Source organism: Lactobacillus sp. S2-2 (assembly GCF_021698855.1).
Classification (GTDB): domain Bacteria; phylum Bacillota; class Bacilli; order Lactobacillales; family Lactobacillaceae; genus Fructilactobacillus.
Genome location: NZ_WWFA01000012.1, coordinates 1 through 47,954 on the forward strand (window position 1 = coordinate 1; position 47,954 = coordinate 47,954).

The 47,954-nt window shown below is 29.6% G+C and carries 43 protein-coding genes, 1 tRNA gene, 1 rRNA gene and 1 pseudogene; 41 read left to right on the top strand and 5 right to left on the bottom strand.

Annotated features, from left to right (window positions below):
- Positions 1 to 72: 72 nt before the first annotated feature.
- Positions 73 to 145, top strand: a tRNA-Thr gene (locus GSH19_RS06780).
- A 25-nt stretch (positions 146 to 170) separates the two neighbouring features.
- The gene (locus GSH19_RS06785) at positions 171 to 704 is read left to right on the top strand and encodes a GNAT family N-acetyltransferase (RefSeq protein WP_237027349.1); all 534 of its coding nucleotides are present in this window, start codon (positions 171 to 173) and stop codon (positions 702 to 704) included.
- A gap of 2 nt (positions 705 to 706) precedes the next feature.
- Here GSH19_RS06785 and helD read toward each other — a convergent pair whose 3' ends face one another.
- Positions 707 to 3,007 carry an RNA polymerase recycling motor HelD gene (helD, locus tag GSH19_RS06790; protein WP_237027350.1) on the bottom strand — a complete coding sequence of 767 codons (2,301 nt, stop codon included), beginning with the start codon at positions 3,005 to 3,007 and terminating at the stop codon, positions 707 to 709.
- 320 nt (positions 3,008 to 3,327) lie between these two features.
- On the opposite strand from helD, the gene trpS reads away from it, so the two are divergent.
- From trpS to GSH19_RS06875, 17 genes and pseudogenes are all read left to right on the top strand, one after another.
- Positions 3,328 to 4,344 (top strand): tryptophan--tRNA ligase, encoded by a 1,017-nt coding sequence (gene trpS / locus GSH19_RS06795; RefSeq protein ID WP_237027351.1) that lies wholly within the window; start codon positions 3,328 to 3,330, stop codon positions 4,342 to 4,344.
- Positions 4,345 to 4,382: 38 nt separating this feature from the next.
- Complete coding sequence (locus GSH19_RS06800; protein WP_237027352.1) at positions 4,383 to 5,306, top strand: Ppx/GppA family phosphatase; 924 nt, start codon at positions 4,383 to 4,385, stop codon at positions 5,304 to 5,306.
- A gap of 17 nt (positions 5,307 to 5,323) precedes the next feature.
- The gene (locus tag GSH19_RS06805; protein ID WP_237027353.1) at positions 5,324 to 6,559 is read left to right on the top strand and encodes a hydroxymethylglutaryl-CoA reductase, degradative; all 1,236 of its coding nucleotides are present in this window, start codon (positions 5,324 to 5,326) and stop codon (positions 6,557 to 6,559) included.
- Between the two features lie 12 nt (positions 6,560 to 6,571).
- Positions 6,572 to 7,549 (top strand): IpaB/EvcA family protein, encoded by a 978-nt coding sequence (locus GSH19_RS06810; RefSeq protein WP_237027354.1) that lies wholly within the window; start codon positions 6,572 to 6,574, stop codon positions 7,547 to 7,549.
- A gap of 15 nt (positions 7,550 to 7,564) precedes the next feature.
- A complete protein-coding gene (locus GSH19_RS06815; protein WP_237027355.1) occupies positions 7,565 to 8,269 on the top strand; it encodes an NAD-dependent protein deacylase in 705 nt (234 codons plus the stop codon).
- Between the two features lie 10 nt (positions 8,270 to 8,279).
- Positions 8,280 to 9,065, top strand: coding sequence for a DUF72 domain-containing protein (locus GSH19_RS06820; protein WP_237027356.1), 786 nt, complete (start codon positions 8,280 to 8,282; stop codon positions 9,063 to 9,065).
- A gap of 85 nt (positions 9,066 to 9,150) precedes the next feature.
- On the top strand, positions 9,151 to 11,202 hold the full coding sequence (metG, locus tag GSH19_RS06825) for a methionine--tRNA ligase (RefSeq protein WP_370636177.1): 2,052 nt from the start codon (positions 9,151 to 9,153) through the stop codon (positions 11,200 to 11,202).
- A 61-nt stretch (positions 11,203 to 11,263) separates the two neighbouring features.
- Positions 11,264 to 12,065, top strand: a pseudogene (locus GSH19_RS06830) (TatD family hydrolase).
- On the top strand, positions 12,034 to 12,597 hold the full coding sequence (rnmV, locus tag GSH19_RS06835; protein WP_237027359.1) for a ribonuclease M5: 564 nt from the start codon (positions 12,034 to 12,036) through the stop codon (positions 12,595 to 12,597). Before GSH19_RS06830 ends, rnmV begins: the two are co-directional and overlap by 32 nt.
- On the top strand, positions 12,598 to 13,488 hold the full coding sequence (gene rsmA / locus GSH19_RS06840) for a 16S rRNA (adenine(1518)-N(6)/adenine(1519)-N(6))-dimethyltransferase RsmA (protein ID WP_237027360.1): 891 nt from the start codon (positions 12,598 to 12,600) through the stop codon (positions 13,486 to 13,488).
- 88 nt (positions 13,489 to 13,576) lie between these two features.
- The gene (locus GSH19_RS06845; RefSeq protein ID WP_237027361.1) at positions 13,577 to 13,810 is read left to right on the top strand and encodes a Veg family protein; all 234 of its coding nucleotides are present in this window, start codon (positions 13,577 to 13,579) and stop codon (positions 13,808 to 13,810) included.
- Between the two features lie 107 nt (positions 13,811 to 13,917).
- A complete protein-coding gene (locus GSH19_RS06850) occupies positions 13,918 to 14,616 on the top strand; it encodes a metal ABC transporter ATP-binding protein (protein ID WP_237027362.1) in 699 nt (232 codons plus the stop codon).
- Between the two features lies 1 nt (position 14,617).
- Positions 14,618 to 15,424, top strand: coding sequence for a metal ABC transporter permease (locus GSH19_RS06855; RefSeq protein WP_237027389.1), 807 nt, complete (start codon positions 14,618 to 14,620; stop codon positions 15,422 to 15,424).
- Between the two features lie 99 nt (positions 15,425 to 15,523).
- Positions 15,524 to 16,351: a pur operon repressor gene (gene purR / locus GSH19_RS06860; protein ID WP_237027363.1), complete on the top strand. Its 828-nt coding sequence runs from the start codon at positions 15,524 to 15,526 to the stop codon at positions 16,349 to 16,351.
- Between the two features lie 15 nt (positions 16,352 to 16,366).
- Entirely contained in the window at positions 16,367 to 17,743 is a 1,377-nt protein-coding gene (gene glmU / locus GSH19_RS06865) for a bifunctional UDP-N-acetylglucosamine diphosphorylase/glucosamine-1-phosphate N-acetyltransferase GlmU (protein WP_237027364.1), read from the top strand.
- Positions 17,744 to 17,820: 77 nt separating this feature from the next.
- Positions 17,821 to 18,813: a ribose-phosphate diphosphokinase gene (locus tag GSH19_RS06870; protein ID WP_237027365.1), complete on the top strand. Its 993-nt coding sequence runs from the start codon at positions 17,821 to 17,823 to the stop codon at positions 18,811 to 18,813.
- Positions 18,814 to 18,952: 139 nt separating this feature from the next.
- Entirely contained in the window at positions 18,953 to 20,077 is a 1,125-nt protein-coding gene (locus tag GSH19_RS06875) for a PTS transporter subunit IIC (protein ID WP_237027366.1), read from the top strand.
- Between the two features lie 33 nt (positions 20,078 to 20,110).
- On the opposite strand, the gene yidA is transcribed toward GSH19_RS06875, so the two are convergent.
- Positions 20,111 to 20,920 (bottom strand): sugar-phosphatase, encoded by an 810-nt coding sequence (gene yidA, locus GSH19_RS06880; protein WP_237027367.1) that lies wholly within the window; start codon positions 20,918 to 20,920, stop codon positions 20,111 to 20,113.
- Complete coding sequence (locus tag GSH19_RS06885) at positions 20,907 to 22,280, bottom strand: HD domain-containing protein (protein ID WP_237027368.1); 1,374 nt, start codon at positions 22,278 to 22,280, stop codon at positions 20,907 to 20,909. The genes yidA and GSH19_RS06885 overlap by 14 nt, the downstream gene beginning before the upstream one ends.
- Before the next feature lie 137 nt (positions 22,281 to 22,417).
- Here GSH19_RS06885 and GSH19_RS06890 point away from each other — a divergent pair, with 137 nt between their 5' ends.
- The 5 genes from GSH19_RS06890 to GSH19_RS06910 all read left to right on the top strand — a co-directional run bounded on the left by GSH19_RS06890 (position 22,418) and on the right by GSH19_RS06910 (position 26,950).
- Positions 22,418 to 22,849, top strand: coding sequence for a DUF1934 domain-containing protein (locus GSH19_RS06890; RefSeq protein WP_237027369.1), 432 nt, complete (start codon positions 22,418 to 22,420; stop codon positions 22,847 to 22,849).
- Between the two features lie 45 nt (positions 22,850 to 22,894).
- On the top strand, positions 22,895 to 23,464 hold the full coding sequence (rpoE, locus tag GSH19_RS06895) for a DNA-directed RNA polymerase subunit delta (protein WP_237027390.1): 570 nt from the start codon (positions 22,895 to 22,897) through the stop codon (positions 23,462 to 23,464).
- A gap of 158 nt (positions 23,465 to 23,622) precedes the next feature.
- Entirely contained in the window at positions 23,623 to 25,230 is a 1,608-nt protein-coding gene (locus GSH19_RS06900) for a CTP synthase (protein WP_237027370.1), read from the top strand.
- Positions 25,231 to 25,324: 94 nt separating this feature from the next.
- Complete coding sequence (locus tag GSH19_RS06905; RefSeq protein WP_237027371.1) at positions 25,325 to 26,593, top strand: UDP-N-acetylglucosamine 1-carboxyvinyltransferase; 1,269 nt, start codon at positions 25,325 to 25,327, stop codon at positions 26,591 to 26,593.
- A 105-nt stretch (positions 26,594 to 26,698) separates the two neighbouring features.
- Positions 26,699 to 26,950 carry a type B 50S ribosomal protein L31 gene (locus GSH19_RS06910; RefSeq protein ID WP_237027372.1) on the top strand — a complete coding sequence of 84 codons (252 nt, stop codon included), beginning with the start codon at positions 26,699 to 26,701 and terminating at the stop codon, positions 26,948 to 26,950.
- A 40-nt stretch (positions 26,951 to 26,990) separates the two neighbouring features.
- On the opposite strand, the gene GSH19_RS06915 is transcribed toward GSH19_RS06910, so the two are convergent.
- Positions 26,991 to 28,211 (bottom strand): multidrug efflux MFS transporter, encoded by a 1,221-nt coding sequence (locus tag GSH19_RS06915; protein WP_305067598.1) that lies wholly within the window; start codon positions 28,209 to 28,211, stop codon positions 26,991 to 26,993.
- 252 nt (positions 28,212 to 28,463) lie between these two features.
- Here GSH19_RS06915 and murF point away from each other — a divergent pair, with 252 nt between their 5' ends.
- The 5 genes from murF to GSH19_RS06940 all read left to right on the top strand — a co-directional run bounded on the left by murF (position 28,464) and on the right by GSH19_RS06940 (position 33,444).
- A complete protein-coding gene (gene murF, locus GSH19_RS06920) occupies positions 28,464 to 29,843 on the top strand; it encodes a UDP-N-acetylmuramoyl-tripeptide--D-alanyl-D-alanine ligase (RefSeq protein WP_237027373.1) in 1,380 nt (459 codons plus the stop codon).
- Between the two features lie 168 nt (positions 29,844 to 30,011).
- Entirely contained in the window at positions 30,012 to 31,550 is a 1,539-nt protein-coding gene (locus tag GSH19_RS06925; RefSeq protein WP_237027374.1) for a DEAD/DEAH box helicase, read from the top strand.
- A gap of 96 nt (positions 31,551 to 31,646) precedes the next feature.
- The gene (gene alr, locus GSH19_RS06930) at positions 31,647 to 32,774 is read left to right on the top strand and encodes an alanine racemase (protein WP_237027375.1); all 1,128 of its coding nucleotides are present in this window, start codon (positions 31,647 to 31,649) and stop codon (positions 32,772 to 32,774) included.
- 24 nt (positions 32,775 to 32,798) lie between these two features.
- Positions 32,799 to 33,053, top strand: a complete 255-nt coding sequence (locus GSH19_RS06935) for a hypothetical protein (protein ID WP_237027376.1) — start codon at positions 32,799 to 32,801, stop codon at positions 33,051 to 33,053.
- A 31-nt stretch (positions 33,054 to 33,084) separates the two neighbouring features.
- Positions 33,085 to 33,444 (top strand): type II toxin-antitoxin system PemK/MazF family toxin, encoded by a 360-nt coding sequence (locus tag GSH19_RS06940; protein ID WP_237027377.1) that lies wholly within the window; start codon positions 33,085 to 33,087, stop codon positions 33,442 to 33,444.
- Between the two features lie 68 nt (positions 33,445 to 33,512).
- Here GSH19_RS06940 and GSH19_RS06945 read toward each other — a convergent pair whose 3' ends face one another.
- Complete coding sequence (locus GSH19_RS06945) at positions 33,513 to 34,460, bottom strand: L-lactate dehydrogenase (protein WP_237027378.1); 948 nt, start codon at positions 34,458 to 34,460, stop codon at positions 33,513 to 33,515.
- Between the two features lie 173 nt (positions 34,461 to 34,633).
- On the opposite strand from GSH19_RS06945, the gene pth reads away from it, so the two are divergent.
- The 12 genes from pth to GSH19_RS07005 all read left to right on the top strand — a co-directional run.
- A complete protein-coding gene (pth, locus tag GSH19_RS06950; protein WP_237027379.1) occupies positions 34,634 to 35,191 on the top strand; it encodes an aminoacyl-tRNA hydrolase in 558 nt (185 codons plus the stop codon).
- Between the two features lie 17 nt (positions 35,192 to 35,208).
- Entirely contained in the window at positions 35,209 to 38,745 is a 3,537-nt protein-coding gene (mfd, locus tag GSH19_RS06955; RefSeq protein ID WP_237027380.1) for a transcription-repair coupling factor, read from the top strand.
- A 58-nt stretch (positions 38,746 to 38,803) separates the two neighbouring features.
- On the top strand, positions 38,804 to 39,091 hold the full coding sequence (locus GSH19_RS06960; RefSeq protein ID WP_237027381.1) for an RNA-binding S4 domain-containing protein: 288 nt from the start codon (positions 38,804 to 38,806) through the stop codon (positions 39,089 to 39,091).
- Positions 39,092 to 39,104: 13 nt separating this feature from the next.
- Positions 39,105 to 39,467, top strand: coding sequence for a septum formation initiator family protein (locus GSH19_RS06965; RefSeq protein WP_237027382.1), 363 nt, complete (start codon positions 39,105 to 39,107; stop codon positions 39,465 to 39,467).
- Between the two features lie 74 nt (positions 39,468 to 39,541).
- Positions 39,542 to 39,961: a S1 domain-containing RNA-binding protein gene (locus GSH19_RS06970; RefSeq protein WP_237027383.1), complete on the top strand. Its 420-nt coding sequence runs from the start codon at positions 39,542 to 39,544 to the stop codon at positions 39,959 to 39,961.
- Positions 39,962 to 40,013: 52 nt separating this feature from the next.
- Positions 40,014 to 41,381, top strand: coding sequence for a tRNA lysidine(34) synthetase TilS (gene tilS / locus GSH19_RS06975; RefSeq protein WP_237027384.1), 1,368 nt, complete (start codon positions 40,014 to 40,016; stop codon positions 41,379 to 41,381).
- Between the two features lie 18 nt (positions 41,382 to 41,399).
- On the top strand, positions 41,400 to 41,942 hold the full coding sequence (gene hpt, locus GSH19_RS06980) for a hypoxanthine phosphoribosyltransferase (RefSeq protein WP_237027385.1): 543 nt from the start codon (positions 41,400 to 41,402) through the stop codon (positions 41,940 to 41,942).
- Between the two features lie 64 nt (positions 41,943 to 42,006).
- Positions 42,007 to 43,962 carry an ATP-dependent zinc metalloprotease FtsH gene (gene ftsH / locus GSH19_RS06985; protein WP_237027386.1) on the top strand — a complete coding sequence of 652 codons (1,956 nt, stop codon included), beginning with the start codon at positions 42,007 to 42,009 and terminating at the stop codon, positions 43,960 to 43,962.
- A gap of 53 nt (positions 43,963 to 44,015) precedes the next feature.
- Positions 44,016 to 44,906 (top strand): Hsp33 family molecular chaperone HslO, encoded by an 891-nt coding sequence (gene hslO, locus GSH19_RS06990; RefSeq protein WP_237027387.1) that lies wholly within the window; start codon positions 44,016 to 44,018, stop codon positions 44,904 to 44,906.
- Between the two features lie 53 nt (positions 44,907 to 44,959).
- Entirely contained in the window at positions 44,960 to 45,949 is a 990-nt protein-coding gene (gene dusB, locus GSH19_RS06995; RefSeq protein WP_237027388.1) for a tRNA dihydrouridine synthase DusB, read from the top strand.
- A 98-nt stretch (positions 45,950 to 46,047) separates the two neighbouring features.
- Positions 46,048 to 47,523: a lysine--tRNA ligase gene (gene lysS / locus GSH19_RS07000; RefSeq protein WP_237027392.1), complete on the top strand. Its 1,476-nt coding sequence runs from the start codon at positions 46,048 to 46,050 to the stop codon at positions 47,521 to 47,523.
- Between the two features lie 323 nt (positions 47,524 to 47,846).
- A 16S ribosomal RNA gene (locus GSH19_RS07005) occupies positions 47,847 to 47,954 on the top strand; the annotation flags it as partial.

The following is a 47,954-nucleotide window of genomic DNA, read 5'->3' on the forward strand; positions in this document are numbered from 1 at the left end:
TTGCCGCGCAATTTGTAAAAAGACTAATAACTTTTATAGTTATTAGTCTTTTTTTTATGGTAAAATTATAATGCCGCTTTAGCTCAGTAGGTAGAGCATTTCCATGGTAAGGAAAAGGTGCTGAGTTCAAATCTCAGAAGCGGCTTTTGAAAATCATCGGAGGTCCTATAATGACATTACAATTAAAAAATCTAGATAAAAAAAGATTGAAAGAATACTGGAAAATTGCTTATGGTGATCCTCATGCTAAGTGGATGGAATATAATGGACCTTATTTTGAAGATGAAATTCCTACATATAGAAAATTTAAAAAGTATGAATCAAAGAAATTAATTACTGGAAGCAATTATAAAGTAATTATAATAAATGATAAAATTATTGGAACAGTTGGATCTTATTATGAAGACAATGATTTAAAAAAATGGTTAGATATTGGAATCATTATTTTCGATGAAAATAATTGGAGTAAGGGAATTGGCCTTGATGCTATGAGCAAGTGGATTGATTATCAATTTTCTATTACAAAATTGCCACATATTGGATTAACAACTTGGTCTGGTAATCCTGGTATGATTAAATTATCAAAAAAATTAGGCTTAAATGAAGAAGCATATGTTCCTAAAGTTAGATATTGGGAACGCCAATATTGGGATTCAATTAAATATGGTATTTTAAGAGAAGAATGGGAAAATAAAAAGAACTGAAATTAATTATCAGTTCTTTTTATTTGGATTAGTTTTTCATTAATAATTTTTTGATTAATTAATGGTGAAAATTCAGTTTCACTAATTAAAGTTAAATCATGCATAGCTCTTGTAGCAATTGTATAGAGAATACCGACTGATTTTAAATCTGTAAAATTACTTTTGGAAATGTTATATCCAATAATACAGTCAAATTCTAAACCTTTAGCTAAGTAAATTGGTAAAATAATAACTTTTTCTGGTAAGATACGATCTTCATCAGTTAACAAAATAGAATTAAATTCACGATGCAATTTTTTTTGAAGTTCTTTTGCTTCGGTTAAACTTTTAGTAATAATTGCGATTGTTTCTTGTTCTTTTTGCTTATCTATAATTACTTTTTTTAATGTATTTAACATTTGCTCATTATTTTTAGATAAATATAATTTAGGAATTTCTCCTTCACGATTAAAAGGTTGAATATGTTCGCCGTGAGGTAATAAATTTTTTGCAAAATTAGTTATTGGATAAGTTGAGCGATATGAACGATTTAAAGAGATTAAACGTGCATGTTTACTACTAATTGCATTATCAAGATTTTTTAATAATTGATCTGCAGATTCCACTTCACTAAATATATTTTGTTCACTATCACCAATTAAATTAAATTTTGCATTTGGAAATGCGTATTTTAAATACATAATTTGAGAAATAGAATAGTCCTGAATTTCATCAATGAATAGATATTGAATACTATGATTTCTTCCTGAACCAGTAAATTTATCTCTTAGATAGATAAACGGCGCTGTATCTTCAAAGTTTATATTATGAAATTCAAGATTATTTTCAAATACTTGGATTGATTTATCCCACTGGCTCTTGGAAATTTCTTTTGGCAGTGAAATGTTCTTTAGAAAATCAATATACTGACTATAAGGATCAAATAGATTATTATTATAAATTGCATCATATATACTAGTTAATTCTCTTTTAGCTATGTTTTCAGCAATGATTTGATGAATTTCATCAAATTCTAATTCTTCGTTTATATTATCTTCACCGAGTAATTCGTTGTATTCTTCATTACTTAAATTTTCAATTTCATTTTCAATCCATTCGGCTTCAGTATTTCGTTCAATATTTTCTTTTAATTTTTTTATTAAAATATTTTTAGTTTGAAGCATCTTTTCATCAAATTTTAGGTCTTTGGGTAATTCTTGATAAATAGTAGCAATCTCATGTTTATCAAAATACTTCTGTCCTCTAAATAATATACTGTTAAATTGAATATCAAAATAATTTAAATTCTGTAAATATTCATTGATTTGATCTATGAATGATTGACTATTTTTAAAATTAGTAATTATTTCATTATCGGATTTTTCAACTTGGTTTTCTTCATATTTTGAAAAAATAGATTGAACATTTAATCCGGTTAATCGGTGACTTAGAAATTCAGATAAAGTTACTTGTCGCATGTTTTTTTCACCTAAGCTTGGAAGAACTTCACTAATATAATGAGAAAATAATAGATTAGGAGAAAATAATATAATTTGATCCGCATCTAAAGAATCACGACTATGATATAACAAGAAAGCGATTCTTTGTAAAATAGTGGAAGTCTTTCCAGAACCCGCAACACCTTGAACAACTAATAAATCCGTTTTAGTATCTCTGATAATATCATTTTGTTCATTTTGAATTGTGGCTACAATATTACGCATTGTTTGTGTATTTTGATCACCCAATGCTTGTTGTAACATTTCATCACCAACTGTTTCGTTAGTGTCAAACATATTGATTATATCTCCATTTTTTATTTGATATTGTCTTTTTTTTGTTAATTCTACATTTTGTTTTCCTCTAGGAGTTTGATAACTTACGTTTCCTAGTTTTCCATTATAATAAATACTGGAAATAGGAGCACGCCAATCATGAATTAAAAATTGACCTTTTTCATCAATAAATGAAGCAATTCCAATATATAAAGCTTCTTTTTCATTTTCTTCAATAACATCGATTCTGCCAAAGTAAGGCGATGATTTTAATTCTTCATAGGTTGCTAATTGTCGTTTAACAATTGCTTCATCTTCAACAACTTTATTAACTAAACCCCTTTGTTGTTGTAAATCAGCACTAGTTTCAATTCGATCATCAACTTCAAAATAATTAATTGAGGTATTATTACTATAATTTTTTTGAACTCTAGTTACTTCATCTTTTGCTTTCTTATATTCTTCTTTAGTTAATTCAATTTTGTGATCAAGCTTTTTAATTATTTCTTCTACTCGATTAATTTCAATGCTTTTTTCGGAATTATTCAAATTAGTCCCTCCAATAATTCATACATTAATTTGCCTCATAATTTTAGATTTAAATATCACTAATGTCAATTGTGATAAACGTTTTGACATCGCTTAGTATTAATATTAAAATTAATGTTATAGAAGTAGTCAAATCATAAACAGAGAAGTTATATTAGGTTGAGAATAACTAGATAAGACGAAATGGATTTAATAAATAAATGGGTGACCCCCTTATCGTTTTAGTGGCAGTTTTAACTGCAATCTAGGTGGTACCACGCTCTAGCGTCCTATTGTTTATTACAATAGGTCGCTTTTTTTATAAAAAGGAGATTTTAATTATGGATAAAAAAATACTTTTAACCGGTGACCGTCCTACTGGAAGATTACACATTGGACATTTTGTTGGATCTTTAAAAAATCGTGTAAAATTACAAAATGAAGGAAGTTATCAAAACTTCATCATGATTGCTGATATGCAAGCTTTAACAGATAATGCAAGAGATCCTGAAAAGATAAAAAATTCATTATTTCAAGTTGCATTGGATTATTTAGCAGTTGGGATTGATCCAAGTAAATCAACTATTTTTGTGCAATCTCAAGTTCCTGCACTTAATGAATTAACTATGATTTATTTAAACTTAGTTAGTGTATCTCGTTTGGAAAGAAATCCAACAGTTAAAGCAGAAATTAAACAAAAAGCATTTGGACAAAGTGTTCCAGCAGGATTCTTTATTTATCCAGTATCACAAGCTGCTGATATCACTGCATTTAAAGCAAGCGTTGTTCCTGTTGGAGAAGATCAAGAGCCTATGATTGAACAAACAAGAGAAATCGTTCGTAGTTTCAATAATATTTATCAAAAAGATATTTTAGTCGAACCAGAAGGTTACTTCCCTGAAAAAGGACAAGGAAGAATTCCTGGACTTGATGGAAATGCAAAGATGAGTAAATCTTTAAATAATTGTATTTATTTATCTGACTCAGAAGAAGATATTAAAAAGAAAGTAATGTCAATGTATACAGATCCTGAACATATTCATGTTGAAGATCCAGGTAAAGTTGAAGGCAATACCGTATTTACTTATTTAGATATTTTTGCTGAAGATAAAGATCATGTTGCAGAATTAAAAGAACAATATCGTCAAGGTGGACTTGGAGATGTTAAAATTAAGAAGTATTTAAATGATGTATTACAAGACGTTTTACGTCCAATTAGAGAACGTCGTGAAGCTTTTGAAAAAGATCCTAAAGCAGTTTATGAAGTTTTAGAACAAGGAAGTAAAGCTGCTAATTTAGTTGCTGAAAAAACACTTCAAGAAGTTCGTGATGCAATGGGAATTAATTATTTTAAATAATCTTCATTCATAAGATAAGAAAGGAGGTTATTGCTACGATGGAAAATTTTGTCATTATTGATATTGGATCTAACTCAGTTAGAATGGCAATTTTACAAATTGAGTCTGACGGGTCTTTTAAAGAAATTAACCGAGTAAAAAATGATACCAGACTTTCAGAAGGAATGGGAAACACTAAGTTATTAAAAGAAAAATCGATAAAAAGAACAATTAAAGCTTTAAAAAAATTTAAATCGATTTATAGTAAATACGAAAATGTTTCTGTTCATGCAATTGCAACTGCCGCAGTTAGACAAGCAAAAAATAATCAAAAATTCTTAGATGAAGTAAAGAAAGAATTGAAATTTGATTTAAGAATTCTAACTGGTAATGAAGAAGCCTATTATGATTATTTAGGAGTAGTCAATAATGTGCAAATGCGTGATTTCTTATTAATGGATGTTGGTGGCGGAAGCGTTGAAATAATTCATGTAAGAGATAGTAAAGCAATTAACTATACAAGTATTCCAATCGGATCAGTTGGATTATCTGAAGCTTATTCTTTAACCGATAAAATTAATGCAAGCGATTTGTTTTCTGCTCAGAGTTCAGTTCTTGAATATTTAAGTCGTATTCCGTGGCTTTCAAAGACTAAACACTATCCAGTAATATTAATTGGTGGTGCAGCTAGAGCTTTAGCTAGAATTAATTTAAAGAAACAAAAGCAACAAGATCCAAATGATATTCAAAATTTTCAGTTGACTAGAAAACAAGTTAATAAAACGATGGAAATGTTTTTAAAAAGAAATTTAAAAACAAGGCAAAAAATTTATGGTCTTGAATATGATCGAGCGGATGTTATTGTTGGTGGAACTTTATGTTTAACAACAATGTTAAATTTAATCGATTCTAAAAGGGTTGTTTTTTCCGAAGGTGGAGTTCGAGAAGGATTAATTTTAGAATATATTAATCAAAAATATTAGTATTCGAGGTTATTTCTGTGGAAGATTTAAAAAAGTTTTATAAAAAAAGTTATTTGGATCGAAAAGATATAGTTGCTAAAAAGTCTGGTTTAAATTTACATTCGAAAGAATATTCTGCAGAACAAGATAGTTTAATTGAAAATTATTTATTTAATTTTGAAATGCCAGAAGGAATTGCAACAAATTTAAAGGTTAATCAAATTGAATATTTAATTCCAATCGTAACGGAGGAACCTTCGGTAATTGCTGCATTGAGTAATGGCTCTAAAATGTTCACCAATGGAATTAATGCTGTTGCTGAGAATAAAGACTTATTAGGTCAAATTATTTTAAATAATGTAGATTTAAAGCAATTTGAAACTTGGTTTAAATTTAATGAAGCTAGATTAATCAAAATAGGTAATAAATCACAAGCTAATATTTTAAAATATGGTGATGGAATTAAAAAAATTAAGCTTCGTAAATTAAGTGATGAATATGTATCCATGGATTTTTTAATTGATGTTGGAGAATCAATGGGGGCTAATATGGTTAATACTATTCTTGAAGCAATTTCTAATGAAATTGAGAATTATAATTCTGAAATTACTTTGCTCAGTATTTTATCTAATTACGGAGAAGGAAATGTAGTGAAAGCTAATGGTTCAATTCCTTTTGAGAATTTGGATTCTAATCCAGAAATTGGTAAATTAATTGCTCAAAAAATCGTCAAAGCTTCAGATGTAGCACAACTTGATCCTAAAAGGGCAGTTACTCATAACAAAGGAATTATGAATGGAATTGATGGAATTGTACTTGCAACAGGTAATGATTTAAGAGCAGTTGAAAGTTCTGTTCATGCCTATGCTAGTAAATCTGGTCAATACCGTGGATTATCGAATTGGTCAATTAAAGATAATTCTTTATATGGTGAAATTGAATTACCTCTTCCAATTGGAATTGTAGGAGGAGCTACTAAAGTTTTAGAGGATGCACAGACTAATCTAAAAATTTTAAAAATAAATGATGCAAAAACTTTAATGCAAGTGATTGCTTCAGTAGGATTAGCACAAAATGTTGCTGCTTTAAAAGCTTTAGTCACAGATGGAATTCAAAAAGGACATATGAGTTTAAGACTAAAATCTTTAATTATTTCAGTTGGAGCAAATAATCAAGAATCTGAAATATTGATTAGACAAATGCAACAGTTAACAATTAAAGAACAAAATACAACTAATGCGAAAAAATTATTGAATAATTTAAGAAATAAATAAGAAGGTTTTTTTATGACAGAGAATAATGAATTAAAAAATATAAAATTAACAAGTGATACACAAAGTTTAATCAATGTAGTCAATCAATTATTTCCTGGAGAAGTTACTGTTCAATTTATCGGAAGTTTGAAAGCTGGATTTGTTAGACATGATCAAGCTCAAATTGTCCAAGATGGTGAAAAATTGTATGTTCAAGTTAGTGATTTAACTGAGCCAAATTTTATCGCTAGTCATGAATTATTGCATTTATTAATGACATTGAAGGGTTTTCCACAAGTATATTTTCCATTAACTAGTGGGGATGATAAATTAGATGAACAACTTCAATATGTAGGAACAGAATTATATGATTTGGTTTGTCATTTTGTGGTTAATGATGAACAAAGAAAACATGGAATGATTACAGATAAAATTAAAGAAGAATACTTTAAAGGAATTCGTCACACATTATCACCAGAAATTGGGGAAATTGATGGAGAAATGATTTTAAGATTAGTTACATTATTAGATGGATTTGTTTTCTTTGGATCAGAAATAAGTAAATTTGAGGATCAATTAATTAAAACTTTTCCGATTGCATATGATGCAGCTAAAAAACTTTATAAAAAATTAAATGATAAGCCAGTTGATTCACCATTTACTTTGCGTCGTAAAGTTGTGATGTTATTCAATGCTTTTGATGAACAATTAAAGGAATGTAAATTACCAGCACTTCAATTAAATAATTTTGCGATGTTAACTTCTGTATTATCAGAACGTCAATTAAAATTGAAAGTAAATCAAGTTTTTGATATCTATCATTCAGAATTGATGTATGCTGAAACCGGTAAAAGAGCTTATGTTGGTTTTACTAAATCTGATGATCAAAATTCATTTGTGGCTGATGGACCAACTGGTGAAAAAGAAAGTGCAGAATATTTTAAAACTTTGTATGATAAAACTGTAAAAGAATTATTTGAAGATTTGAAAATACCATATTTAATTCGTTAAAAAGAAGATGATTGAATGAATAGTGAGATTCAAAGTAAGTTTGATACAGCAAAAAGAGTTGTTTTTCTGACAGGTGCAGGAGTTTCAACAGCTTCTGGAATACCAGATTATAGATCTAAAAATGGAATTTATCAGAATAATAAAGATCGACCTGCAGAATATTTTTTGAGTCATGCTTGTTTAATGAATGAACCAAAAGAATTTTATAATTTTGTGATGAAAAATATGTATTTTCCAGATGCAAAACCAAATATTATTCATCAAAAGCAAAGTGATTTATGTAATCAAGGGAAAGCAACCGTGATTACACAAAATGTTGATGATTTATATCAAAAAGCTAATTGTTCTAATTTATTAACTTTTCATGGTAATTTATATCAAATTAAATGTATGAAATGTCATAAAAAAGTTGATTATGAGATGTATCAAAATGATATGTATCATCAAAACTGTGGTGGAATGTTACGACCAGAAATTGTTCTATATGATGAAGGTCTTGATCCTCAAGTGATTCAACAAAGTATTGAAAAAGTAATGAATAGTGATTTGATAGTAATAGTTGGAACTTCAATGAGAGTTTATCCATTTGCTGGTCTATTAGATTATGTAAAAAATGGAACAGATGTAATTGCAGTAAATCAGGAAAATCTTGATTTACCAATTAATTTTGAAATGATTCAAATGGATGCAAAGAATTTTTTTAAAGAGTTAAAAATTTAGGTGAGTATTAATGATATCAATTGGATTGAGTACTTGGAAAAATCATCCAAGTTTATCAGAAAATAAGCAAGATGACTTAACTTTAAGTCAGTACTCAAGTTTTTTTCCAATCGTTGAAATTGATAGTTCATTTTATGGCATTCCAACTCAAAAGACAGTTACTAATTGGATAAAAGAAGTTCCTAATGATTTTCAATTTGTTATTAAAGCTAATCAATTTATGACGTTTCATAAAGATGAAGAAAGAATGCGTAATAATTTACTTGAATTAAAGAAAACATTTGAAGATTACAAATTAATGTTAGAGCCTCTTCTTGAAAGCAATCAATTAAAGACGGTTCTATTTCAATTTCCACCTTATTTTAATAATAATTTAAAGAATATTCGTTATTTAAGACAAATTAGATTATGGATGCCTAAAATACCAATCACAGTTGAATTTAGAAATAAAAGTTGGTATAGCGATAATATTCAAGAAGATGTTGCTAATTTCTTAGCTAGTTTGAAAATATCGCTAGCGATTGTTGATGAACCACATAATCTGAATAATGGGGTTCCTTTAATTCCAAAATCTAATTATTCTGATCTGGTATTTATTCGACTTCATGGAAGAAATGAAATGGGGTGGGCCAGAAAGGAAGGTAATTGGAGAGCAACGAGAACGTTATATCGTTATAATAAGCAAGAATTAGAAACATTTGCTGATTTTATAAAAAAATTAAATCAAAAAAATAATGAAATTTGTATTATTTTTAATAATAATTCTGGCAGGGATGCTGCAGACAATGTAAATTGAATTGAAAGATATTTTAAAATTACGGTTTGATAATTTGGCACCGATGCAGTTAGATTTATTTTAAAAATCGCGGTATAATTTCATAATAAATAATACGTTTAAAAGGAGACTTAATATGCCTGAAGAAAAACCGAAATATTATATTACTACACCAATTTATTATCCTTCTGGTAAATTGCATATTGGAAATGCTTATACCACAATTGCATGTGATGCAATTTCAAGATATAAGAGATCAAGTGGATTTGATGTTTACTATTTAACTGGAACTGATGAACATGGGTTAAAAATTGAGCAAAAAGCAGAAAGTTTGAATACTACTCCACAGGCCTATGTTGACGAAATGGCTACTGGAATTAAAGAGTTATGGAATAAATTAGATATAACAAATGATAAATTTATTAGAACAACTGATAAAAGTCATGAAGAAATTGTTCAAAAAATCTTTCAACAATTACTTGATCAAGGTGATATATATTTAGGTCAATATTCAGGCTGGTATTCTGTTTCTGACGAAGAATACTTCACTGAATCACAATTAGCTGAAGTTTATAAAGATGATCAAGGTAATGTTACTGGTGGAAAAGCTCCTTCAGGACATGAAGTTCAATTAGTTAATGAAGAATCATATTTCTTTAAGATGAGTAAATATAGTGATTGGTTAATTAATTATTACAAGGATCATCCAGATTTCATCCAACCAGAAGCACGTATGAATGAAATGTTAAGTAACTTTTTGAATGATGGCTTAGAAGATTTAGCCGTAACTAGGACGAGTTTTAAATGGGGAGTTCCAGTTAAATCTGATCCAAAACATGTTATTTATGTTTGGATTGATGCATTATCAAATTACATTACGGCATTAGGTTATGATACTGATAATGATGAATTATTTAATAAGTTTTGGCCTGCTGATTTACAGGTTATTGGAAAAGAAATTGTTCGTTTTCATGCAATTTATTGGCCAATTATTTTACATGCACTTGGATTACCATTACCTAAAAAATTATATGGCCATGGATGGCTCTTAATGAAAAATGGAAAAATGTCAAAATCTAAGGGTAATGTAATTTATCCAGAAACTTTAATTGAAAAATATGGATTAGATGCAGTTCGTTATTATCTTTTAAAAGCTGTTCCATATGCAAATGATGGAATTTTTACTCCAGAAGATTTTATTGATCGAGTTAATTATGATTTAGCTAATGATTTAGGTAACTTATTAAATCGTACTGTTGCAATGATTAATAAATACTTTGACGGTAAAATACCAGCATTCAAATCTAATGTAACTGAATTTGATCAAGAATTAGAAAAGATTTCCGCAGATGTAACAAAAGAATATCAAGATTTGATGGATGATATTCATTTATCAGATGCATTATCAGCTATTTGGAAATTAGTTGCACAAACTAATCGTTATATTGATCAAACTGAACCTTGGGTTTTAGCTAAGTCAGAAGAAGCTAATCAAAAAGAACAATTAGCATCTGTTATGGTACATTTAGCAGCTAGTTTAAGAGTAATTGCTAATTTAATCAGTCCGATTATGCCTGATTCTGCTAAAGCAATCTATCAACAATTAGGTTTAGGTGATGTTGACAAATTTGATACAAAATCAATTAAAATTAGCGAAATCACTGATGGTGCAAAAGTTGTGAAAAAAGGTACACCAATTTTTCCAAGACTTGATCATGATGAAGAAGTTGAATATATTAAAAATTCAATGACACAAAATGAAAAAGCTAAAGGACGCTCAGCAATGAAACAGGCTGCTGAAAGTGAAGATACTGAGGAAAAAGTAGATGAAATCGAATTTGATGATTTTTCTAAAGTTTCTTTAAAAGTTGCACAAGTAAAAGAAGTTGCAAAAGTTGAAAAGGCAGATAAATTATTAAAATTCCAATTGGATGATGGTTCAAATGATGGACGTCAAATTTTATCTGGAATTGCAAAATATTATCCTGATTTTGAACAATTAATTGGTACTAAAGTAATTATTGTTGCTAATTTAAAGCCACGTAAGTTACGTGGAGAAATTAGTGAAGGGATGATTTTATCAGTGGAACAAGCTGATGGATCTATTAAAATTGCTTCGGTTGATCAAACATTAGATAATGGAAGTACATTAGAATAAAAAATGATGGCTTCTCCAATCATATAGATTGGTGAAGCTTTTCTTTAGAAGGAGCAATTGAATGGAGCTATTTGATTCACATACACATTTAAATGATTCTTTTTTTGAGAATCATGTTGAACAATATTTAAAACATGCAGATAAATTAGGAGTTAGATACGTTTCAAATGTTGGGTCTAATCTTGAAATGAACCAAACTGCAATTGATTTAGCTGAAAAATATGATAATTGTTACGCAATTGTTGGTTGGCATCCAGAAGATGCAATTAATTTTAATCAAAAAAATAAAGATTTATTAATTAAACAATTAAAACATCCAAAAGTAGTTGCTCTTGGTGAAATTGGGATGGATTATCATCAAGATACAACACCAAAAGATGTTCAAGAAAAAGTTTTTAGAGAACAAATTCAAATTGCTAAATCATTAAAAATGCCAATTTCTGTTCATAATCGAGAAGCTTTTGAGGATACTTATCGAATTTTAAAGGAAGAAAATATCCAAGAAGTTGGTGGAATTATTCATAGTTTTAACGGAGATACAGATTGGTTAAATAAATTTATTAATCTAAATATGTATATTTCATATAGTGGAGTGGCTAGCTTCAAAAAAACAAAAGAAGTTCATGAAGCAGTTAGAAACACTCCATTAGATAAAATTTTGGTGGAAACTGATGCACCATATCTAGCACCAGAACCATTAAGAGGAAAAGATAACGAACCTGCTTTTACACTATATACTTTAGAAGCAGTTGCTAGATATAAAGATATGAATCCAGCTGAATTAGCGAAAATTACAGTTGAAAATACTAAAAAAATATTTAGGATTGAATAATGAAAAAAATAAAAGAAGTTTTAGTGGTTGAAGGAAAAGATGATACTAAAAGAATCAATGAAGTTCTTAATGCGGACACAATCGAAACTAGAGGATCCGCAATTTCTGATGAAACATTAGCACTAATTGATAAATTAGCGCAAACAAGAGGAATAATAATTTTTACTGATCCAGACTTTTCGGGTGAAAAAATCAGAAAAATTGTATCAAATGAGGTTCCAGAAGCAAAACATGCTTTTTTAAAAAGAACTGATGCAGTACCAAATCATAAAGGTTCACTAGGAGTAGAGCATGCTAGTAATCAAGCAATTATTGACGCTTTAAAGAATGTCTATACTGAAAATGATGATAATGTTGAATTGATTTCAAAGCAAGATTTAATTATGGCTCACTTGATTGGTTCTAAAACAGCTAAAGAACGAAGAAGTGAACTAGGTGAAATATTAAATATTGGCTATGTGAATGGTAAACAATTACAAAAAAGATTAAAAATGTTTGGCATTACAATTGAACAATTTAGTGATGCTCTAAAAATAATAAATCAAAAATTAGGAGAAAAATAAATGAATAATATTCCTGAAATTGGGACACCAGCTCGTACTGAGGCAGTATTAAATCGATATCACTTAACTGCTAAAAAAAGTTTAGGTCAAAACTTTTTAAAGGATATTAATGTCTTAAAAAATATTGTAAGTGCAGCTGAAATTACAGAAGAAGATGATGTAATTGAAATTGGACCTGGAATTGGTGCTTTAACTGAACAAATTGCTCAAAAAGCTAACTCAGTATTAGCTTTTGAAATTGATCAAAATTTATTACCAGTATTGGATGATACCTTATCACAATACAATAATATTAAAATAATAAATCAAGATTTTTTGAAAGCTAATTTACCAGAATTAATTGAGGAATATTTTGATGGACAACATAATTTAAAAATTGTTGCTAATTTACCTTATTATGTAACTAAGCCAATTTTAATGAGTATTATTAAAGGTCCTGTTAATTTTGATGCAGTTGTAATTATGATGCAAAAAGAGGTTTCAAATCGACTAACTGCAGTTCCTGGTAATCGTGATTATGGAGCATTAACTGTAATTACTCAGTATTTAAATAATGCAGAAAATGTATTTGATGTATCACCAAAATCATTTGTCCCTTCACCTAAAGTTGATTCATCAATTGTTCGATTAACTCCAGTTGAGAATCGAAATGAAAAAGTATTTGATGAAAAGTCATTCTTCGGTTTTGCAAGAGGGTGTTTTATGCATCGTCGAAAAACAATTTGGAATAATCTTCAGGGCGTTTTTGGTAAGAAACCAGAGGTTAAAGAACAAATTAAAGTTACTTTAGAAGAGCTAAATATTGATGCAGGTGTAAGACCAGAAGATTTTAGTATTGATACAATTGTTAAATTAGCGAACAAATTTCATGAAAAAGGATTGTTAAGTTAAGTTTTTCTTTATTAAATAAAACGTTGTGATTCTTTTCATTTGCTTATTTTAAAAAGAGGTGTACACTAATATTGTGAGGTGATATGCCGTGCCAAATACTTTAGGAAAAATCAAACAACTACTTGATAGTCATATTGGACAAAATATTCAAGTTGTTGCTCAAGCAGGTCGAAAGAAGACCACGACACATAGTGGAAAGCTAGCTGAAACATTTCCAGCAGTTTTTCTAGTAACTTTAGATCAAGAAGAGAAATTAGAACAAATCTCATTCAGTTATACTGATATTTTAACTAAAAATATTGATGTTGAATTTGGAGAATAATTAATTGCCGAAAGGCTTTTTTTTTGGCTTAAATATCACTTATTTTATATTAGTAAAAGTGAAGTTTTGTGTTATAATATATTTTGAAATTACTAAGGAGATATTAAATGAAAAATTTAATTCTAGAAGCACAAAATTTACGAGTTGATTTTTCTGAAAAAACCGTTTTAAATGATTTGAATTTTGATTTAGAAAAAGGTTCTTTTTTAAGTATCGTTGGTGAAAACGGGGTCGGGAAAACAACCTTTATAAAAGTTTTATTAGACGAAATTAAGCCTAGCTCAGGAAAAGTTAATTTTTTACCTGATCGAAAGCAGGTGAAAATTGGTTATGTACCACAATTTAGAAATATTGATGATGAGTATCCTCTTTCAATTAAGGATTTTATTGCATTAAATTTTAATGAACGTAAATTGCCATGGTTGAGTATAAAGGAAAGAAAAACTTTAAATCATGTTTTAAAACAAACTAAGTTAGAAAAAATAAAAAATGAACCATTAGGTAAAGCTTCTGGTGGCGAAAAACAACGTGTTTATTTAGCACAAGCACTGGTTATGCAACCCAATCTTTTAATTTTAGATGAATCAACTGCAAGTCTTGATCCAGCATCTAAAGAAGATTTATTAAATCTAATTAAAGAACTTAATCGAGAAGAAAATTTAACCATTATCTTTGTTACCCATGATATTCAATTAGCAAAAAACTATGCTGATAAATATTTATTCTTGAAATCTGACGGATATGAACAAGGTCAAATTAGTAAGCTGAAAGAACAAGAATTTTGGGAGGATGATGCACATGTTTGAGATGTTTCAATTTGGATTCATGAGAAATGCATATTTAGCTAGTACATTTATCGCAATTATTTGTGGTGTAATTGGAGTTTTTGTAATTGCTAGAAATATGCCCTTTTTAACGCATACATTATCAGAAATTGGCTTTGCTGGAGCATCATTTGGGATGTTTTTAGGCATTACTCCATTAAATGGAATGTTAATCTTTACTATTATTAGTTCAATTTTAGTTGGTAAGATGAGTGAAAAATCTTCAAGACGAGAAGATTCAATTAGTGCCATATCAGGATTATTTATTGGATTAGGTGTTTTATTTCTTGCTTTATCTAACAAATCATCATCTTATGCTACGTCGATTTTATTTGGAAGTGTTGTAGGAATATCTGGTAAAGAAGTTACACAACTAGTTGGGTTATCTATAATTGTTTTATTAATTGTTTTAGTTATGTATCGAGGATTGAAATTCGATTCATTTGATGCAATTGGTGCTAAATCACAAAAAATAAAAAGTGGATTAATTTCAATTGCATTTTTAGTGATGTTAGCTTTAAGTGTATCAGTAGCTGCACAAGTTGTTGGTTCTTTATTAATTTTTATTTTATTAACTCTTCCAGCAGCAAGTGCTAAGTACTTTGTTCATTCAGTAAGTAAAATGATTTTTCTAGCAATTGCCTTTGCACTTTTTGGTGTTTGGATAGGACTTTATTTAAGTTATGCAACCAATTTACCGGTTAGTTTCTTTATTGCAGCAATTGAAAGTTCAATTTATTTTGTTTCACTAATTTATAATCATTATAGAAATCAAAAGCATTTATGTTAATGCTTTTTTATTTTTTGTTAACATTGTATTAATATGAGGTAAAACACGAACGTTTATGGTAAAATTTACTTTGAATGCAAATTATTACGAGGTGGAAATATGAAAATTAAAAGAAGTGAGCGACTTATTGATATGACGCACTATTTATTAGAGCGACCACATGATTTAGTTCCGTTGACTTACTTTGCTAAAAGATATGGATCAGCAAAATCATCAATTAGTGAAGATTTAGCAATTGTTAAGCATACATTTCAAGAACGTGGAATTGGAATTGTTGAAACTGTTCCAGGTGTTACTGGTGGTGCCAGATATATACCTTACATTTTAAAAGAAGAAGCTGATGAATTTATTAATGGTATGATTGATACTTTAAATAGTAAAAATCGTTTTTTACCTGGTGGATACATATATATGTCAGATATTCTGGGACAACCTACTTTGTTAAATAAAATAGGTCGAATTATTGCTACTCAATATCTCAATAAAAGCATTGATGCTGTATTAACAGTAGCAACTAGAGGAGTTCCGCTTGCAGAAGCAACTGCAAGTTATCTTAATGTACCATTAGTAATTGCTAGACATGATTCACAAATTACTGAAGGTTCAACAATCAGTGTAAATTATGTATCTGGTTTTTCTAAAAAAGTAAAAAAAATGACACTATCAAAACGTAGTTTGCCAGAAGGCGCAAATGTTTTAATTATTGATGATTATTTGCGTGGCGGTGGAACAATCAAAGGACTTGAATCATTAATTAATGAATTTAATTGTAATTTAGTGGGAAGTTCAGTATTCGTTGAAGGAACTCATACCGGTCAAAGAAAAGTTGAAGATTATACTTCTTTATTAGAAATGCATATTGGAGAAGATGAAATTAAGGTAACGGCTGGTAATTATGAAAATCGAATTTTTGGTATTGAAGAATAGAAAGGAGAGAATTAGATGTCCACACGAAATACAATCATTTTAGCTGCGGGTAAAGGAACTCGTATGAAATCAAAGTTATATAAAGTTTTGCATAAGGTTTGTGGTAAAACAATGGTGGATCATGTCTTATCTCAAGTTGAAAGACTAAAAATGGATAACATTATTACAGTGGTTGGTTACGGTGCTGAAAAAGTAGAAGAGTCAATTGGTGATCGTACAAAGTATGTATTACAAGACCAACAGTTAGGAACTGGGGATGCTGTTGAAAGAACAGAAGATTTATTAAAAGATATTGATGGGACAACTTTAGTTGTTAGCGGTGATACACCATTATTAACTTCAGATACATTTGAAAAATTATTTGATTATCATGAACAACAACAAGCTACTGCTACTATTTTGACTTCAATTGCTCCTGATCCCGCAGCTTATGGTCGAATTGTACGAAATGATTTAGGAATTGTTGAAAAAATTGTTGAAGCAAAAGATGCTACTTCAGAAGAAATTGCAATTAAAGAAATTAATACTGGAGTTTATGTATTTGATAATAAAGCCTTATTTAAAGCTTTAAAACAAGTTGAAAATAATAATGCTCAACAAGAATTTTATTTAACTGATGTAATTGGAATTATTAAAGCTCAAGGTGATAATGTTTCAGCTTATCAAATGACTGATTTTGAAGAGTCAATTGGAGTTAATGATCGAGTTGCTTTGTCAGATGCAAATAGAATTATGCAAGAAAGAATTAATAGGTATCATATGTATCACGGAGTCACAATTGATAATCCAGCAGATACATATATTGATGCTGGAGTAGAAATTGGAACTGATACAATTATCGAGCCAGGGGTTCAATTAAAAGCAGGTACAATAATTGGAGATAATTGTGTAGTAGGAGCTCATTCTAAAGTTATTAATTCTAAAATTCACGATAATGTTAAGATAACTTCATCAGTAATTGAAGATTCTGAAATGATGGATAATTCAGATATTGGTCCAAATTCTCATTTGAGGCCGGAATCTATTATTGGTAAGAGTGTTCATATTGGTAATTTTTGTGAAGTTAAAAAAGCAACAATCGATGAAGGAACTAAGATGGGACATTTGAGTTATGTTGGAAATGCTCATTTAGGTAAGAATATCAATATTGGTTGTGGGGTTATTTTTGTTAACTATGATGGTAAAGAAAAACATCAAACAAATGTTGGAGATAACTCTTTTATTGGAAGTAATGCCAACTTAGTAGCACCTCTTGAAATTGCTAGTCATTCATTTATTGCTGCTGGTTCAACAATCACCGATGATTTAAATGAATTTGATATGGGAATTGCTAGATCAAGACAAACAAATAAAGCAGGATATTATAAAAAGTTACCTTACAATAAAGAATAATTTTTTAGTGAAATTTTTTAATAAATTGATTATAATTAAATAAGAGTATGAAATGTAAGTAATAGATGGAGGAACTTATGGCTGAAAAATATGCAGACCCAAAATTAAAAATTTTTTCGTTAAGTTCAAATCGCCCATTAGCAGAAGACGTTGCTAAAAGAATTGGCGTTGACTTAGGGAAGGCATCAGTTAATCGCTTCAGCGATGGTGAAATTCAAATTAATATTGAAGAAAGTATTCGTGGAGATAATGTTTATATTATTCAGTCTACTTCCGATCCAGTAAATGATAATTTAATGGAATTATTAATTATGGTTGATGCTTTGAGAAGAGCAAGTGCAGCTACAATTAATGTTGTTATTCCATACTATGGCTACGCAAGACAAGATCGTAAAGCACGATCAAGAGAACCAATTACAGCTAAATTGGTTGCAGATATGCTTGAAGAAGATGGAGTTACACGTGTAGTAGCACTTGATTTACATGCTGCTCAAATTCAAGGATTTTTTGATGTACCCGTTGATCATTTAGTTGGTTCTCCTCTACTAGCAGATTACTTTATCAAGAATAATTTAGATGAAGATACAGTTGTAGTTTCACCAGATCATGGTGGAGTAACTAGAGCTCGAGCAATGGCAGAGTTTTTGAAAGCTCCAATTGCAATTATTGATAAAAGACGTCCAAAAGCCAATGTTGCAGAAGTTATGAACATTATTGGGGATGTTAAAGGTAAAAGAGCAATTATGATTGATGATATGATTGATACTGCTGGAACAATTACTTTAGGAGCACAAGCATTGATTGATGCAGGTGCAACAGAAGTATATGCTTGTTGTACACATCCAGTTCTTTCGGGACCAGCAACTGAAAGAATCTCTAAATCACCAATTAAGCAGTTAGTTGTTACTAATTCAATTCAATTACCTGAATATAAGAAAATTGATAAAATAAAACAAATTTCAATTGCACCACTAATTGGTGATGCAATTACTAGAATTAATGAAAATCGTCCAGTTAGTCCTTTATTTAATACAAGATTTAACTACGATACTAATACTCAAGAAGATTAGTTAAAATACTCAATCATTTAATGATTGAGTATTTTTTTGTAAAAAAAGCTTGCTTTAAATTTGAATATCATGATATACTTCTTAAAATTTTATTAATATTTATTTATAAAAATTTAAAAAATGGAAAGAAGTGGAATATATGTTGAATGCAACTGCTCAAAATAATCATAGTAATAAAGTGAAGAATCAGATTGATTCAAAAGAAAATAAATCTTTTAAAGAATCAATTTATTTAGTTTTTAATGGTGTTTCTAATGCAATCTTAGTTACAATTGGAGTTGGATTATTATTATCTTCAATTAATAATTTTGTGCATTGGCAAGCTTTAGGACAAGTTGGAACTATTGCTCAAATTTTAATGGCGCCAGCAATTGGAGCAGCTGTAGCATCACAATTAAAAACAAATACACTAGTTTTATTTAGTTCTATGATTGCTGCGACAGTAGGGGCAAATAATGTATTTTTCACAAGTTCTTCAGTTAATGCAATGACAGCTACAGGTCATGTAATGTTACAACCACAAGGGTCTGGAGTATTCATGATTGGTCAACCAATCAGTGCTTTAGGTGGAGCTGTTATAGCAACCTTAGTTGGTAAATGGTTAACTGGAAAAACACCACTTGATATGTTTTTAGTTCCATTTATTGCAACTACAGTTGGAGCAATTTCTGCTTTGGGATTAGCTGCGATAACAACTCCGGCATTGGTTTGGCTTTCGGATTTTATTGCACAATCTATGAAAGTTAATCCACTAATTGGTTCAATTTCAATTTCAGTTTTATGGGCACTATTTTTATTAACACCTGCTTCTTCAGCAGCTTTAGCAATTGCAATCATGTTAGATCCATTATCATCTGGAGCAGCTTTAATAGGAACTACAGCACAATTTATAACTTATACAGTTATGTCTTACCGTGAAAATGAAATGGGTACTAATATTGCACAATTAATTATTACTCCCAAAATTCAATTTGGGAATATTATTAAAAATCCATGGATTATGTTACCAGGAATGATATCAGCTATTTTAGCTGGTGCAATTGGAACAGTTGCTTTTCATTTTTCGGTTCCATATTCAATTGCAGGATTAGGATTAAATTCTTTAATTGCACCAATCGCTTTGATTACAACAAATATGAATAATTTCTTAGTATTTTTAGTAATTGGAGTTTTCATACCAGCTGTAATTGGATTAATTTTTAATAAATTTTTGAGATTGACTAATAGAATTAAAAAAGATGATATGAAAGTTGATTTAGTTTAATAAAAAAACGCTAACTTTAAAGTTAGCGTTTTTTTATAGAGCAAATTTTTTAATTGCATATGCAACACCATTTTCAGCATTGCTTTTTGTTACAAAATCAGCATTTTCTTTCGTAATATCAACAGCATTTCCCATGGCAACACCAATTTTAGCAAAGTTTAACATGGAAACATCGTTTTCTTGATCTCCAATTGCCATAACTTCATCTGGGTTAATGTTTAGTTTTTCAGTAACTGCTTTTACAGCATTACCTTTGCTAGTTTTTTTATTCATAAATTCAAGATAGATTTTGTCACTTTGAACAATTGACATTCTTGAGAAAAGGGAATTAGGAATGTCTTTTCTAACTGAAGCAATCTTTTCTGGGTCAGCTACAAACATTAATTTAAAAATATCAAAATCTTTAGTAATTTCTTCTGGAGCTCGATATTTTAGTTGTGCATTTACTAAATAACTTTCAGTAACTGTATGTGGAGAAATATCACGATTAGTAGTGTAAATTGCATCTGATGTTTCAATTTGAAAATTAGTATCTAATTCACGAGCCATCATTTCTACTTCTAAGAAATCTTCATAGTTAACAGTTGCTTTACTTATAGTATCTCCTGAAGTTGTTTGTGCTAGTGCACCATTATAAGTAATTACATATTCATCATTTCCGGAAATACCTAATTTCTCTAATTGTGGTTTTGCACCAGTGATTGGTCTTCCAGTACATAAAACAACTTTAATTCCTTTGTTTCTTGCTTCTGTAATTGTATCAATAGTTTCTTTTGCTAAAAGATTATTTTCATTAAGTAGGGTACCATCAATATCAATGGCGATAAATTTAATTGAAGTCATAATTATTTTCTCCTTTTGATGTTTGAATCATGCCATTATGGATAAAAGTATTAAAATATTGATATTTTTCTTCAAATAAATCAATATTTTGATTTGGATTAAGCATTTCTTTTGGGAAAAAGAAACGTTTATCACCAAGTAATTTTCCAGTTATCGCCTTAACAATTGGGCTAACTTCAGATAATTCAACTAATGATCCATCTTCACGCATAAATTCAATTTGGGTTGCATGGTGATTGGAATCAGGGTCATAAATATCGTAAGGTTGGTCAAAACTGTTATCAGTTGCAGTATAGTAATTAGAATCAAAACCAATATCTTCAATGATTTTTTTCATATCTTTAATTAGATATGCGCTATGCTTATCATAAACAACTGATTTAAAAGGTCGACGATTTAAAAATCTTTTGGACAAATCAGATAATATTTCGTCATCAGAATCTTGCCATTCAATAAAATAAGTATTTAAAACTCCGTCATCTAATTTTAGATAGTCTTTTAGGGATACTTTATTTTTAAATAATGGAATTAGTAAGTCAGGTTTCTTTTGATTATCATCTTTTTGATTGCTAAAAAGGAATCTAGATCTTTTTAGTAAATGATTTAAGATAACTTCCATTGATCTAGATACTGGATGAAAGTAAACTTGCATATACATTTGGAATCTACTAACTAAATAATCTTCAATTGCGTGTACTCCAACAATTTTAAAGCAAATTCCATCTTTATATGGACGCATAACTTGAAGAATTCTGCTTAAATCAAAAGCACCATATTGAGCACCAGTATTAAATGAATCTCTAATCAAATAATCCATTCGATCAGCATCACATTGACTAGAAATCATTTGAACTACTTGTTCGTTTGGATAAGTTTTGTTGATAACACTAGCAACTTTGTTAGGGAAATCTGGTGAAACAGTTTTTAGAACTTGATTAACCTCAGTTTCTTCAGAGGTGATGATTGCTTGTGTAATTTCTTCATGATTAGTGTCAAAAATATGTTCAAAAGTATGAGAATATGGACCATGACCCAAATCATGCAAAAGACCGGCACATAGTGCAACAAGTCTTTCAGAATCATCCCAAAGGCCATCGTTTTTATTTTTAGTTGGATAATTTTTTTGAAAATTGTCACAAATTCTTCTAGTTATTTCATAAACTCCAAGTGAGTGAGAAAATCGAGAATGTTCGGCACCATGAAAAGTAAAAGATGTTGTTCCTAACTGTTTTACTCGACGTAATCTTTGAAATTCAGCAGTATTAATTAAATTTAAAACAACTTTATATTGTACGTAAATATGACCAAGAACAGGATCTCTAAATATCTTTTCATGGTCAAGTTGTTCCCATTGATTCATCGATTTTACCTCCATAACAATTTTACTTAATTATAACTTAAATAGTAGTAATCGTCATGTTAATGAAATTTTAAGTGCATTCTAAAAAAATAAGTTTTACAATATAAACAATAATATAATTTAATAGGGGATTTAAAATGAGTAGTGAAGCTAGAAAAAATGTTCAAATAAAAATGAATACTGAAATTACCCAAGAAGGAGAAATCGAAAATTTTTCTTTTGATGAACCTGGTAAAATTAGTTATGTTAATCAGCAAATATATGTTAGTTTTTATGAACATAGTGATAATAAATCAATTTTAGTAACATTAAAAATTAATGAAGATAAAACGATTGTTTTAACTAGAAATGCAGAGCAAAGATTAAGGGTAACATTTGATAAAAATAATGAAGTTGATAATTTATATCGTACTGAATATGGTCCAATTCAATTACAAACAACAACAAAAAGACTTGACTATAAAGTAGCTGATGATTTGTCTAATGGTGAAGTTTCGATTGATTATGATTTATCGAATGGAGAACAACTATTTGGAGAATACAAGCTAAGATTGCAATTTTTTGTCTAAGCTAGTATCATTATAATGATAGAGATTAGAAGGGCGTGTGTTGATTTGAAATTAAACCAATTTGATGGTCAAGATAAAAAAGAATTATCAATGATTGAGGTTGCTCATGCAATCCTTTCTGATAAAGGCGAATCAATGTCATTCGTTGATATTGCAAATGAAATTCAAAAATACCTTGGTGACAGTAATCGTGAAATTAGAGATAGATTACCACAATTTTATACAGATTTAAATGTTGATGGAAGTTTCATTTCTTTAGGAAATAATGTGTGGGGATTAAGAACTTGGTACCCATACGATTCAATTGATGAAGCAACAATTAGTACTGAAGATGAAGATGAACCAAGATTAAAGAAACGTCAAAAAGTTAATGCATTTCTTGCTGATGCTTCTGATGATGATGTAATCGACTACGAAAACGATGATCCTGAAGACCAAGAAGGTAGTTTTGATGTTGATGAAGAAGATTATCATAAAGATTTAGATGATGATGAAGAAAACGATGATGCTGAAGATACTGAAATTGATGATGGTGTCGAAGGTGATTTATCAGAAATCGATGAAGATGAAGTAGAATCAGAAAATGATGATTTATCAGACGATGAAGAAAAATAACTTGACTGTTTATTAGATAATCAGTAATATATTGTTTGGGCTCTTTGCTTTTTGCAAAGACAATTGAACGAATCGAATGCTCCCTATTATTGAATAGGGAGCATTTTTATTTTAATCCCACTTATATAATATATTATTTTTATGGAGGAATTTTAATTATGGCTAAATATATTTTTGTAACTGGTGGAGTTGTATCATCTTTAGGTAAGGGAATTGTTTCAGCATCAATTGGAAGATTATTAAAGAATCGTGGATTAAACGTAACAATTCAAAAGTTTGATCCATATATTAATATTGATCCAGGTACAATGAATCCATACCAACATGGTGAAGTTTTTGTAACAGATGATGGTTCAGAAACTGATTTAGATTTAGGTCATTATGAAAGATTTATTGATAATAATTTAAATCAATATTCAAACGTTACAACTGGTAAAATTTATCAAGAAGTATTAGAAAAAGAACGTCATGGTGATTATCTTGGAGCAACTGTTCAAGTTATTCCACATATCACTGGTATGATTAAGGAAAAAATGATGCGTGCTGCTAATACAACTGATGCAGATGTAGTAATTACTGAAATTGGTGGAACTGTTGGAGATATTGAATCTTTACCATTTTTAGAAGCAATTAGACAAATGAAATCAAAAGTTGGTGCAGAGAATACTTTTTATATTCACACTACTTTAATTCCTTATTTACATGCGGCAAAAGAAATTAAAACTAAGCCAACTCAACATTCAGTTAAAGAATTAAGAGGTCTTGGAATTCAACCAGATATGTTAGTTTTAAGATCAGAACAAGCAATTAATGATAGTGTTCAACAAAAGATTGCTGCTTTTTGTGATGTTGATGTAAGTAATATTATTCAATCATTGAATGCACCTAATTTATACAAAATTCCATTGAGTTTTCAAAAGCAAGGAATGGATGATCAAATCTTAAAACATTTTGGAATAAATGCACCATCTGCTGATATGGAAGATTGGAAAAATATGGAATCACATATTAGTAATTTAAAAAATGAAGTTAATGTTGCTTTAGTAGGTAAATACGTTGGCTTAAAAGATGCATATTTATCAGTAATTGAGGCACTAGATCATGCTGGTTATGCAGTAGATACTAAAATTAATTTAATTACATTAGATGCTTCAGAAATAAATTCAGAAAATGTGGAAAAAACATTTGAAAATATTGATGGAATTATTGTACCTGGTGGATTTGGTGATCGTGGTATTGAAGGAATGATTACAACTGCAAAGTATGCTAGAGAAAATAATGTACCTTATTTTGGAATTTGTTTAGGAATGCAAATTGCTACTATTGAATTTGCTAGAAATGTACTTGGCTTGGAAGATGCAACATCTGCTGAATTTGATTTAGATTCTAAACATAAAGTTATTGATTTAATGGCTGATCAAAATGATGTTGATAATATTGGTGGAACTCAAAGACTTGGTGCATACACATGTAAGTTAGTTCCAGGAACTAAAACTGCTGCTGCTTATGGCAACAAAACTGAAATTTCAGAACGTCATCGTCATCGTTATGAATTTAGTAATGTATATCGTGAAGAATTACAAAATGCTGGTTTAGTTATTTCAGGAACTTCACCTGATGAAAAATTAGTTGAAGTTGTTGAAGTTCCAGAAAATGATTTTTATGTTGCAGCACAATATCATCCAGAATTTTTATCAAGACCTAATCGTCCAGAAGGACTTTTCGCTGAATTTGTAAAAACTATTGAAAAAGTTTCTAAATCTTAATAATTATTAATTCTTTTAATTATGCATTGTAATTTGAAATAAAATTATCTATGATTAATAATGTATAAATTTAGATTAAGCGAGGAATCCAAAAATGAATAAAATGATCATTCATGGAGGTAACAGACTAAAAGGTGAAGTTGTAATTGGTGGAGCTAAAAATAGTACTGTTGCCCTAATTCCTGCTGCTATTTTAGCTGATACACCAGTTAAGTTAGACATGGTTCCAAATATATTAGATGTTAATAATTTAATGATTATCTTGGAATCAATGAATGTTAAGTCTGAATTTTCTGATGGTCTATTAGAAATTGATCCAACTAAAATTGAAGAAAATGTTTTACCTAGTAAAGCAATTAAAAGTTTAAGAGCATCATACTACTTTATGGGAGCACTATTAGGTCGCTTTCATAAAGCTGAGGTTAGTTTCCCAGGTGGCGATGATATTGGTCCAAGACCAATCGAGCAACATTTACAAGCATTTAAATCATTGGGAGCTGAAATTACAGAAAATAACGGGACAGTAACAATTGATGCAACCAAAAATGGTTTGCATGGAGCGAATATATTCCTAGATATTGTTTCTGTTGGTGCTACGATCAATGCTATTTTAGCTGCAGTAAAAGCTAGCGGTTCAACTACAATTCAAAATGCTGCAAGGGAACCAGAAATTACAGATATAGTTATGTTTTTAAATGGTATGGGGGCTCATATTAAGGGTGCTGGTACAGATGTTATAAAAATTGAAGGAGTTTCTACATTATCTGCTGAAACTGTTCATACTGTTATTCCTGATCGAATTGAAGCGGGTACTTATTTATCAATGGCTGCGGCAATTGGTGATGGAGTTTTAGTTAAAAATGTTATTCCAGAGCATTTAGAAGCATATTTAGCTAAGCTAAATGAAATTGGAGTAAAGATGGATGTTCGAGAAGATAGTATTTATGTAGAAAAATCTGATAAATTAAATGGTATTGAAGTTAGTACAGCACCATTTCCAGGTTTTGCTACTGATTTGCAACAACCTTTGACTCCGTTACTTTTAAAGGCTGAATCAAAAAGTATTATTAATGATACGATTTATCCAAAAAGAACGAAGCATGTTGCTGAGTTGCAATCAATGGGAGCAAATATTTTTGCTAACGAAGAGCAACAAACTATTACAATTAACCATACAAATGAATTGGCGGGTTCAACAGTTAGTGCTGGAGAAATTAGAGCTGGTGCGTCATTATTTATTGCAGGATTGATGGCAAATGGAACGACTATTATTGAAAATGCGGATAATATTTTGCGTGGTTATGATAATGTGATTACTAAATTGACAAACTTAAATGCAAATGTAGAAATTATTGATGATTAATTTCGTTAGTTGCACCAAATTTATTTTCGTGATAAACTACAAAAGTTGACTAACAAGAGAATCAATCTCTGAATTGAATAATTTAGGGCAAAGGAGCGATATATTATGAGAAATGGAATTCATCCAGAATATCACCAAGTGGTATTCCAAGATTCAAGTACTGGTTTCAAATTCATTACTGGCTCAACTGCTAATTCTGAAGAAACTATTAAAATGGACGATGGTAATACTTATCCATTAATTCGTGTTGAAATTTCTTCTGATTCACATCCATTCTACACTGGTAAACAAAAGTTTACTCAAGCAGATGGTGCTGTGGACCGTTTCAACAAAAAATATGGTTTTGCCAACAAATAATAAAAATAAAAGCATCGGAATTTTATTCCGATGCTTTTTTTTATATATTTTTTGTTTCGTTTCTGACTAACATTAAGTTTAATAATACTAAGATTGAAGTAGATATGAAAACTCCAGAATAACCAAAAATTGAAGAAACAACTGAACCAATAATAGGTCCTAAAAAGTTACCAAAAGCTTGTAATGATTGATTCCAACTGAATATTCTTCCAGTAATGTCAGTTGGTGTATTTTTAGCTAAAATTGTTTGAACAGCAGGAAGCATGCAAGCATTAGAAATTCCAATTAAAAATCTAAGAGCTAATAATTGCCAGATATTAGTTACAAAAGCCATCGGAATATATAAGAAGATGGCAAATATAAATCCAGCCATAATAATCTTATGAGTACCAATACGATCTCCTAATTCTCCTAATCTAGGAGCCGCAATTAAAGTTGCTAATCCAGGTATAGCTGCAACAATTCCTGCATAAAATGAAACTTGTGGACTGTTATTTAAAATTTGTTTTACATATAAAGATAAAATAGGGGTAATTGAAGTATTTGAAGCTTGAATAATCATAGTTGTGATAAACATTCCAAAAACAAGTTTGTAATTTGGTAAGTGTTTAATAACTTCTTTAGCAGATAGATTATCTTCTTTTGAAATTGGTTCAAAGTTTTCTTTTACAAAAAATAAAGTAACGAAGAAAACTGATAAAAGTAACCCTCCAGTGATAAAGAAAGTAATTCGATAACCAGCTACAGATGCTAAAATCCCCCCGATGAATGGTCCAAGTAATGTACCAGAAACACTTCCGGTAGCAAGAGTTCCTAATGCTTTACCGCTTTCCTTTTTAGGAACTTGAGTTGCTAAAAGGGCATTTGAATTACTCATATATCCTGAGAAAACTCCTTGAATCAATCTTAAAATAATTAAAATCCATACATTTGGAGTTAATCCCATTAATAGAATACATATTCCCATTCCAAATGAAGCACGAAGTAGCATTACCTTACGACCATATCGATCGGCTAAACTTCCCCAAATTGGGCTAACAATTGCTGTGACTATATACGATGCAGCAAATGCTAATCCGGAATATAAACTAAGTTCACTGTGAGTGAAATCTCCTAGTTCAGAAATAAATAATGATAAAAAAGGCATCATGACAGAAAAACCCATTCCAGTCATGAACATTCCAAACCATAGAGCAACTAAATTTTTTTTCCAAAAAGTCCGGGTCTCTCCATCAGGACTTTCAGATGATGTGTTAGACAATTATTGTCATCTCCTATTTAAAAGTTATCTTAACTAGCAGATAAGTGATTTATTTAATAATTGAATTTAATATTTATGGTAAATAAAATTTTAATTTAATTAAAATAATTTAAACCACTTTTTAGTTAAGCATTATATTATCATATCAGCTTTTAAAAATAATTTAAATAAGGTATGAATAATTGTAATTTTAAGGTTAAGAAGTCATTCATGTTATAATTAATTAAATTAATTATAATTAGGAGCCTATATATGAAAATGAGTCTGCAAGAAATTGCTAAAGCTGTCAATGCTGAAATTTTAAATAAAAATGATCAGGATATTACAGTTGAAGAGGTTTCTTTTGATAGTCGAAAAATTGGAGTGAATTCTTTATTTATTCCACTAAAGGGTGAGCAAGATGGTCATAAATTTATTGAATCTGCTATTAATAATGGTGCTGTAGCTACTTTTTTTGAAAATAAAAGCGAATTTGAAATACCTAAAAACATTCCGATTCTTAAAGTTGAAAATGCTTTAGAATCTTTGCAAAAATTAAGTCGATATTACTTAAAAAAAATAAATCCTGAAGTAATTGCAATTACTGGAAGTAATGGGAAGACAACTACAAAAGATATGGTGGCATCAGTTCTTTCAACAAAGTTTAATGTGACAAAAACAAATGGTAATTTTAATAATGAAATTGGAGTACCAATTACTATTTTATCTATGAAACCATCAACAGAAACTTTAGTAGTTGAATTTGGAATGGATCGTCCAGGACAATTAAATTTTTTGAGCAAATTAGTTCAACCAGATGTTGCGATTATCACGATGATTGGTGAAGCTCATATTGAATTTTTTAAAACAAGAGACAAAATAGCCGATGCTAAAATGGAAATCACTAATGCATTAAAGACACAAAGTTTTTTTATATATAATGGTGATGAACATTTATTAAATGATCGAGCAAAGAATTTAAATGATATTTTGATTAGAACTTTTGGAAAAAATACCGATAATAATCTTTATTCAACATCTATTCACAAAGAAAAATTTAATACACTTTTTACAACTAACAAGTATGCTGATTTTGAATTCGAAATTCCAATGATTGGTGAGTATAATGTCAATAATGCATTGGCTGCAATCATGGTTGGGGATTTATATGAAATTAAAAAAGAGGATATTAAATCTGCTTTAAAGAGTTTTGATTTAACTGAAAATCGAACAGAATGGATTATAGGTGCTAAGGATGAAAAAATATTAAGTGATGTTTATAATTCAAATCCAACTGCAGTAAAAAATGTATTGAATGCTTTTGTTGCCGAACCAACAAATGGGCATAAAATAATTGTATTAGGTGATATGCTTGAATTAGGTGATGCATCAGCTGAACTTCATAAGGGTCTAGCTAATGATATTAATCCAGCAGAAATTAAAAGTGTTTATTTAATCGGAAATGAAATATTGCCTTTATATAATCAATTAAAAAATAAATATGCAATAAGTGATATTCACTATTATAAAAAGGATGATATGGATAGTTTGTATCATGATTTAAATGATGAAATTGAACCAAAAGATTATGTATTACTGAAAGGTAGTCACGGGATTCATTTAGAAAAATTATTGGATATGTTAAAAAAATAAAGTAGCACTCTTAAATTATATTGATTAATTTTTTAAAAGGTTGTAATATTAATAAGACGCATTTAATGAATCGATGTTTAACCAAGTATTAAGCGCTTCATGGAAAACGGATTTTTTCTAAGCTTTTTATGGATTTAAACGTGGATGTTCCAATTAGGAGGAAACATATTGAAGTTTAACGAACTAGGATTATCAGAAAATCTACTAAAGTCAATTGAAAGAAGTGGATTTGATGAACCTACTGCAATTCAAGCACAAACAATTCCTTTGTTATTAAAAGGTGAAGATGTTATTGGTCAAGCACAAACAGGTACAGGTAAAACTGCAGCTTTTTCATTACCAATAATTGAAAAAATTGATACTAACAATCCAAATATCCAAGCTTTGGTTATTTCTCCAACTAGAGAATTAGCTATCCAAACTCAAAAAGAGATGGAAAGATTAGGTAAGGATCAAGGAGTAAAAGCTCAAGTTGTTTATGGTGGATCAGACATCAAAAAACAAATTTATGATTTGAAGAAAAAACCACAAATCATGGTTGGTACTCCGGGTAGACTTTTAGATCATATTAATCGTCGTACAATAAAATTAGAATATGTGGACTTTTTAGTTTTAGATGAAGCTGATGAAATGTTGAATATGGGATTCCTTGAAGACATTGAAAATATTATCAAGAAAACTCCAGAAACTAGACAAACATTACTTTATTCTGCAACTATGCCAGCTCCAATTAAACGAGTTGGGGTTCAATTTATGAAAGATCCTAAACAAATCACTGTTAAAGCAAAAGAGTTAACAACAGATTTGATTGAACAATATTATGTAAAAGTTAAAGATTCTGAAAAGTTTGAAATTATGACTAGAATCTTTGATGTTCAAATGCCAGAAGTAACAATCATCTTCTGTCGAACTAAACGTCGTGTTGATGAAGTTGCTAAAGGTTTATCAATGTGTGGCTATAGAGCTGCTGGTCTTCATGGTGATTTAACTCAAGCTCGTCGTTCACAAATTATGAAAGACTTTAAAAATAATCGTATTAATTATTTAGTTGCTACTGACGTTGCAGCCCGTGGAATTGATGTTTCTGGAGTTACTCATGTATATAACTTTGATATTCCACAAGATCCTGAAAGCTATGTTCACAGAATTGGAAGAACTGGTAGAGCTGGTAAACGTGGTACCTCTGTAACTTTTGTTTCTCCAAATGAAATGAGTTATTTAAGAGAAGTAGAAAAAATGACTAAAGTTAGAATGTTACCTTTAAAGCCACCTTCAAAAGAAGAATCATTAGAAGGTCAATTGAAATTTGCAGAAGAAGATGTGGCTAAGTTAGTTCAAAAGACTGAAAAGGAAATTTTCATTCCAACAGCTAAAAAATTATTAGAAGAATATGACGTTGAAGATCTTGTTGCCGCATTGTTAAAAACAATGACAAAAGAACAAGTTAAAGTTCATATTACACCTGAAAAACCGCTTAAGAATAATAATAAAAAAGGTGGTAATTATCGAGGTAAAGGAAATGGTCGTGGAGGAAGAGGCGGCTATAACCGAAACCGTAGAGATCGTGATGGTGGCGGTAAGAAACGCTATTCAGATAATAAAAAGCGTCCATCTAATAATCGTAACAGAGATAATTCAGATCGTAATCGCAGTAAAAGTAATAGTAGCAAAGGTAAATCATCTTTTGTTATTAAAAACAAAGAATAAAGAAAAGACCGATTATTATAATCGGTCTTTTTTATTATTAATTATACATAAGTGTGATAAACTATAGGTTACACATTTTAAGAGGTGAATTAAATAATGACAATTGCAATTAATCGAAAATCGCAATTAATTATAAATGAAAATGCGGTTTATCATAATATTAATCAAGAAAGAAAATTATTAGATAAAGATTCAGAATTGTTTATGGTTGTAAAAGCTAATGCATATGGGCATGGGGCTGTTAAAATTGCAGAAATAGCCAAAAGAGCTGGAGCTACTGGATTTTGTGTAGCAGTTTTAGATGAAGCAATTGAACTTAGAAAAGCTGGTTTTATAGAGCCAATTTTAGTTTTAGGATTAACGGATGTTAATTTAATTAATTTAATTCAAAAATATGATATTTCAGTAACAGTATCTTCAATTGATTGGATTAAAGAAGCAAATCAGCTAATTAAAGAAAATAACTTTAAAAATAAAATTAAAATTCATTTGGCATTAGATACTGGAATGGGACGCATCGGGTTACAAAGTGCTGAAGAAGTTAAGAAATTTATTGGTCAATTTGAAAAAATGAACAAATTAATTGATCTTGAAGGTGTCTTTACACATTTTTCAACTGCTGATTCTGATGATAGTTCTTATTTTGAATATCAAAGAGATCACTTTTTTGAAATGATGAATGAAATTCCTAACAGACCAAAATATGTTCATGTTGCAAATTCTGCTACTAGTTTATGGCATGATTTAACTGGATCAAATATGATAAGATTTGGAATTGCTGGATATGGTTATAATCCTTCTGGTAATTTAATAGAACCACCATTTGAATTAAAACCAGCAATGAGTCTTATTTCTGAATTAGTTTATGTAAAAAAAGTACCAGAAGGTAAGTCTATAGGTTATGGAGCTACTTATACAACTAAAAACGAAGAATGGATTGGTACTGTACCAATTGGTTATGCAGATGGAATTAGAAGAGAACTAAAAGGATTTAATGTTTTAGTGGATGGTCATTATTGTGAAATTGTTGGTCGAATTTGTATGGACCAATTGATGATTCGTCTTCCTTATGATATCATCAAAGGTACTACAGTTACTTTTATTGGTGAAAACCAAGGGAAAAGCATACTCATGCAAGATGTTGCTGATTATTGCCAAACAATTACGCATGCAATTGTTTGTGGATTTTCTGAAAGATTACCCAGAATATACCAGTCAAATTAAACTATATTTTTAGGAGTTTTATTAATGATAAAAGATGTCAGACAAAGATTTTTAATTTTAGTTAATGGTGATAATAGAGATGATATGCATAAATGGACAAGTAAAAGCAACAAAGAACCAATTAAAGTCGATTGTGATTTTCCTAGTGACCCCCTATTTACATCTTTAATGCACGGATATATGTCTATGGCTTCTTTAAATAGTCAAATTGTGGATGAGTTTTCTGCTTGCGAAGAAGAATCAACATTGACGGTTTTTGGGAAATTAGATAACAAGTGAAATTAACCGTTTTAAGAGGGGAAGTTTTTAAATGCAAACCACTGATATTAAACGTGGCGACATTTTTTATGCTGATTTATCTCCGGTTATTGGGTCAGAGCAGGGTGGAATGCGCCCTGTTTTGATAATCCAAAATGATGTTGGGAACCATTATAGTCCAACTGTAATTGTTGCTGCCATCACAGCCAGAATTTCGAAACCAAAAATGCCTACACACATTGGAATTACTGCTAAGCAAGCTGGAGTGGAAAAAAACTCAGTAATTTTGCTTGAACAGGTTAGGACTATTGATAAACAGAGATTACAAGATCGAGTGACTCATTTAGTAGCAAAAAAAATGAATGAAGTTGATAATGCTCTATCTTTGAGTCTTGGATTAAGTTCTAAATAATATATTTACATAAAAAAAGAGTTGTGGATTAAAATCTACAACTCTTTTTATATTAATGTTTAATTGTATTAAAGTTCTTTTTCAGCCTTAACTAAAATTTCATTAAGTGTCTTAGCAGAAGCATCCATCTTAGCTTTTTCTTCATCACTTAGAGGGATTTCTAATACATCAGCAACACCACTTGCATTAATAACAGCAGGAGTACCGATATAAAGATCTTTTAATCCATAGTGTCCATCAACAGGAGCACCAACAGGTAAAACAGCATTTTCGTCACGTAAAATAGCACGTGAAATTCTCATTAAAGCAGTACCAACACCGTAGAAAGTAGCACCCTTATTATTAATAATTTCGTATGCTTTGTTTCTAGTTTCGTCTTCAAGTTTTAATAAGTCATCTTTTGAGATACCTTTTGCTTTAGCAACATCAACTAATGGAACATTACCAACTGAAGCTTCATCAATGTTAGCAAATTCTGAATCACCATGTTCACCAAGAATGTAAGCATCAACACTTGCAGGATCAATGTTTAATTTTTTAGCAACAGCAACTCTGAAACGAGCAGTATCTAATGATGTACCTGAACCAAATACTTTATTCTTAGGGAATCCAGATAATTTTTGTGTGATTTGAGTTAAGATGTCAACTGGGTTAGCAGCAACAAGGAAAATACCATCAAAACCAGAATCAACGATTGGTTTAACAATTGTTGAAAGAATTTTAATATTTTTACTTACTAAATCAAGTCTAGTTTCACCAGGTTTTTGAGGTGCACCAGCAGTAATAACTACTAAGTCTGCATCCTTACAATCACTGTATTCACCTGAATAAATATTTTTGTTAGCTGTAAAAGGTGTAGCATCTTCAAGGTCTAATGCATCACCATATGTTCTTTTTTTATCAATATCAACAATTACAAATTCTTCAGCAATACCTTGTTGAGTCATTGCAAATGCGTATGATGAACCAACTGCACCATCACCAACTAAAACAACTTTTTGATGTTTTAATGTCATAATCTAAGTCCTCCAATATATTATTATTTACGAATCTAATTATAGCATTATTGAATTTGGAATTACAGATTTAGCGAATGATAAGAAAAGTTTTTATCAAATATTAATTGTTATGAATTATGATACAATTAATTTGATTTATTACAGTTAAGAAGTATTGGAGCGTATTTAAAATGAAAATGATTGTAGGACTTGGAAATATTGGCTTAGAGTTTATGGGAACCAGACATAATACAGGATTTATGACAGTTGAGAAATTTGCTGACAGAAATAATATTAAAATTTCAAAAAATAAGATGCATGCAAAAATTGGTGAAGGAAATATTAATGGTGAAAAGGTGATTGTAGTCCAACCTACAACTATGATGAATGAATCTGGTCAAGCAGTTCGACCAATTATGGATTTTTATAAAATTGATATTGAAGATCTAATCGTTGCATATGATGATATGGATCTACCAGTTGGTAAATTAAGACTAAGAACAAATGGATCTGCTGGTGGTCATAATGGAATTAAAAGCTTGATTAATCATTTAGGGACTAAAAATTTTAATCGAATTAGAGTAGGAATTGACCATCCCAATAAAGAAAGTGTTGTAAATTACGTATTGGGTAAATTTACAAAAGAACAACAAATAGAGTTATCAAAGGGAATCGATTTAGCAAATGATGCTTTAGAAGAATTTGTTAATAATGTAGAATTTTCAAAATTAGAAAATAAATTTAATTAGTCTTATGGAGGGTAATGATGGAACAATCCGATCTACTACTTAAATTACCTAAATATACTGAAATAAAAAAACAAATTGAGCAAAATAAACATCAATTAATTACTGGGATGAATGAATCATCCAAGCTTTTTTTGATGGATACAATTAAAAAAAATGAAAATAAAAATATTTTAGTTGTAACTGACACTTTATATCGAGCTGAAAAGTTAACTCAAGATTTTCAAAAATTATCTGATGGTTATGATACTTTTTTATTTCCGGCAGAAGAATTAATGGCAGCTGAAATAGCTACAAGTTCGCCTGAATTTAGAGCACAGCGAGTAAAATCCTTAGATGCACTTCAAAATGGGGAAAATAATATTATTGTAACTTCAGTTTCAGGATTAAAAAGAAGATTACCAAATCCAAAAGATTTCAATCAAAAAAAATTAAATATTAATTTTTCAAATGAATATGAATTGCAAGATTTAATTAAACAATTACAAGAAATGTCTTATCAAAGAGTAAAAATGGTTTCAGCACCAGGTGAATTTTCAGTCAGAGGATCAATTCTTGATATTTATGCATTAAATCATGAAAATCCAATTAGAATTGATTTGTTTGATACAGAAATTGATTCAATTCGATATTTTGAAGTTGATACTCAAAGAAGTATGGAAAATATAGATGAAGTTGAGATTTTACCTGCTAATGATTTTTTACCTACAGCAAATGAATTAAATCAAGCTGTTGATAATTTATCAAATAAATTAACTAAAGAATTAAAAAAACTTGAAGATGATGAACAAAAAGATAAACTTAAAAATCAGATTGAAACAATCATTGAAAGCTTAAAATCAGGTGTTTTTGATTCAAAATGGATTGAATATAGTCAGTATATTTTTGATGGTAATTATTCTTTAGTTGATTATTTAGATGATGATAGATTAGTTGTTTTTGATGAGTTTGGGAAAGTTAAAGATAATGATAAAGAATTGACAGAAAGTGAATTTAATTGGAAAGAATCAATTTTAATTAATCAAGAAGTATTTTCTGATCAAACATTTACACTAGAATTTAAAGATATTTTTAAGCAAATTCAGCAACCTATTTTAATGTTTTCGCTCTTTAAAAAAGGTTTAGGTCGAATGAAGATTGATTCTGTAGTTGATGTTGTTGCTAAACCAATGCAGCAGTTTTTTGGACAAATGCCATTACTTAAAACAGAAATTGACAGATATCAAAAAGAAAAAAGAACAGTATTAATTACAGTTAGTGATCAAGAAAGATTAAATAAAGTTAAACAAATTTTTGATGATTTTGAAATTAGTTTATCAGTAACAAATAAAAACGAAATTATTGATCATCAAGTTCAGATTTTAATTGCAGATATTGATGGTGGATTTGAAATACCGGCTGCAGATATAGCTTTAATTACCGAAACAGAAATGTTTCAAAAAGTTAATGCAAAAAAGAAAAATCGTGTAAAACATCAAAATTTTAGTAATGCTGAAAAAATTAAAAGTTATACTGATTTAAAACCAGGTGATTATGTTGTTCATGTTAATCATGGAATTGGTCGATATGAAGGCATGAAGACAATGGAAGTGGATCAGAAGCATCAAGATTATATGACAATTACATATAAAGATGGTGCACAAATTTTTATTCCGGTTACGCAACTTAATTTAATTCAAAAGTATGTTGCAGGAGATAATAAAATACCTAAAATAAATAAACTAGGTGGAAGTGAATGGGCTAAAACAAAAAGTAAAGTATCATCAAAAATTGAAGATATTGCAGATGATTTAATTGATTTATATGCAAAGAGAGAGGCACAAAAAGGATTTGCATTTCCAGTAGATGATGACATGCAAATTCAATTCGAAAATGACTTTCCATATAATGAGACTCCAGATCAATTAAAAAGTATTCAAGAAATCAAAGATGATATGGAGAAACCTAATCCAATGGATCGACTTTTAGTTGGAGATGTAGGGTACGGAAAGACTGAAGTAGCTTTAAGAGCTGCATTTAAAGCAGTTGAAGGTGGAAAGCAGGTTGCCTTATTAGTTCCAACTACGGTTTTAGCACAACAACATTATGAAACAATGCTAAATCGATATGAAGGTTATCCAATTAATGTCTCGGTTATTTCTCGATTTAATACTAAGAAAGAATCTAATCAAGTAATTGATGATTTAAAAGAAGGCAAAGTAGATATTTTAGTTGGGACTCATCGATTATTATCAAAAGATGTTAAATTTAATGATTTAGGTTTGTTGATTGTTGATGAAGAACAAAGATTTGGAGTTAAACATAAGGAAAGAATTAAGGAATTAAGAGCAAATGTTGACGTATTGACGTTAACTGCTACTCCAATTCCAAGAACTTTGAATATGTCGATGATGGGTGTTCGTGATTTGTCAGTTATCGAAACACCACCAGCTAATCGTTTTCCAATTCAAACATATGTAATGGAACAAAATGAGGCTACAATTAGCGAGGGAATTAGACGTGAAATGCAAAGAAATGGTCAAGTATTTTATTTGCATAATCGGGTTGATGACATTGAAAAAGTGGTTAATAATTTACAAAGATTAAATCCCGATGCTAATATTTCATACATTCATGGTCAAATGACGGAAACTCAAATGGAAAATATTTTATATGAATTTATTAATCATGAATATGATGTATTAGTGACAACAACGATTATTGAAACGGGAGTTGATATTCCTAATGCAAATACTTTGTTTGTAGAAAACGCGGATCAAATGGGATTATCTCAGTTGTATCAAATTCGTGGTCGAATTGGACGAAGTAATCGAATTGGACAAGCATATTTTATGTATAAGCCAAATAAAGTTTTAACTGAAGTTAGTGAAAGTCGATTAGAAGCAATTAAAGATTTTACCGAATTAGGTTCAGGATTTAAAATTGCTATGCGAGACTTATCAATTCGTGGAGCAGGGAATTTGTTAGGTAAACAGCAACATGGATTTATCGATTCAGTTGGATATGATTTATATACAGCAATGTTGACTGATGCAGTTAAAGAAAAGCAAGGTAAGAAAAGACAACGTAAAGTTGATTCTAAGATTGAATTAGATATTGAAGCTTATTTACCAAATGATTACATTGACGATTCAAAACAAAAAATTGAAATTTATAAACGTTTAAGACAAGTAGACGATGAAAATCAAATTAGAACTATTGAAGATGATTTAATTGATCGTTTTGGTGATTTTAGTGAACCAGTACAAAATTTATTAACTATTTCAACAATAAAAATGTTTGCTGATGTATTAATGATTAATTTAATCAAGAAAGATAAAAATAATTTGGTAATTGAATTTAATAAAAAATCATTATTGGCTAATGATACTAAAAAATTAGTTCAAATAATCTCACAAACTAAATTTAGATCAACTATCAAAGAGATTGATGATAAGATAAAAATTAAATTAGTTATTCAACCAACCATGACGGAACAAGATTGGTTAAATGAATTATTAAAATTTATTCAATTTTTAGATGATATGAGACAAGATTTAGAAAGTCGCTATGAATAATTATTTTTTTGTTTTATAAAATGATATGATAAGTTTAAATATTTGTAGGAGATAAATAATGAGATTAGATAAATTTTTAAAAATTTCGAGAATTATAAAAAGAAGATCTGTAGCGAAAGATATATCAGATCAAGGACGTATTTTAGTTAATTGTAAAGAAGCTAAATCATCAACTAAAGTTGGAGTTGGGGATGAATTAACAATTAAATTTGGAAATAAAACTTTAGTTGTTAAGGTAACTGCACTTCTAGAAAGTACAAAAAAAGCAGATACCGATAGAATGTTTAAAATAATTAGTGAAACTTATGAACGTGATTTTAATCAAGAAACAAGTGAATTGAACTAGGTGGTATTTGTTTATGAGAAAAAAATCAAATAATGTTCGAAGTATGAAGCATCAACAAAATAAAAAGAACAATAAATTATCAGTTACTAGAAAAAGAAGAGCTGCTGTGATTTTAGTTGTACTTCTATTTTTTATTTTATTACTTGGATTTCAAATTATTAATAATAAAATACAGCTTCATAAAACTAACCAACAAATAGCAATTCAAACTCAAAAATTAAATAAACAAAAAAAAGAAAATAAAAAATTAAGATTAAAGAAAACACAATTAAATGATAAAAATTATTTAGAAAAATTAATTAGATCAAGATATTATTATTCAAAAAAAGGTGAAACAGTTTATAGTTTTCCAAAAGACTCAGCTTTTGATGAATAAAATTATCATCGGTTAACAAATAAGTAATTATGGTATAATTATATTACTTAAAAATTAGGAGGAAGAACTTTTTTATGGCAATTTCAGTTGGAGATAAATTAACTGGTAGAGTTTCAGGAATTACTAAATTTGGAGCTTTTGTAGATTTGGGTAATCATCAAACCGGATTAGTTCATATTAGTGAAGTTTCAAATGATTACGTTAAAGATATTAATGATATTTTAAAAGTAAAAGATGAAGTTACAGTTTTAGTTACTAAAATTGGTGATGACGGTAAAATGGCTTTATCAATAAAAAAAGCTAACAAAGAACATTCTGACACAAAAAAGTCTAATTTTAAGCCTAAAAAGCAAGCTCCCAAAAATAAAAAAACTGAAGAAGAAAATTTTGATGATTTATTATCAAGTTTCTTAAAAGAAAGTGAATCAAGACTTTCAACAATTAAAAAAAATACCGAGGGGAAACGCGGTGGACGCGGCGGACGACGTAGTTAAAAGCCAATTAATCTTTGGCTTTTTTTATATACAAATTTAAATGGTGATAGTAATGGATTTATTTAAAAATGTTGAATTATTATTAAGTAAGACTAAAGATGTAAAACCCAAACAAAAAATTTTATTAGCTGTATCAACTGGTGTTGATTCAATGGTTATGTTAGATATATTTTTGAAATCAAATTATAATTTTGATGTATCGATTGCATATGTAAATCATCATTTGAGAGAACAGAGTGAAAAAGAAAAAGAATTTATTATTGAATATTGTAAAAAAAAGAATCTTAATTTGTATATTAAAGATTGGCCAAAACAATTTCATCCAGATACAGGGATTGAGGAAGCTGCAAGAAATATTCGTTATAATTTTTTTGCTGATGTTCTTTTAGAAAATCAAATTGATTTATTATTAACTGCTCATCATAAAGATGATCAAGCAGAAACATTTTTGATGAAAGCTATTAGAAGTGGTAACTTAGAAGAATTAAAAGCAATTGAGCAAATTAGACAATTTAAAACCAAAAAAATATTTAGACCTTTTTTAAATTTTAGAAAGCAATCTCTTAGAAATTATGCAAAAAAGAATCAATTGATATGGTTTGAAGACGAATCTAATTATGAGAACGATTTTTTTAGAAATCGCATAAGAAATAATTATATGAAAGAATTTGAATTGGAAAATTCTAAAGTAGTGGATCATTTTGCAAATATCAGTAACCAAGTTCAAGAAATGAATCTGTTAAAAAGGAACTTATTAAAACCACTGATTGAAAAAATTAAAATCAAGCAAAACGATAGTTGCTTGACGGGAGATTTGAATAAACTTTTAAAACAAGATGAACTGATTCAAAAAGAACTTTTAAAAAGTTTTTTTAAAGAGTTTTCTTTTAGTAAAAATTTAGTTGTCAATCAAATAAATGAAGTGATAAAGTTATTAAATAATAATTTGAAACCACAGGGATTAATAAATTTAGGTAATGGATTTTATTTTGAAAAAAGTTATGAGTTTTTTGCTTTTAAAAATAATATTTTTACTGAAAAAAAAGGTCAAATTCAAAAGAATAGTATGGTAGTATTAAATCATTGGATGACTACTGATGAGGGTCAATCATTTGGTGTTTTTGAACCAAATCAGTTACCAATAAATGAAGACTGTCAACAAATTAAAATTAGTAAAACTGATTTGACATTGCCTTTATTTATTAGAAAAGGTTTACCAAATGATACAATTCAATTATCAAATGGTGGACATCAGAAGTTAAAAAGAATTTTGATTAATAAAAAGGTAAAAAGTGAAGTTAGAAATAAAATAACAGCATTAGTAGATAGTAAAAATGATGTTTTATATTTTTTTAATTTAAAAGCTAAGCAACCATTACATAATTTGTTTGGTGATTACTATATTTTATTAATTCGATAAATCTGAAAGGATAATATGATGGATAACGATATACTCAAAGTTCTTTATAGTAAGGATGAAATTGATCAAGCATGTAAAAGATTAGGAGCACAAATTACGAAAGATTATCAAAATGAAAAGCCTTTGGTAATCGGAGTTTTAAAAGGTGCTATTTATTTCATGACTGATATTACAAGGTACATTGATTTATATTTGGATATTGATTTTATTGATGTTTCAAGTTATAACGGAGGAACTACTTCTTCTGGAGAGATGAAATTAGTGCAAGATATTCAGTCAGATGTTTCTGGTAGAAATGTGATATTTATTGAAGATATTATTGATACTGGAAGAACTTTAAAATATTTGAAAGATGTTTTAATTAGTCGTAATGCAAAATCAGTTAAGGTATGTACATTGATGGATAAGCCAGAAGCAAGATTAGTTGATGTAAAAGCTGATTATGTTGGACTTGATGTACCTAATGAATTTTTAGTTGGATATGGACTAGATTTTATGGGTAAGTATCGTAATTTGCCATATGTAGGTGCATTAAACTCTGAATTGTATTCAGATAAATAGTTAGTGTCATTGATATAAAAGTGATATCATGTAGAGCGTAATTATTAAAAATTAGGAGGACTCCATGAAAAATAATAAAAACGGATTTTTCAAAAGTAGTTTATTTTGGATAATCATTTTCCTTGTATTAATTGGAGGAATTTATACCCTTGAAGGTAGGGGTACCAACAATAATCAAGTACAACAAATTCAATCTAGTGAATTTGTAAAAAATTTAAAGGGTAAGAAGATTAAGAATTTTACTCTTCAACCAACTGCTGGTGTTTATAAAATTTCTGGAGAATATTCAACTCCTCAAAGTGTTAAACCAAGTAAAGGTAAAAGTAATTTTGTGAATAAAGTAATTGAAAAAAGTGCTGAAAAGAAAAAGGTAACTAAGTTCTCAACAACTTTATTACAAAATAATTCATCTGTTAGTGAAGTTACAAAATTAGCACAAGCTAATAATGTAAAAATGAATGCTAAACAAAAAGAATCAAATGGTTTTTGGGTTAACTTATTAGTTTCAGTTCTACCATTAATATTCATTTTCTATTTATTCTATATGATGATGAGTCAATCTGGTCAAGGTGGCGGTGGAGCCGGCGGAGTTATGAAAGCTGGAAAATCTAAAGCTAAACCAGTAAAAAGTGATGTTAGATTTGCAGATGTTGCTGGTGAAGATGAAGAAAAAGAAGAATTAGTTGAAGTAGTTGACTTCTTAAAAGATCCGAAGAAATTCACTTCACTAGGAGCGAATATTCCAAAAGGTGTTCTATTAGAAGGACCTCCAGGAACTGGTAAGACTTTACTAGCTAAAGCAGTTGCAGGTGAAGCAGGTGTTCCATTCTACTCAATTTCTGGATCTGATTTCGTTGAAATGTTTGTAGGTGTTGGTGCAAGTAGAGTAAGAGATTTATTCTCACAAGCTCAAAAAGACGCACCAGCAATTATCTTTATTGATGAAATTGATGCTGTAGGTCGCCGTCGTGGGAATGGTACTGGCGGAGGACATGATGAACGTGAACAAACATTGAACCAATTACTTGTTGAAATGGATGGTTTCTCTGGTAATTCTGGTGTTATTGTAATGGCAGCTACTAACCGTTCCGATGTGTTAGATCCAGCTTTAACTAGACCTGGTCGTTTTGATCGTAAAATTTTAGTTGGAGCTCCTGATGTTAAAGGACGTGAAGATATTCTTAAAGTTCACGCAAAATCAAAACCATTAGGTGATGATGTTGATCTTAAAGAAATCGCTAAACAAACTCCAGGTTTTGTTGGTGCGGATTTAGCTAACTTATTAAATGAAGCTGCTCTTCTTGCTGCAAGAAGAAAAGATAAAACAATTAAAGCAATTGATATGGATGAGGCAGAAGATCGAGTAATTGCTGGACCAGCTAAACGAAATCGTGTAATTAGTGAACAAGAAAGAAAGACAGTTGCTAATCATGAAGCGGGACATACAATTGTAGGATTAGTATTGAATGACGCAAGAGTTGTTCATAAGGTAACAATTGTACCTCGTGGTCGTGCTGGAGGATATGCAATTATGCTTCCAAGAGAAGACCAACAATTAATGTCTAAGAAAAATGCAATGGAACAATTAGCAGGATTAATGGGTGGAAGAACAGCTGAAGAAGTTGTCTTTAATTCGCTTTCTTCTGGAGCATCAAATGACTTTGAACAAGCAACTAATTTGGCTAGAGCTATGGTAACTCAATATGGTATGAGTGATAAATTAGGAACAGTTCAATTAGAAAGCTCAGAACAAGATCCATATAGTCCAAAGCGTTATTCAGATCAAACTGCTACTTTAATTGATCAAGAAATGAAACGTTTAATCGATGAAGCACATCAAACTGCAAAAACAATTATCGATGAAAATAGAGATAAACATAAGTTAATTGCGGATGCATTGCTTGAATATGAAACACTTGATGAAAAACAAATTTTATCATTATATGAAAATGGAACAATGACTCCACATTCTAGTGATGGTAATGCAAAAGATATAACTGAAGAAACTAAAGAAGATTAATGAAAAAACGTGAGCATTGTCTCGCGTTTTTTTATAGTATGAGAGGTATTTTTATGGAATTTAAAGACGTATTAGTAAAATCTATCAGTAAAGATAATAATTTTAGAGTTTATGCAATTAATGGAACTAATCTGGTTTCTGAAATGCAGAAAATTAATGATAACTGGAGTACAACTTCAGCTGCATTAGGACGAACTGCAATTGCAACTCTTTTATTGGCAAATTCAGTTTTAAGTGGTCGAGAATCAATGACAGTTAGAATTGATGGTAAAGGACCAGTAGGGATGATTGTTATGGATGCAGATGCTAATGGAAATGTAAAAGGTTATGCTGCTAATCCAAAGGTTAATTTACCTTTAATTGCTGATAAAAAAATTGATGTTGCAGCTGGAGTTGGAACTAATGGATTTTTAGAGGTTATGAAGAATTCTGGTGGAGATGAACCATATCGAAGTAATGTTGAATTACAAACAGGTGAAATTGGGGATGATTTCACTTATTATTTAGCTAAATCAGAACAAATTCCTTCAGCAGTCGGAGTAACTGTTGATATTGATGGACAAAATAATATTTTGGCAGCAGGTGGATATTTAATTCAAGTAATGCCAGGTGCTGATGATGATGTAATTGATAAATTAGAAAATAAAATTACTAATGCTCCAACGATTACAACAATGTTAGAAGAAGATCCTAATCCAGAACATATTCTAAATTATTTATTTGATGAAAACGAATTAAAAATATTGGACCATTTACCAGTTCAATTTAAGTGTGAATGTTCAAAAGAAAAATTCGCTAATTCAATTTCAGGTGTTTCAAATGATGAACTTCAAGCAATGATTGATGAAGATCATGGGGCTGAGGTTGTATGTAATTTTTGTGGTAGCAAATATGAATTTTCTGAAGATGAATTAAAAAATATTTTAGAGCAAAAAAATAATTAAAAATGTGATATTATATTGTTCGCTGATTTAAATGTTTTAAGAGGTGAGAATGAATGAAGTGGAAAATAGGGAATGTTGAAATAGATAATCAATTAGTTGTTGCTCCAATGGCTGGTGTTACTAATTCAGCTTTTAGAATTATTTGTAAAAATTTTGGTGCTGGATTAGTTGTATGTGAAATGATTTCTGATCGTGGAATTATGTATAACAATAAAAAAACTTTAAATATGTTAAATGTTTTACCTAATGAACATCCGATGAGTATTCAAATTTTTGGTGGAGAAAAAGAATCTTTAGTTAATGCTGCTAAATTTATTGATCAAAAAACTAATGCAGATATTATTGATATTAATATGGGATGTCCAGTAAATAAAGTTGTTAAAACTGATGCTGGTGCTAAGTGGTTATTAGATCCAAACAAAGTCTATGAAATGGTAAAGGCAGTAACTGATGCTGTTGAAAAACCAGTAACAGTTAAAATGAGAATCGGTTGGGATAAAGATCATATTTTTGCAGTTGAAAATGCATTGGCTGCTGAAAAAGCAGGTGCATCAGCTGTGGCAATGCACGGAAGAACTAGAGAACAACAATACACTGGTGAAGCTGATTGGGATATCTTGAAAAAAGTTGCTAGTGCATTAACAATTCCATTTATTGGAAATGGGGATGTTAGAACTCCAGAGCAAGCTAAATATATGTTAGAAGAAGTAGGTTGTACTGCTGTAATGGTTGGAAGAGCTGTTGAAGGGAATCCATGGTTTCTTAAACAAACTAACCATTATTTAGAGACTGGTGAATTACTTGAAGAGCCATCAGCTGAAGATAAAATAAAAATGGCAAAAGAACATTTGCATAATTTGGTTGAATTAAAAGGTGAAGTAGTTGGTCCAAGAGAATTCAGAGGACATGCTGCTTATTATTTGAAAGGTATTTCTCATGCTGCTAGAACTAAAGTCGCAGTTACAAGTGCCGAAACTGAAGAAGAAATGGATCAGATTTTAGATGATTTTATTGAGAAAAATAATAAAAGATTAGCAAGATAAAGATAATTAAAGGTTCATATGTAATCATAAAAGGCATTATGTTATGATTTAATCAGATAATAATTTGGGGGTTAAGTAAATTGGCAGAAGAAAAAAAGATGAATGACCAATTAAAAATGAGACGCCAAAAAATGGATGAGTTAAGAGAAGAAGGTATTGATCCCTTTGGAAGTGCTTACCAACCAACATATTTGGCTAAAGATTTAGATGATCAATTCGAAAATTTATCAAAAGAAGAATTAGATAATAAAGGTAAAGAGGCAGTTATTGCAGGTCGAATGATTGCAAAACGTGGTAAAGGTAAAGTTGGATTTGCTGATATTTTAGACAGAACTGGTAAAATTCAAGTTTATGTACGAAAAGATGTTGTTGGAGAAGATGTATATCATATCTTTAAACGTGCCGACTTAGGTGATTTTATTGGCTTTACTGGTGATATCATTAAAACTGATATGGGTGAACTTACAATTCGTGCTACTTCAGTTAAAATGTTATCTAAAGCTTTAAGACCATTACCTGATAAATATCATGGATTACAAGACAAAGAATCAATTTATCGTCAAAGATATTTAGATTTAATTGCTAATCGTGATAGTTTTGATCGTTTTCAAAAGAGAAGCAAAATTGTTAAAGCAATTAGAAGTTTCTTAGACAATGAAATGGATTATACTGAAGTTGAAACTCCTGTACTGCATACTCAAGCTGGTGGTGCATCTGCACGTCCATTTATTACTCATCACAATGCTTTAGATATTGATTTATATTTAAGAATTGCATTGGAATTACATCTTAAACGATTAATTGTTGGTGGAATGGGTCGAGTATACGAAATTGGAAGAGTATTTAGAAATGAAGGAATGGATAAAGATCATAATCCTGAATTTACAATGCTTGAAAGTTATGCAGAATACTTTGACTTTAAAGATGTTATGGATGAAACAGAAGGCATTTTTAGAGCAGCTGCTAAAGCAGTTAATGATGATGGAATTGTTAGTTACCAAGGAACAGAGGTTAATTTAAATAATAAATTTAATCGTATTCACATGGTAGATGCAATTAAAGAATACACAGGTGTTGATTTCTGGAAAGAAATGTCAATTGAAGATGCTAGAAAATTAGCAGATGAACATGATGTTCCATACGAAGAATATTGGAAAGTTGGACACATTATTAATGCTTTCTTTGAAAAATTTGTTGAAGATAAATTAGAACAACCAACATTTATCTATGGACATCCAATTGAAATTTCACCTCTAGCAAAGAAAAATGTTGAAGATGAAAGATTTACTGATAGATTTGAATTGTTTATTTTAGGAAATGAGTATGCAAACGCGTTTTCTGAATTGAATGATCCTATTGATCAAAGAGAAAGATTTGAAGCGCAGGTTGCTGAAAGAGAAGCAGGTAATGATGAAGCTGAAGGTATTGATGAAGATTATATCGAAGCTTTAGAATATGGAATGCCTCCAACAGGTGGGCTTGGAATAGGAATTGATCGATTAGTTATGTTGTTAACTGATGCTCCATCAATTCGTGATGTTCTATTATTTCCAACGATGAGACCAAATGAATAAAAAAAGAGATATTTAATATCTCTTTTTTTATTGACATAAAACTTAATTCAGAGTATATTATTTATTGCAGGCGAGGCAGTGATTTGAAATTAAAAAATAAATTTTAAAAATAACTTGCATGCTTGCTATAATCGTGATATATTTAAATAGTTGTCAAAAGCGAGTTAATCACTTTTGAAACTGAGTAGATCTTTGAAAACTGAACAAGATTTCGATCAATAAAGTGTAAGGAAATTTCAATTAAATTTGGAATTAAAAAACATGTGCGATGTCAATTCGCAAAAAAAAGAAACAACAAATAAGAGCTAGTAAAGTTCTCATTTTAAAATGAGAGTTTGATCCTGGCTCAGGACGAACGCTGGCGGCGTGCCTAATACATGCAAGTCGAGCGAGCTTCCGTTAATGATTTGAGATGCTTGCATCAAAATGAT

Coding starts and splice junctions, on each gene's coding strand:
- GSH19_RS06935 (WP_237027376.1), top strand. CDS start 32,799: ATGATAAAAGATGTCAGACAAAGATTTTTAATTTTAGTTAATGGTGAT.
- rnmV (WP_237027359.1), top strand. CDS start 12,034: ATGAAAAAAATAAAAGAAGTTTTAGTGGTTGAAGGAAAAGATGATACT.
- murF (WP_237027373.1), top strand. CDS start 28,464: ATGAAAATGAGTCTGCAAGAAATTGCTAAAGCTGTCAATGCTGAAATT.
- lysS (WP_237027392.1), top strand. CDS start 46,048: ATGAATGACCAATTAAAAATGAGACGCCAAAAAATGGATGAGTTAAGA.
- tilS (WP_237027384.1), top strand. CDS start 40,014: ATGGATTTATTTAAAAATGTTGAATTATTATTAAGTAAGACTAAAGAT.
- alr (WP_237027375.1), top strand. CDS start 31,647: ATGACAATTGCAATTAATCGAAAATCGCAATTAATTATAAATGAAAAT.
- GSH19_RS06815 (WP_237027355.1), top strand. CDS start 7,565: ATGAATAGTGAGATTCAAAGTAAGTTTGATACAGCAAAAAGAGTTGTT.
- purR (WP_237027363.1), top strand. CDS start 15,524: ATGAAAATTAAAAGAAGTGAGCGACTTATTGATATGACGCACTATTTA.
- glmU (WP_237027364.1), top strand. CDS start 16,367: ATGTCCACACGAAATACAATCATTTTAGCTGCGGGTAAAGGAACTCGT.
- GSH19_RS06875 (WP_237027366.1), top strand. CDS start 18,953: ATGTTGAATGCAACTGCTCAAAATAATCATAGTAATAAAGTGAAGAAT.
- ftsH (WP_237027386.1), top strand. CDS start 42,007: ATGAAAAATAATAAAAACGGATTTTTCAAAAGTAGTTTATTTTGGATA.
- GSH19_RS06910 (WP_237027372.1), top strand. CDS start 26,699: ATGAGAAATGGAATTCATCCAGAATATCACCAAGTGGTATTCCAAGAT.
- dusB (WP_237027388.1), top strand. CDS start 44,960: ATGAAGTGGAAAATAGGGAATGTTGAAATAGATAATCAATTAGTTGTT.
- hslO (WP_237027387.1), top strand. CDS start 44,016: ATGGAATTTAAAGACGTATTAGTAAAATCTATCAGTAAAGATAATAAT.
- GSH19_RS06850 (WP_237027362.1), top strand. CDS start 13,918: ATGAAAAATTTAATTCTAGAAGCACAAAATTTACGAGTTGATTTTTCT.
- GSH19_RS06905 (WP_237027371.1), top strand. CDS start 25,325: ATGAATAAAATGATCATTCATGGAGGTAACAGACTAAAAGGTGAAGTT.
- GSH19_RS06890 (WP_237027369.1), top strand. CDS start 22,418: ATGAGTAGTGAAGCTAGAAAAAATGTTCAAATAAAAATGAATACTGAA.
- yidA (WP_237027367.1), bottom strand. CDS start 20,920: ATGACTTCAATTAAATTTATCGCCATTGATATTGATGGTACCCTACTT.
- mfd (WP_237027380.1), top strand. CDS start 35,209: ATGGAACAATCCGATCTACTACTTAAATTACCTAAATATACTGAAATA.
- pth (WP_237027379.1), top strand. CDS start 34,634: ATGAAAATGATTGTAGGACTTGGAAATATTGGCTTAGAGTTTATGGGA.
- GSH19_RS06965 (WP_237027382.1), top strand. CDS start 39,105: ATGAGAAAAAAATCAAATAATGTTCGAAGTATGAAGCATCAACAAAAT.
- GSH19_RS06870 (WP_237027365.1), top strand. CDS start 17,821: ATGGCTGAAAAATATGCAGACCCAAAATTAAAAATTTTTTCGTTAAGT.
- GSH19_RS06970 (WP_237027383.1), top strand. CDS start 39,542: ATGGCAATTTCAGTTGGAGATAAATTAACTGGTAGAGTTTCAGGAATT.
- GSH19_RS06885 (WP_237027368.1), bottom strand. CDS start 22,280: ATGAATCAATGGGAACAACTTGACCATGAAAAGATATTTAGAGATCCT.
- GSH19_RS06785 (WP_237027349.1), top strand. CDS start 171: ATGACATTACAATTAAAAAATCTAGATAAAAAAAGATTGAAAGAATAC.
- GSH19_RS06900 (WP_237027370.1), top strand. CDS start 23,623: ATGGCTAAATATATTTTTGTAACTGGTGGAGTTGTATCATCTTTAGGT.
- trpS (WP_237027351.1), top strand. CDS start 3,328: ATGGATAAAAAAATACTTTTAACCGGTGACCGTCCTACTGGAAGATTA.
- GSH19_RS06855 (WP_237027389.1), top strand. CDS start 14,618: ATGTTTCAATTTGGATTCATGAGAAATGCATATTTAGCTAGTACATTT.
- rsmA (WP_237027360.1), top strand. CDS start 12,598: ATGAATAATATTCCTGAAATTGGGACACCAGCTCGTACTGAGGCAGTA.
- GSH19_RS06940 (WP_237027377.1), top strand. CDS start 33,085: ATGCAAACCACTGATATTAAACGTGGCGACATTTTTTATGCTGATTTA.
- hpt (WP_237027385.1), top strand. CDS start 41,400: ATGGATAACGATATACTCAAAGTTCTTTATAGTAAGGATGAAATTGAT.
- GSH19_RS06800 (WP_237027352.1), top strand. CDS start 4,383: ATGGAAAATTTTGTCATTATTGATATTGGATCTAACTCAGTTAGAATG.
- GSH19_RS06960 (WP_237027381.1), top strand. CDS start 38,804: ATGAGATTAGATAAATTTTTAAAAATTTCGAGAATTATAAAAAGAAGA.
- GSH19_RS06820 (WP_237027356.1), top strand. CDS start 8,280: ATGATATCAATTGGATTGAGTACTTGGAAAAATCATCCAAGTTTATCA.
- GSH19_RS06810 (WP_237027354.1), top strand. CDS start 6,572: ATGACAGAGAATAATGAATTAAAAAATATAAAATTAACAAGTGATACA.
- GSH19_RS06945 (WP_237027378.1), bottom strand. CDS start 34,460: ATGACATTAAAACATCAAAAAGTTGTTTTAGTTGGTGATGGTGCAGTT.